At 68.5% G+C, this 54372-nt stretch carries 61 protein-coding genes (2 of these 61 running past the window's edge); 35 read left to right on the top strand and 26 right to left on the bottom strand.

The genetic code is table 11. From position 1 onward, the window contains the following. On the bottom strand, positions 1-1060 hold the 5' portion of the coding sequence (locus BM175_RS07720; RefSeq protein WP_090961601.1) for a M3 family metallopeptidase. 989 nt of this gene lie to the left of the window's left edge; only the first 1060 of its 2049 coding nucleotides appear in the window; the start codon lies at positions 1058-1060; its stop codon lies beyond the left edge, outside the window. Positions 1061-1209: 149 nt separating this feature from the next. Here BM175_RS07720 and BM175_RS07715 point away from each other — a divergent pair, with 149 nt between their 5' ends. Beyond that, the gene (locus tag BM175_RS07715) at positions 1210-1698 is read left to right on the top strand and encodes a MarR family winged helix-turn-helix transcriptional regulator (RefSeq protein ID WP_090961598.1); all 489 of its coding nucleotides are present in this window, start codon (positions 1210-1212) and stop codon (positions 1696-1698) included. 4 nt (positions 1699-1702) lie between these two features. On the opposite strand, the gene BM175_RS07710 is transcribed toward BM175_RS07715, so the two are convergent. Further along, positions 1703-2719 (bottom strand): LLM class flavin-dependent oxidoreductase, encoded by a 1017-nt coding sequence (locus tag BM175_RS07710; protein WP_090961596.1) that lies wholly within the window; start codon positions 2717-2719, stop codon positions 1703-1705. 136 nt (positions 2720-2855) lie between these two features. Continuing rightward, the gene (locus BM175_RS07705) at positions 2856-4076 is read right to left on the bottom strand and encodes an argininosuccinate synthase (protein WP_090961886.1); all 1221 of its coding nucleotides are present in this window, start codon (positions 4074-4076) and stop codon (positions 2856-2858) included. Between the two features lie 149 nt (positions 4077-4225). Here BM175_RS07705 and BM175_RS07700 point away from each other — a divergent pair, with 149 nt between their 5' ends. Further along, positions 4226-4864 carry a LysE family translocator gene (locus BM175_RS07700; RefSeq protein ID WP_090961593.1) on the top strand — a complete coding sequence of 213 codons (639 nt, stop codon included), beginning with the start codon at positions 4226-4228 and terminating at the stop codon, positions 4862-4864. Then, positions 4864-5283, top strand: a complete 420-nt coding sequence (locus BM175_RS07695; RefSeq protein ID WP_090961590.1) for an EamA family transporter — start codon at positions 4864-4866, stop codon at positions 5281-5283. The genes BM175_RS07700 and BM175_RS07695 overlap by 1 nt, the downstream gene beginning before the upstream one ends. 6 nt (positions 5284-5289) lie before the next feature. Here BM175_RS07695 and BM175_RS07690 read toward each other — a convergent pair whose 3' ends face one another. The 8 genes from BM175_RS07690 to BM175_RS07655 form a co-directional block, all read right to left on the bottom strand. Further along, a complete protein-coding gene (locus BM175_RS07690) occupies positions 5290-5949 on the bottom strand; it encodes a glutathione S-transferase family protein (RefSeq protein ID WP_090961587.1) in 660 nt (219 codons plus the stop codon). Positions 5950-5995: 46 nt separating this feature from the next. Next, complete coding sequence (locus BM175_RS07685; RefSeq protein ID WP_425285265.1) at positions 5996-6232, bottom strand: BrnA antitoxin family protein; 237 nt, start codon at positions 6230-6232, stop codon at positions 5996-5998. Continuing rightward, on the bottom strand, positions 6229-6666 hold the full coding sequence (locus tag BM175_RS07680; protein ID WP_090961582.1) for a hypothetical protein: 438 nt from the start codon (positions 6664-6666) through the stop codon (positions 6229-6231). The genes BM175_RS07685 and BM175_RS07680 overlap by 4 nt, the downstream gene beginning before the upstream one ends. Positions 6667-6697: 31 nt before the next feature. Beyond that, positions 6698-7918 (bottom strand): dual-specificity RNA methyltransferase RlmN, encoded by a 1221-nt coding sequence (rlmN, locus tag BM175_RS07675; protein ID WP_090961579.1) that lies wholly within the window; start codon positions 7916-7918, stop codon positions 6698-6700. Between the two features lie 201 nt (positions 7919-8119). Beyond that, positions 8120-8620 carry an invasion associated locus B family protein gene (locus BM175_RS07670; RefSeq protein ID WP_175526792.1) on the bottom strand — a complete coding sequence of 167 codons (501 nt, stop codon included), beginning with the start codon at positions 8618-8620 and terminating at the stop codon, positions 8120-8122. Between the two features lie 258 nt (positions 8621-8878). Further along, positions 8879-9340, bottom strand: a complete 462-nt coding sequence (locus tag BM175_RS07665; protein WP_090961881.1) for a YkvA family protein — start codon at positions 9338-9340, stop codon at positions 8879-8881. Between the two features lie 83 nt (positions 9341-9423). Continuing rightward, positions 9424-10005: an RNA 2',3'-cyclic phosphodiesterase gene (gene thpR, locus BM175_RS07660; RefSeq protein ID WP_090961576.1), complete on the bottom strand. Its 582-nt coding sequence runs from the start codon at positions 10003-10005 to the stop codon at positions 9424-9426. A gap of 187 nt (positions 10006-10192) precedes the next feature. Next, on the bottom strand, positions 10193-10846 hold the full coding sequence (locus tag BM175_RS07655; protein ID WP_090961573.1) for an arylesterase: 654 nt from the start codon (positions 10844-10846) through the stop codon (positions 10193-10195). Between the two features lie 95 nt (positions 10847-10941). Here BM175_RS07655 and BM175_RS07650 point away from each other — a divergent pair, with 95 nt between their 5' ends. The 5 genes from BM175_RS07650 (at position 10942) to BM175_RS07630 (ending at position 16476) form a co-directional block, all read left to right on the top strand. Beyond that, positions 10942-11655: an ABC transporter ATP-binding protein gene (locus BM175_RS07650; protein WP_090961571.1), complete on the top strand. Its 714-nt coding sequence runs from the start codon at positions 10942-10944 to the stop codon at positions 11653-11655. Continuing rightward, positions 11652-14216 carry an ABC transporter permease gene (locus BM175_RS07645; RefSeq protein WP_425285264.1) on the top strand — a complete coding sequence of 855 codons (2565 nt, stop codon included), beginning with the start codon at positions 11652-11654 and terminating at the stop codon, positions 14214-14216. Before BM175_RS07650 ends, BM175_RS07645 begins: the two co-directional genes overlap by 4 nt. A 213-nt stretch (positions 14217-14429) precedes the next feature. After that, a complete protein-coding gene (locus BM175_RS07640) occupies positions 14430-15209 on the top strand; it encodes a Bax inhibitor-1/YccA family protein (RefSeq protein ID WP_090961568.1) in 780 nt (259 codons plus the stop codon). A gap of 140 nt (positions 15210-15349) precedes the next feature. Next, complete coding sequence (locus BM175_RS07635; RefSeq protein ID WP_090961565.1) at positions 15350-15907, top strand: GNAT family N-acetyltransferase; 558 nt, start codon at positions 15350-15352, stop codon at positions 15905-15907. Further along, a complete protein-coding gene (locus BM175_RS07630) occupies positions 15904-16476 on the top strand; it encodes a cysteine hydrolase family protein (protein WP_090961562.1) in 573 nt (190 codons plus the stop codon). The genes BM175_RS07635 and BM175_RS07630 overlap by 4 nt, the downstream gene beginning before the upstream one ends. On the opposite strand, the gene BM175_RS07625 is transcribed toward BM175_RS07630, so the two are convergent. The 3 genes from BM175_RS07625 to acnA all read right to left on the bottom strand — a co-directional run bounded on the left by BM175_RS07625 (position 16457) and on the right by acnA (position 20679). After that, positions 16457-16837, bottom strand: a complete 381-nt coding sequence (locus BM175_RS07625; RefSeq protein ID WP_090961559.1) for a DUF2794 domain-containing protein — start codon at positions 16835-16837, stop codon at positions 16457-16459. The two genes, BM175_RS07630 and BM175_RS07625, sit on opposite strands and share 20 nt — an antisense overlap. Positions 16838-16967: 130 nt before the next feature. Beyond that, positions 16968-17750 carry a DUF1223 domain-containing protein gene (locus tag BM175_RS07620; RefSeq protein ID WP_090961557.1) on the bottom strand — a complete coding sequence of 261 codons (783 nt, stop codon included), beginning with the start codon at positions 17748-17750 and terminating at the stop codon, positions 16968-16970. 175 nt (positions 17751-17925) lie between these two features. Next, a complete protein-coding gene (gene acnA, locus BM175_RS07615) occupies positions 17926-20679 on the bottom strand; it encodes an aconitate hydratase AcnA (protein WP_090961554.1) in 2754 nt (917 codons plus the stop codon). A gap of 383 nt (positions 20680-21062) precedes the next feature. Between acnA and ccmA the strand changes: the two genes are divergently transcribed. Genes ccmA through BM175_RS07585 form a run of 6 tightly spaced genes read left to right on the top strand, consistent with a single transcriptional unit; the run spans position 21063 to position 24375 of the window. Continuing rightward, the gene (gene ccmA / locus BM175_RS07610) at positions 21063-21731 is read left to right on the top strand and encodes a heme ABC exporter ATP-binding protein CcmA (RefSeq protein ID WP_090961551.1); all 669 of its coding nucleotides are present in this window, start codon (positions 21063-21065) and stop codon (positions 21729-21731) included. Further along, a complete protein-coding gene (ccmB, locus tag BM175_RS07605; RefSeq protein WP_090961548.1) occupies positions 21731-22390 on the top strand; it encodes a heme exporter protein CcmB in 660 nt (219 codons plus the stop codon). The genes ccmA and ccmB overlap by 1 nt, the downstream gene beginning before the upstream one ends. An 11-nt stretch (positions 22391-22401) precedes the next feature. Beyond that, positions 22402-22830: a GNAT family N-acetyltransferase gene (locus BM175_RS07600; protein ID WP_090961545.1), complete on the top strand. Its 429-nt coding sequence runs from the start codon at positions 22402-22404 to the stop codon at positions 22828-22830. 41 nt (positions 22831-22871) lie between these two features. Next, positions 22872-23624 (top strand): heme ABC transporter permease, encoded by a 753-nt coding sequence (locus BM175_RS07595; RefSeq protein WP_090961542.1) that lies wholly within the window; start codon positions 22872-22874, stop codon positions 23622-23624. Between the two features lie 5 nt (positions 23625-23629). Then, on the top strand, positions 23630-23785 hold the full coding sequence (gene ccmD / locus BM175_RS07590) for a heme exporter protein CcmD (protein ID WP_090961539.1): 156 nt from the start codon (positions 23630-23632) through the stop codon (positions 23783-23785). Beyond that, complete coding sequence (locus tag BM175_RS07585) at positions 23782-24375, top strand: DsbE family thiol:disulfide interchange protein (RefSeq protein WP_090961537.1); 594 nt, start codon at positions 23782-23784, stop codon at positions 24373-24375. Before ccmD ends, BM175_RS07585 begins: the two co-directional genes overlap by 4 nt. Positions 24376-24491: 116 nt before the next feature. Here BM175_RS07585 and BM175_RS23220 read toward each other — a convergent pair whose 3' ends face one another. Together BM175_RS23220 and BM175_RS07580 are read right to left on the bottom strand one after the other, a co-directional pair. Then, on the bottom strand, positions 24492-24617 hold the full coding sequence (locus BM175_RS23220) for a hypothetical protein (protein ID WP_280141090.1): 126 nt from the start codon (positions 24615-24617) through the stop codon (positions 24492-24494). Further along, complete coding sequence (locus BM175_RS07580) at positions 24614-25828, bottom strand: MFS transporter (protein ID WP_090961535.1); 1215 nt, start codon at positions 25826-25828, stop codon at positions 24614-24616. The genes BM175_RS23220 and BM175_RS07580 overlap by 4 nt, the downstream gene beginning before the upstream one ends. Positions 25829-25940: 112 nt before the next feature. Here BM175_RS07580 and BM175_RS07575 point away from each other — a divergent pair, with 112 nt between their 5' ends. Then, positions 25941-26507 (top strand): NUDIX hydrolase, encoded by a 567-nt coding sequence (locus tag BM175_RS07575; protein ID WP_090961533.1) that lies wholly within the window; start codon positions 25941-25943, stop codon positions 26505-26507. On the opposite strand, the gene BM175_RS07570 is transcribed toward BM175_RS07575, so the two are convergent. From BM175_RS07570 to BM175_RS07535, 8 genes are all read right to left on the bottom strand, one after another. Further along, on the bottom strand, positions 26504-27097 hold the full coding sequence (locus tag BM175_RS07570) for an IMPACT family protein (RefSeq protein ID WP_090961530.1): 594 nt from the start codon (positions 27095-27097) through the stop codon (positions 26504-26506). The genes BM175_RS07575 and BM175_RS07570 overlap by 4 nt on opposite strands. 34 nt (positions 27098-27131) lie before the next feature. Continuing rightward, positions 27132-27995: a tellurite resistance TerB family protein gene (locus BM175_RS07565; protein ID WP_090961528.1), complete on the bottom strand. Its 864-nt coding sequence runs from the start codon at positions 27993-27995 to the stop codon at positions 27132-27134. 95 nt (positions 27996-28090) lie between these two features. Beyond that, on the bottom strand, positions 28091-28744 hold the full coding sequence (locus BM175_RS07560; protein WP_090961526.1) for a septation protein A: 654 nt from the start codon (positions 28742-28744) through the stop codon (positions 28091-28093). Between the two features lie 52 nt (positions 28745-28796). Continuing rightward, entirely contained in the window at positions 28797-30074 is a 1278-nt protein-coding gene (gene ftsY / locus BM175_RS07555; protein ID WP_246718437.1) for a signal recognition particle-docking protein FtsY, read from the bottom strand. Between the two features lie 104 nt (positions 30075-30178). Then, entirely contained in the window at positions 30179-30460 is a 282-nt protein-coding gene (locus BM175_RS07550) for a hypothetical protein (protein ID WP_090961525.1), read from the bottom strand. A gap of 23 nt (positions 30461-30483) precedes the next feature. Next, positions 30484-31845 (bottom strand): tRNA (N(6)-L-threonylcarbamoyladenosine(37)-C(2))-methylthiotransferase MtaB, encoded by a 1362-nt coding sequence (mtaB, locus tag BM175_RS07545; RefSeq protein ID WP_090961524.1) that lies wholly within the window; start codon positions 31843-31845, stop codon positions 30484-30486. After that, positions 31773-32666, bottom strand: coding sequence for a diaminopimelate epimerase (dapF, locus tag BM175_RS07540; RefSeq protein WP_090961521.1), 894 nt, complete (start codon positions 32664-32666; stop codon positions 31773-31775). The genes mtaB and dapF overlap by 73 nt, the downstream gene beginning before the upstream one ends. Positions 32667-32728: 62 nt before the next feature. Then, positions 32729-33493, bottom strand: a complete 765-nt coding sequence (locus BM175_RS07535; protein ID WP_090961518.1) for a sulfite exporter TauE/SafE family protein — start codon at positions 33491-33493, stop codon at positions 32729-32731. A gap of 199 nt (positions 33494-33692) precedes the next feature. On the opposite strand from BM175_RS07535, the gene rplS reads away from it, so the two are divergent. The 4 genes from rplS (at position 33693) to leuC (ending at position 37877) form a co-directional block, all read left to right on the top strand. After that, the gene (gene rplS / locus BM175_RS07530; RefSeq protein ID WP_090961515.1) at positions 33693-34151 is read left to right on the top strand and encodes a 50S ribosomal protein L19; all 459 of its coding nucleotides are present in this window, start codon (positions 33693-33695) and stop codon (positions 34149-34151) included. Between the two features lie 81 nt (positions 34152-34232). Further along, complete coding sequence (locus BM175_RS07525) at positions 34233-35051, top strand: class I SAM-dependent methyltransferase (protein WP_090961512.1); 819 nt, start codon at positions 34233-34235, stop codon at positions 35049-35051. 65 nt (positions 35052-35116) lie between these two features. Further along, positions 35117-36169 carry a bile acid:sodium symporter family protein gene (locus BM175_RS07520; protein ID WP_090961509.1) on the top strand — a complete coding sequence of 351 codons (1053 nt, stop codon included), beginning with the start codon at positions 35117-35119 and terminating at the stop codon, positions 36167-36169. 292 nt (positions 36170-36461) lie between these two features. Then, positions 36462-37877, top strand: coding sequence for a 3-isopropylmalate dehydratase large subunit (gene leuC / locus BM175_RS07515; RefSeq protein ID WP_090961506.1), 1416 nt, complete (start codon positions 36462-36464; stop codon positions 37875-37877). 46 nt (positions 37878-37923) lie between these two features. On the opposite strand, the gene BM175_RS07510 is transcribed toward leuC, so the two are convergent. Then, positions 37924-39120, bottom strand: a complete 1197-nt coding sequence (locus BM175_RS07510; protein WP_090961503.1) for a GGDEF domain-containing protein — start codon at positions 39118-39120, stop codon at positions 37924-37926. Positions 39121-39305: 185 nt separating this feature from the next. On the opposite strand from BM175_RS07510, the gene BM175_RS07505 reads away from it, so the two are divergent. From BM175_RS07505 to dps, 9 genes are all read left to right on the top strand, one after another. Continuing rightward, positions 39306-39776 carry a GNAT family N-acetyltransferase gene (locus BM175_RS07505; RefSeq protein ID WP_090961501.1) on the top strand — a complete coding sequence of 157 codons (471 nt, stop codon included), beginning with the start codon at positions 39306-39308 and terminating at the stop codon, positions 39774-39776. A 175-nt stretch (positions 39777-39951) separates the two neighbouring features. Next, positions 39952-40341 (top strand): succinate dehydrogenase, cytochrome b556 subunit, encoded by a 390-nt coding sequence (sdhC, locus tag BM175_RS07500; protein WP_090961498.1) that lies wholly within the window; start codon positions 39952-39954, stop codon positions 40339-40341. Positions 40342-40355: 14 nt separating this feature from the next. Beyond that, a complete protein-coding gene (gene sdhD, locus BM175_RS07495) occupies positions 40356-40733 on the top strand; it encodes a succinate dehydrogenase, hydrophobic membrane anchor protein (protein ID WP_090961495.1) in 378 nt (125 codons plus the stop codon). Between the two features lie 5 nt (positions 40734-40738). Beyond that, a complete protein-coding gene (sdhA, locus tag BM175_RS07490) occupies positions 40739-42574 on the top strand; it encodes a succinate dehydrogenase flavoprotein subunit (RefSeq protein ID WP_055892854.1) in 1836 nt (611 codons plus the stop codon). Between the two features lie 33 nt (positions 42575-42607). Beyond that, entirely contained in the window at positions 42608-43288 is a 681-nt protein-coding gene (locus BM175_RS22670; protein ID WP_175526791.1) for a hypothetical protein, read from the top strand. A gap of 169 nt (positions 43289-43457) precedes the next feature. Then, a complete protein-coding gene (locus tag BM175_RS07485) occupies positions 43458-44522 on the top strand; it encodes an App1 family protein phosphatidate phosphatase (RefSeq protein WP_175526790.1) in 1065 nt (354 codons plus the stop codon). Positions 44523-44667: 145 nt separating this feature from the next. Then, positions 44668-45447, top strand: a complete 780-nt coding sequence (locus tag BM175_RS07480) for a succinate dehydrogenase iron-sulfur subunit (RefSeq protein ID WP_090961489.1) — start codon at positions 44668-44670, stop codon at positions 45445-45447. Between the two features lie 72 nt (positions 45448-45519). Continuing rightward, positions 45520-46143, top strand: a complete 624-nt coding sequence (gene msrA, locus BM175_RS07475; RefSeq protein WP_090961486.1) for a peptide-methionine (S)-S-oxide reductase MsrA — start codon at positions 45520-45522, stop codon at positions 46141-46143. A gap of 108 nt (positions 46144-46251) precedes the next feature. Continuing rightward, on the top strand, positions 46252-46755 hold the full coding sequence (gene dps / locus BM175_RS07470) for a DNA starvation/stationary phase protection protein Dps (protein ID WP_090961483.1): 504 nt from the start codon (positions 46252-46254) through the stop codon (positions 46753-46755). A 102-nt stretch (positions 46756-46857) separates the two neighbouring features. Here dps and fsa read toward each other — a convergent pair whose 3' ends face one another. Continuing rightward, positions 46858-47511 (bottom strand): fructose-6-phosphate aldolase, encoded by a 654-nt coding sequence (fsa, locus tag BM175_RS07465; protein WP_090961481.1) that lies wholly within the window; start codon positions 47509-47511, stop codon positions 46858-46860. A gap of 266 nt (positions 47512-47777) precedes the next feature. On the opposite strand from fsa, the gene BM175_RS07460 reads away from it, so the two are divergent. The 7 genes from BM175_RS07460 to atpD form a co-directional block, all read left to right on the top strand. After that, positions 47778-49970 carry a primosomal protein N' gene (locus BM175_RS07460; protein WP_090961872.1) on the top strand — a complete coding sequence of 731 codons (2193 nt, stop codon included), beginning with the start codon at positions 47778-47780 and terminating at the stop codon, positions 49968-49970. Positions 49971-50048: 78 nt separating this feature from the next. Next, on the top strand, positions 50049-50546 hold the full coding sequence (locus BM175_RS07455) for a hypothetical protein (protein WP_090961478.1): 498 nt from the start codon (positions 50049-50051) through the stop codon (positions 50544-50546). A gap of 77 nt (positions 50547-50623) precedes the next feature. Then, positions 50624-51019 (top strand): AGROH133_08824 family phage infection protein, encoded by a 396-nt coding sequence (locus BM175_RS07450; protein ID WP_090961475.1) that lies wholly within the window; start codon positions 50624-50626, stop codon positions 51017-51019. Positions 51020-51231: 212 nt separating this feature from the next. After that, positions 51232-51792 carry a F0F1 ATP synthase subunit delta gene (locus tag BM175_RS07445; protein WP_090961472.1) on the top strand — a complete coding sequence of 187 codons (561 nt, stop codon included), beginning with the start codon at positions 51232-51234 and terminating at the stop codon, positions 51790-51792. Continuing rightward, positions 51792-53321, top strand: coding sequence for a F0F1 ATP synthase subunit alpha (atpA, locus tag BM175_RS07440; protein ID WP_055892880.1), 1530 nt, complete (start codon positions 51792-51794; stop codon positions 53319-53321). The genes BM175_RS07445 and atpA overlap by 1 nt, the downstream gene beginning before the upstream one ends. Positions 53322-53376: 55 nt before the next feature. Beyond that, positions 53377-54264, top strand: coding sequence for a F0F1 ATP synthase subunit gamma (locus tag BM175_RS07435; protein ID WP_090961469.1), 888 nt, complete (start codon positions 53377-53379; stop codon positions 54262-54264). Between the two features lie 106 nt (positions 54265-54370). Next, on the top strand, positions 54371-54372 hold a 2-nt sliver of the coding sequence (gene atpD, locus BM175_RS07430) for a F0F1 ATP synthase subunit beta (protein ID WP_090961466.1). The gene runs 1450 nt beyond the window's last position; only 2 of the gene's 1452 nt are visible here; its start codon straddles the right edge of the window (only 2 of its three bases are visible, at positions 54371-54372); its stop codon lies beyond the right edge, outside the window.

Below are 54372 nucleotides of genomic sequence, written 5' to 3'. Positions count from 1 at the left end.
CGATCGCGAACTCGGCCTGCCGCCGCTTCTCGGCATAGTAGCGCCAGTCGGAGGCGGCGAGCGGCGCGTTGTCGCTCTCGCCGGCAGCAAGCGCCGCCAGCGTCTCGGCATCGCCCGTCGCGCGCTCGCGCGCCTTGTCCCAGACCCGGCGCAGCAGCGCTTCCACGGCGTCGGGGGTCTTGGCCATCGTGTCGTCGAGCTTGTAGTCCGCAAACGACGCGAACCCTAGGAGCTTCGCCTTCTCGGCCCGCAGCGCGAGGATCTCGGCAAGCACCGGCCGGTTGTCGGTCGCCCCCTCGCGCTCGCCCCGCCGCGTCCAGGCCGAGAACACCTCCTCGCGCAGCGCGCGGTCCGGGCAGTAGGTGAGGAACGGCACGACGATCGAGCGCGACAGCGTGACGACGTGACCCTCCACCCCGCGTTCCTCGGCCGCGTCCGCCATCGCCGAGACGAGGAACGGCGGCAGGCCGGCGAGGTCGCTTTCCGCGACGGGCCGGGCATAGGCGCTCTCGTCGGCCAGCACGTTCTGCGAGAAGCGCGTGCCGAGTTCGGCGAGCCGGGCGTTGATGTCGGCGAACCGCTGGCGATCCTCGCCTTCGAGCCTCGCGCCCGATCGCACGAAGCCGGCATGGATGCGCTCCAAAAGGCGCAGGGCCTCCGCTTCGAGACCGGCCTCATGGCGGCGTGCGAAGAGGGCGTCGATGCGCGCGAAGAGCTTGGCGTTCAGGGAAATGCGCGAGCCGTGGCGGGAGAGCTTCGGCGAGACCTCGCGCTCGACGCGCTGGATGCCCTCGTTGGTGTTGGCGCCGGCCAGCGCGAAGAACAGTGCCGCCACGCGCGACAGCGGGCGTCCCGCGCGCTCGAGGGCGAGGATCGTGTTCTCGAAATCGGGGGCCGCCGGGGTCTCGGCGATTGCATCGATTTCCCTCGCATGCGATTCCATCGCGCGATCGAAGGATGTGGAGAAATCGTCGGGGGACAGGGCGGCGAAGTCCGGGAGTTTGTGCTCGCCCGGGAACGCAAAGCGGGAATCGAACGCTTCGATCTGTGATTCTGTCATTCTTGGAACCATTTTAGAAGAATCGTCCCTTGCCCGTAGCCATCGAATGAAGGACACGGTCTCAAGAGATACAAGGACTTCCCATCCCGTCGAGAGCAGGATCGGACGTTGGGTTAAGAAGAAGGCGGCGGTCAGTGCCAGACTTGACGATGGGAAATGCGTTCGGGTTTCTTCTGGGCGACACGTCGCGGCTCTTTCGACAGTATTTCGAAAAGATGATTGCGGAGAACGGTCTCGGCCTCACCCCCGGTGAAGTTCGTGCCCTCGGCTTTGTGATCCGTTTTCGCGGCTCGCGCCAGGCGATCCTCGCCGAGCGCATGGGCGTCGAGCCGATGACGCTCTCGGCCTATCTCGATCGCCTCGAGGCACGCCAGTTGATCCGCCGTGCCATGGACCCGAACGACCGCCGGGCCAAGCTGATCGAGCCGACCGACGAGGCGTTCCGCATCATGCGCGAACTCGACCCGTTGTTCGATCGAATCTATGCTTTCGCAACGCAGGGGCTGTCGGCGGACCAGATCCAGGTGGCCGGCGAGGTGCTGCGGGCGATCCGCGCCAACCTCAGCAACGACCCCCAGTTGGAAGAGCCGATCAACCTCCTGTGCACGACGGCGCCGAAGCCCGACGCCGCCGCCTGATCGCCTATTCGGCGGCCGCAGCCAGCGGCCGGCTGCCGATCGCCTGCATCGCCTCGGCGGCCAGTGCGAAGGAGCGCACCCGCGACGTGTGATCGTGGATCTGGCCGGTCAGGATCACCTCGTCCGGCCGATAGCGGTCGACCAGCTGCTCCAGTCCGTCGCGTACGCGATCCGGCCCGCCGACGACCGACACCCGCAGAGCCTCGTCGACCATCGCCCGCGCACCGGGCTCCAGCACCGCATCGATATCGTCCACCGGCCGCGGCAGCGGCCCCGGCTGGCCCGAGCGCAGCCGCGCGAAGGCCTGCTGCATCGAGGACTGGAGACGTCGCCCTTCGGCGTCCGTGTCGGCCGCGAACACGTTGATCGCCAGCATGAAGTGCGGCTTGTCGAGTTCCTCCGACGGGCGGAACGTCTGGCGATAGACCTCCGCCGCATCGTCCAGCGCCTGCGGGGCGAAATGCGAGGCGAAGGCATAGGGCAGGCCGAGATGGGCAGCGAGCTGCGCGCCGTAGAGGCTGGAGCCGAGGATCCAGACCGGCACATGGGTCCCCGCGCCCGGCACCGCGCGCAGCCGCTGGTTCGGCTCGGCATCGGCGAAATAGGCCATCAGCTCCAGGACGTCCTGCGGGAAGTTGTCGGCGCTCTCGAGATTCCGGCGCAGGGCGCGCGCCGTCATCATGTCGGTGCCGGGCGCGCGGCCGAGACCAAGGTCGATCCGGCCGGGATAGAGCGTCGCCAGCGTACCGAACTGCTCGGCGATCACCAGCGGTGCGTGGTTCGGCAGCATGATGCCGCCCGACCCGACACGGATGGTCTTCGTGCCGGCCGCGACATGGCCGATCACCACCGCCGTCGCGGCGCTCGCGATGCCCGTCATGTTGTGATGCTCGGCCAGCCAGTAGCGGTTGTACCCGAGCCGTTCGGCGTGGCGCGCGAGATCGAGCGAGTTCGCCAGCGCATCGGCCGCCGTGCCGCCTTCGGGAATGGGCGACAGGTCGAGAACGGAATAGGGGATCATCGTTCGCCTTCCATATGATTTTCCCCAAGGTGGGGGTGCGCCGGGCCGATGGAAAGGGGCGGCGGCCGGAACGGGCCGCAACGAAAAAGGCCGGCGGATCGCTCCGCCGGCCCTCCTCATGTCTGTCCGGCGCGGCTCAGAGGCCGTTGCGCTTGGCGAGCGTGCGCAGCCGCAGCGCGTTCAGCTTGATGAAGCCGGCAGCGTCCTTCTGGTCGTAGGCGCCCTGGTCGTCCTCGAAGGTGACGAGCTTGTCGGAATAGAGCGACTTCGGGCTGGTGCGGCCGGTGACCATGACGTTGCCCTTGTAGAGCTTCAGCGTCACCTCGCCCTCGACGTGCTCCTGGCTCCGGTCGATGAGGGCCTGCAGCATCTCGCGCTCCGGCGAGAACCAGAAGCCGTAGTAGATGAGTTCGGCGTAGCGCGGCATCAGCTCGTCCTTCAGGTGCGCCGCACCCCGGTCGAGCGTGATGCTCTCGATCGCGCGGTGCGCGGCAAGCAGGATCGTGCCACCCGGCGTCTCGTAGACCCCGCGCGACTTCATGCCGACGAAGCGGTTCTCGACGAGGTCGAGGCGGCCGATGCCGTTGTCGCGGCCCAAATCGTTGAGCTTGGCGAGCAGCGAGGCCGGCGACAGCCGTTCGCCGTTGATCGACACCGCGTCGCCGCGCTCGAAGCCGACGGTGATCACGGTCGCCTTGTCCGGCGCGGCCTCGGGCGAGATCGTGCGCATATGCACGTATTCCGGCGCCTCGACGCTCGGGTCCTCCAGCACCTTGCCCTCGGAGGAGGAGTGCAGGAGGTTGGCGTCGACGGAGAAGGGCGCCTCGCCCTTCTTGTCCTTGGCGACGGGGATCTGGTTCTTCTCGGCGAAGTCGAGAAGATCGGTGCGGCTCTTGAACGCCCAGTCGCGCCAGGGGGCGATGATCTTGATGTCCGGATTGAGCGCATAGGCCGACAGCTCGAAGCGGACCTGATCGTTGCCCTTGCCGGTCGCGCCGTGCGCGATGGCATCGGCGCCGGTCTTCCGGGCGATGTCGATCAGGTGCTTGGAGATCAGCGGGCGGGCGATCGAGGTGCCCAGCAGATAGACGCCCTCGTAGACCGCGTTGGCCCGGAACATCGGGAACACGAAGTCGCGCACGAACTCCTCGCGCACGTCCTCGATGAAGATCTCCTTGATGCCAAGCATCTCGGCCTTGCGACGTGCCGGCTCCAGTTCCTCGCCCTGGCCGAGGTCGGCCGTGAAGGTCACGACCTCCGCGCCGAGCTCCGTCTGGAGCCACTTCAGGATGATCGAGGTGTCGAGACCGCCGGAATAGGCGAGAACCACCTTCTTGACGTCGCGCGGAAGAGCCATGCTGATCGTGATCCCAGTTCGGATGCCGTTGCGGCCGATCTGACGGAACTTGGCCGCAGGCGCAAGCGCGGATTGCGCGCCGGCCGTCTGGCCGTTCCTCCCGTTCGGCGGTATGGAGAAGCATCCGCCGCTCACGGGTTCGAGAGCCAATGACGTTCCTACCGGACTTGTCCGCCCTTCTCGCCTTCACGGTGGCCGCCGTCGTGCTGACGATCACGCCCGGCCCCGACATGACGCTGTTTCTCGGGCGAACGCTGGCGCAAGGGCGCACCGCCGGTTTTGCGGCCTATTGCGGCGCCTGCACCGGCTCGCTCATCCACACGACGCTTGCCGCGGTCGGCCTGTCGGCGCTCATCGCCGCATCGCCGGAGGCGTTCCTGGCGCTGAAGGTCGTCGGCGCGGCCTATCTCGTCTGGCTCGCGGTGCAGGCGATCCGCCACGGGTCGTCGCTCTCCGTCGAGCGCGCCAAGGCGCCGCCGCAGTCCTTTGCGGCCAACTGGGCGACGGGGATCGGGATCAATCTCCTGAACCCCAAGATCATCCTGTTCTTCGTGACGTTCCTGCCGCAGTTCGTCGCCGTCGGCGACCCGCATGCGGGCTCGAAGCTCTTCTTCCTCGGCGTCTACTTCATCCTCGTCGCGACGCCGATCACGGTTGCGATGATCTTCGCGGCCGACCGGATCGCGGCGACCCTGAAGGGCAAGCCCGCGGTGATGCGCTTCATCGACTGGCTGTTCGCCTCGGTCTTCTCCGCCTTCGCGATCCACATCCTCCTTGCCCGCGCCTGATGGGCTGGCTCGGCTGGGCGCTGGCCTCGGCGGCCTTCGCGGCCCTCACGGCGGTGTTCGGCAAGGTCGGCGTCGCCGGCGTCCAGTCGGACTACGCGACCTTCCTTCGAACGCTCGTCATCGTCGCGCTGATCGCGGCGATGGTGACGGCAGGCGGCCATTGGCGCTCGCCCGCTGATCTTCCCGGCCGCTCGCTCGTGTTCCTCGGGCTGTCGGGGCTGGCGACCGGCGCGTCGTGGCTCTGCTACTACCGCGCGCTGCAACTCGGACAGGCGGCGCAGGTCGCGCCGATCGACAAGCTGTCGGTCGTGCTGGTCGCCGTCTTCGGCGTCGCCTTCCTTCAGGAGCGGCTGAGCGCCGCCAATTGGGCCGGCATCGCCCTGATCGCGGGCGGGACGATCCTCGTCGCCTGGCGCTGATGCGCCTCACGCATAGGCGTAGGGGCCGCCGCGCTCCAGCGCAGCCCGGAAGGCCGGTCGCGCGTGGACCCGCTCCACGAAGGCGGCCAGATGCCGGCGATGTCCGAAACCGATGCGCGCGCCGGCCGCCTCGAGCGGAAAGCTCATCATGACGTCGGCGAGCGTCGGCTCCGGGCCGGCGAACCAGCCGGTCTGGGCGAGCGACGCGTCCCAGTAATCGAGGAGATCGGCGAGGCGTGGGGCGAGAAGGTGGGTGTCGACGCCCCTCATCAGCGCCTTGGCCACGGGCCGGACGATGAACGGCGCCTGGCCGGGAATGCGCGCGAAGACGAGTTTCATGAAGAGCGGCGGCATAGCCGAGCCCTCCGCGTGATGGAGGAAGTGCTGCATCCGCCACCAGTCGGCCGAGCCACGCTCGGGCTGGAACCGGCCGCCGCCATGGGTCTCGGCGACGTAGGTGACGATGGCGCCGGTCTCGGCCAGCGTCAGCTCGCCCTCGGTCAGGACGGGCGATTTGCCGAGCGGGTGGACCCGCTTCAGTTCGGGCGGCGCAAGAAGGCTCTTCAGCCGCTCGTAGCGCTTGACCTCGTAGGGTACGCCTAGCTCCTCGAGGAGCCACAGGACGCGCTGCGAGCGCGAGTTGTTCAGGTGATGGACGGTGATCATGCCCGGCGAACTGGCACGATCGCCCGCCTTGCCAAGGGCGGTGTTTCTATTTCCCGGCCACCTTGCGCAGGGCGTCGGCCATGCGGTCCTGCCAGCCGGGGCCCTCCTTCTGGAACCACTCCAGCACCTCGGAATCGATGCGCAGCGTCACCTGTTCGCGCCGCCCGGGAATGGCGACCGCCTCACGCACGCGCTCGGGCGCCTTGGTCGTCGCGGCCTTGAAGGCGGCCTCGGCGGCATCACGGGGATTGGTGGGGCGTCTGGCCATGGGGCGATCCTTCAGGCTTGCGGAGGGGGGAGGGCGGTCGGACGCCGGCGCCAGCTGCCCGCGCCGTGTCCGGCGACGATCCAATAGACGAGGCCGAAGGCAAGGCCTGCGACGATCATGGCGGTCTCCAGCGCCGCGCTTCCTGCGCCCGGCGGAATACGCGCAGCGGCAAAGCCGCCGGCCAGCCCCGCCGCCGCATGCAGGATCAGCGAGCGCTGCCCGAGCGCCTCGGTCAGTACCATGAAAAGGCCCCAGGGGATCAGCGCCAGCGTGCCCACCTGCGTGGCCTGCGCGAAGAAGCCGAAGACCAGTTCCGTCCAGACGAACGGATCGACGCTCGCGGACGCCGGCAGATCGATGAACGGCCACAGGAGCGCGAAGCTCGCAACAAAGCACGCCAGGACGAAGCCGGTCGGGATCAGGAACAGGAAGCGCAGGACCTGGATCACCGGAGACGCGCCGAGCCGGCCGAGCAGGACGTCACCCTGCGACCGCCGCCTCCAGCGCCAGCCTATCGCCGCGCTTCATCCGCTCCGACTCCGACTTCAGCTGGCCGCAGGCGGCGAAGATGTCGCGCCCGCGCGGCGTGCGGATCGGCGAGGCATAACCGGCCTGGTTCACGAGATCGGCGAAGCGCTCGATCTGGTCCCAGTCCGAGCACTCGTACGGGCTGCCCGGCCACGGATTGAAGGGAATGAGGTTGATCTTGGCCGGAATGCCCTTGAGGAGGCGTACCAGCTCGCGCGCGTCGTCGAGACTGTCGTTGACGCCCTTCAGCATCACGTACTCGAAGGTGATGCGGCGCGCGTTGGAGAGGCCGGGATAGGCGCGGCAGGCGTCCATCAAGGCCTTGATCGGGTACTTCTTGTTGATCGGCACGAGCACGTCGCGCAGTCCGTCCGTCACCGCATGGAGCGAGATGGCGAGCATGACGCCCATCTCCTCGCCCGTCTTCTCGATCATCGGCACGACGCCGGAGGTCGAGAGCGTGATCCGTCGCTTCGACAGCGCCAGCCCGTCGCCGTCGGAGACGACCGCGAGCGCCGACTTCACGTGGTCGTAGTTGTAGAGCGGCTCGCCCATGCCCATCATCACGACATTGGACACGAGACGCCCCTCGGAGGGGACGATCGCGCCCTGCGGCGTGTCGGCTTCGGGGAAGTCGCCGAGCCGCTCGCGCGCGGTCAGCACCTGGCCGACGATCTCGGACGGCTCGAGGTTGCGCACGAGGCGCTGCGTCCCGGTGTGGCAGAAGGTGCAGGTGAGGGTGCAGCCGACTTGGCTGGAGACGCAGAGCGTGCCGCGGCCTTCCTCGGGAATGTAGACGGTCTCGATCTCGACCGGGCGTCCGGCGCCGCGCGAGGGGAAACGGAACAACCACTTGCGCGTGCCGTCGACGGAAATTTGCTCCTCGACGATCTCCGGCCGCGCGATCTCGAAATGCTGGTCCAGCGTCGCACGCAGGTCCTTCGAGACGTTGCGCATCTCGTCGAAGTCCTTGACCCCGCGGACATAGAGCCAGTGCCAGAGCTGCTGGACGCGCATCCGGGCCTGCTTGGCGGGGATTCCGGCTTCGATCAGCGCCACGCCCATGTCCTCGCGCGACAGGCCGAGAAGGGAACGCTTGGCAGGGGCGGCGGCCGGCATCGCGCTCGGGCGGACGGCCTGCGCCGAGGTCGTGAGATCGATCGACACGCTCATGGATGCACCTTGCCCGCGCGAGGCTGCGATCGGCCCCGCTTTTCGTTCTGCGTTTCGTCTGGATCGGTTTCAAATGATCCGAAACGCGCGGTTTCGCAAGAGCTTGCGCGCGATTGCCTGCCATGCAGCGATGCGCGGACACGAAAAAGGCGCCGGTCAGCCCGGCGCCTCGGATCGTTTCGGGCCGTCGCGGCCGATGGCTTACTTGCAGTTCGCCAGCGAGTTGATCGCGGCCGTCACGCCAGAAAGCGAATAGGTGTAGTTGGTCTGCGTGCCGCGCTGCGACACCGCATCCACCTTCATCGCCTTGCCGGACTTCAGGGCGGCGACCAGCTGCGGCTCCTCGGCGGCGTTCTCGACCCAGGCGCTCTCGCCGCGCGTGAATAGCGTGAACTTCTTGCCGTCGATGTCGACCATGACCTTGGAGCCGTCCTTCATCGGATAGCCCATGACGACCTGCGGCTCGTAGGCCTTCTTGTTGCTCGGCTTCTGGGAGACGAGGAAGAAGATGTCGCCGTGATCGACGCTCGCCGGCTGCTTCGTCTTCGGCGTCGAGAGAATGTAGCAGACTTTGGAGCCGCTGGAGTCGTAGGAGTAGCTGCCCCAGTCGTTGAACTGGTTCACGCGGGTCGGGGTCTGGGCGGCAGACGCCACGCTGGAGAGCGCCACCATCGCCACCGCTGCCGTCAGAGCATGTTTCATGGAGTTCGTGTCCCCGCTTGGTCCGGAATGCCATTGGACGCACGACCTTCGAGAGGCCGAACGCGCTCGTGGCCGCAGGTTGGGCGATAAGCCTTTCCACAGGGTAAACGAACCGGAAAGTTCCGAACGGGCATTCGAAACTTCATCGCGTTCCGGCAAACGACCGTGCGTGGATGCGGCCCGCTCACGAGCGACCATCGCGACGTGGACGGAACGAATGGGGCGATAGTGGGACCGCCGGGCCGGCCGGCCGAAGGCTCAGGCCGAGCGCGCCGCCTCGTCGCCCTCGTCGCGCAACGTGTCGCGGGCGCGCTCGTAATGCTCGGGCCGGATGTTCTTCTGCACGGCCGTGAAGGCGGCGAGGAGAACCGCGGCATCGTCGGTGAAGCCGAGGCCGACGATGAAGTCCGGCACGACGTCGAACGGCAGGACGAAATAGGCGAGGGCCGCCAGAAGGATGCCGCGCGAGGCCGCCGGGGTCTGCGGGTCGAGGGCGCAGTGATACGAGGCGACGACGTCCTCCATGAAGGGAATGTGCCGGGCGGCGCGTTTCAGCGTCGAAAAGAAGCCCTTGCGCACGCGCCGCTCCTGCCGGGCCTGTTCGGCCTCGTCGCCGGGCAGGAGGATTTCGCCGACCAGCACCTTGTCCGGGGCTCCGAGGGTCGTTGTGCCGGTCTCGCTCGTCGTGTTGCCGGCGATCGGCCCGCCTTCGCTCGTCATGCCCGTCTCCTCGAAATCGATGGCCCCCGCGCCCGCCGATATGGCGCGGTCCCGGTCGGGTTTCAAACCGGCCGGGTCGGCCGTCAGCGGGCGGCCATCGCCAAGGTGCCCGTGTCGCGCTGGCTGGGCAGGGCGTCGAGCGGGAAGGCCTCTTCCATCACGTAAGGGCCGCCACCAACCGAGTCCTTCGACGAAAAGAGCACGAAGCGCGAGGTCTGGAAGGTCGGCGCGCGAAAGCCGCCGCGTAGCGCGAGATAGTGCGCGACCTCCTCGCTCTTGCCGTTTCGCAGGCGCGCCAGCGTGACGTGGGGCGTGAAGCGGCGGGGGTCGGCGGGAACGCCGAGGCGCTGCAGGATGCGGTCGATCTCGCCCTGCAGGAGGTCGAGCGGCCGGGACGGCTCGACATCAGCATAGACCGAATGGGGCTTCTTGCCGCCGAAGGCGCCGAGACCGCGCAGCGTCACCGGGAAGGGCGCGCGCGAGACGCGGTCGAGCGCGGCGACGATCTCGTCGGCGAGACGCGCCTCGATGTCGCCGATGAATCGCAGCGTCAGATGATAGTTCTCGGCATCGATCCAGCGGGCGGAAGGCAGGCCGCCGCGCAGGAAGGACAGGGACATCGCGGCGTCACGCGGGATTTCGAGGGCGGTGAACAGTCTCGGCATTGGACGATCCTTCCCGTTCGGGGCCACGCTCGAGACCAGGCGCCTGCCTGTCACGCAAACGCGACCAAGTGCCTTACCCCATCGAAACTTTCATCACGGATCGTGGACTTCAAGGCTTGGCCGAGGCTTCTGCACAGAAGCGGTTCCGGCGTTGCTGCGATGCACCGCGCCGTCGGTGACGGCGGCATCAGCCCTGCGCGCGGGCGCTCGCCTCCAGCGCCTTGATCACCTGCGGCAGAATGCCCTTGACGATCACGGCCACGCCCTGCGCGTTCGGGTGCATGTAGTCGGCCTGGTTCAGGCTGCCGTTGCCCGCGACACCCTCGAGAAAGAACGGATAGAGCGGCACGCCGTGCTTGGCGGCGAGCTCGCCATAGATCGGGTTGAACTTCGCGGCGTAGTCCGGACCCATGTTGGGCGGGCTGATCATGCCGGCGAGAAGCACCTGCGTGTTCGGCCGCGCCTTCAGCTTGGTCAGGATGGCGTCGAGATTGTTGCGGGTGACGTCCGGGCTGACGCCGCGCAGGGCGTCGTTCGCCCCGAGCTCCACGATCACGACTTGAGCGTCCGCCGGCACCGACCAGTCGAGCCGGGCAAGGCCCCCGGTCGTGGTGTCGCCCGACACACCCGCGTTGACGACGCGGGCGGGATGCCCGGCAGCGTTCAGCGCTGCCTGGAGCTGGTCGGGAAAGGATTCGCCGGGCCCGACGCCGTAGCCGGCCGACAGGCTGTCGCCGAAGGCCACCACCTGCGGTGCGGTCTCCTGCGCCCGCGCCGGCGCGCCGAGCGCCAAGCCGAGACCGATCGTCACGAAGGCGAGAAGCGATTGGAAGCGCTGCATGGGCCACCCATATTCCGCGTTGCGGCACAACGCCCCGCTCGCCCGAATGAGGGCCCGAGACGCGTGTCCGAGCACGATATAGGAAGGACGTCGCCTTGGCTGAAGCAGCGGTCCGGTTACGAAATGTTCAACTGACGCTGGGAACGGGCCGCAGCGCGGTGCATGTCCTGAAAGGCATCGACCTCGACGTCGCGCGGGGCGAGTCCGTCGGCATCGTCGGCCCCTCGGGCTCCGGCAAGTCGACGCTCCTGATGGTTCTGGCGGGCCTCGAGCGCGCGGACGACGGCCTCGTCGAGATCGCGGGCCAGGCGCTCGGGCCGATGAGCGAGGACCAGCTCGCCGCCTTCCGCGGGCGCCATGTCGGCATCGTCTTTCAGTCGTTCCACCTCATCCCCAACATGACGGCGCTCGAGAACGTCGCCGTGCCGCTCGAGCTTGCCGGTGTTCCCGACGCCTTCGCGCGGGCCGAGCGGGAGCTCGCCGCCGTCGGTCTCGGCCAGCGCGTCACCCACTATCCCGGCGAACTCTCGGGCGGCGAGCAGCAGCGCGTGGCGCTCGCCCGGGCCCTCGCGCCCGAGCCCGACATCCTGATCGCCGACGAGCCGACCGGAAATCTCGACGGCGAGACGGGCGGTCAGGTCGCCGATCTCCTGTTCTCCGAGCAGGCCCGGCGCGGCATGACGTTGATCCTCGTCACCCACGACAAGACGCTCGCCGCGCGCTGCGGACGCGAGGTCGCCGTGCGGTCCGGCGTGATCGAGCGCGGGTCGGCCCCCGCCGCCGCAGCCTTCGCGGAAGCCGCGCAGTGAGTGCAGCCGCGCCCTCCGCGCGCTCACGGGCCGGTTTCGCGCTCGCGCTCCGCTTCGCCTTGCGCGAGATGCGCGGCGGCCTGCGCGGCTTCGTCATCTTCCTCGCCTGCCTGACGCTCGGCGTCGCCTCGATCGCCGCGGTGAACTCCGTGTCCGAGATGATGACGACCGGCATCCAGCGCGAAGGCCGGACGATCCTGGGCGGCGACATGCGCTTCGGCCTGAACCAGCGCCAGGCGAGCCCGGAGGAGCGGGCCTGGATCGCCGGCTACGGCACCGTCACCGAGATCGGTTCGCTGCGCTCCATGGTGCGCCTGCCCGACGGCTCCAACCAGACGCTGAGCGAGGTCAAGGCGGTGGACGGGCTCTACCCGCTCTACGGCGCGATCGGCTCCGAGCCCGCCATCCCGCTGCCGGACCTCCTGGCCGGGCGGAACGGCCGCTTTGGCGCGCTTGCCGCGCCCGAGTTCTTCGATCGTCTCGGCATCGCGCCTGGCGCGACGATCCGTCTTGGCAACATCGAAATCGAGCTGAGCGGCGTCCTGACGCGCGAGCCGGACGTCTTGTCCGACGGCTTCAACTTCGCCCCGCGCCTTCTGGTCTCTCTGGATGCGCTGGCCGCGTCCGGCCTCGTCCAGCCGGGTTCGCTGGTCGAATACGACTACAAGCTCCGCTTCGCCGACCCGGCGACCGATCCGGAAGCCGTGAAGGCGCAAGCCAACCAGCGCTTCCCGCAGGCCGGCTGGAGCATTCGCGACGCCAGCGAGGCCGCGCCCTCGCTTCAGCGCAACATCGAGCGCTTCTCGCAGTTCCTGACGCTTGTCGGCCTCACCGCGCTGGTGGTCGGCGGCGTCGGCATCGCCAACGCGGTCGCCGCCTATCTTGATTCCAAGCGCACCGTGATCGCGACCTTCAAGAGTCTCGGCGCGAGCGGCCGCTTCGTGGTCACGATCTACCTCGTCCAGATCCTGATCCTCTCGACGGTCGGCATCGTGCTCGGGATGCTCCTCGGGGCGACGGCGCCGTTCTTCGCCGCGCGATTCCTCGAAGCCCATATCCCGGTCGCCGCCGAGGCCTCGGTCTATCCCGGCGCGCTGCTGCTCGGGGCGCTGTTCGGCTATCTCACCGCGCTCGCCTTCGCGATCCTGCCGCTTGGGCGTACGCGCGACATCGCGGCGACGGCGCTTTTCCGCGCCAATGACGGGCCGGGAAGCCTTCGCATGCGCTGGGCCTATGCCGGTGCGGCGCTCAGCCTTGCCGCCGCGATCGCCGCGCTGGCGCTCGTCATGTCTAGCGACAAGCGGGTGGCCGGCGTGTTCCTCGTGGCGACGGGCGTCGCCTTCGTGATCCTGCGCCTCGTCGCCATCGTGATCCGCTGGGGCGCGGCGCGTCTGCCGCGCGTGCGCTCGACCCCTCTGCGGCTGGCGATCGGCAACATCCATCGCCCCGGCGCGCTGACGGCCTCGGTCGTCCTGTCGCTCGGTCTCGGGCTGACGCTCCTCGTCACGCTTGCCTCGATCGACCGGAACCTTCGAGCCGAGATCGGCGGCACCCTGGCGGCGCGCGCGCCGAACTTCTTCTTCGTCGACATCCAGTCCGCCGAGGTCGAGCCATTCCGCGCCAAGATCGCCGAACTCGCGCCGGGCTCGACCCTGACCGACGTGCCGATGCTGCGCGGGCGCATCACGCAGCTGCGAGGCGAGGACGTGTCGAAGATCGAGGTGCCGCCGGAAGGCGCCTGGGTGCTGCGCGGCGACCGCGGCATCACCTACGACGTGACACTGCCCGACGGCGCACGGCTGACGGCGGGAGAGTGGTGGCCGGCCGACTATGCCGGCGAGCCGCTCGTGTCGTTCGCCGCCGAGGAAGCGGGCGAACTCGGATTGAAGCTCGGCGACACGATCACCGTCAACGTTCTCGGCCGCGACATCACGGCCCGCATCGCGAACCTGCGCGAGGTGCAGTGGGAATCGCTCGCGATCAACTTCGTGATGGTCTTCTCGCCCAACACCTTCGCAGGCGCCCCCCATGCCTGGCTCGCGACGCTCGACATGGCGAACGACACGCCGGACGCCGAGCGCGCCGTCCTGTCGGGCATCTCCAACACCTTCCGGGCCGTGACGACGGTGCGCGTCAAGGATGCGCTGGACGCCGTGAACGCGCTCGTCGCGCAGCTGGCGCTCGCGATCCGCGCGGCGGCGGCCGTGGCGCTCGTCGCCTCGGTGCTGGTCCTCTCGGGCGCGCTTGCGGCCGGCAACCGGGCGCGCGTCCACGACGCGGTGGTTCTGAAGACGCTCGGCGCGACGCGTGCGACGCTGATCCGCGCCTATGTGACGGAGTACATGTCGCTGGGCGCGGCGACGGCGCTGTTTGCCGTCGGAGCCGGGGCGCTCGCCGCCTGGTATGTCGTCGCGCGCATCATGCGCCTGCCCTTCGCCTTCGACGGCGGGCTCGCCGTGATGACGCTGGTGGCCGCGCTGGTCCTCACCGTCGGCTTCGGGCTGGCGGGCACCTGGCGCATCCTCGGCCAGAAGGCCGCGCCGGTTCTCAGGGAGCTGTGATCCGCTAAACGCGGTTAACGCCCGCCAAATAACGGAAATTTAATCGCCAAAGCCGCGTTACGGCGGTCGTCGGGCTTATCGACGGCCTTGTGAACGGGGGGGCACCTTCGCATATTTCACGGCAAAGGCAGCTGCGAGTCCCGCCAGCGGCGCCTCGGCCCGGTCGCGGGCCGAACGACACCCGACGGGACACTACGCGAAAGGACGACGTTGATGGCTGAAAAATGGAACCAGGGCGTGAGGAGCGTTCCGGCTGCTGGCAGCCGGGTCGACGCCTCGATCGACCAGGGCCTGCGGGCCTACATGCTCAAGGTCTACAACCTGATGGCGATCGGTCTCGTCATCACCGGCGCGGCGGCCTATGGCCTGTTCTCGCTGGCGACCACGACCGACCCCTCCTTGGCTGCCGCCCAGATCAACGGCACCATGCTGACGCAGCTCGGCGTGACGGTGTTCGTCTCGCCGCTGAAGTGGGTGCTGATGCTGGCGCCGCTGGCGATGGTGTTCTTCCTGTCGTTCCGCGTCCACAAGATGAGCGTATCGGCCGCGCAGACGACCTTCTGGGCCTATGCCGCGATGGTCGGCCTGTCGCTGTCGACGATCTTCCTCGTCTACACGCAGGAATCGATCGTCCAGGTGTTCTTCATTACCGCCGCCTCGTTCGGCGCGCTCTCGCTCTTCGGCTACACGACGAAGCGTGACATGTCGGCGATGGGCTCGTTCCTGATCATGGGCGTTTTCGGCATCCTCATCGCGATGCTCGTCAACATCTTCCTGCAGTCCTCGGCGCTGGGCTTTGCGATCTCGGTGATCGGCGTCCTCGTGTTCGCCGGCCTCACGGCCTACGACACGCAGCGCATCAAGGAGATGTACTGGGAGGGTGACGACACGCTGGTGGCAGGCCGCAAGGCGATCATGGGCGCGCTGTCGCTGTACCTGAACTTCATCAACATGTTCATGTTCATGCTGCAGCTCTTCGGCAATCGCGACTGAGCGATCCCGGTCACGGTAGGACAGATGGAAGGGCGGCCTGCCGGGGCCGCCCTTTTTCGTGGGCCCTTTCCGGCTTTGCGTTGAGGGGTGGGGGCGGCCCCTCTAGAGTGATGGTTGCCGATTCCTCGAATGCAGACCCGATGAGCGCCTTTACGATCCGCAACGCCACCCCGGCCGATATTCCGGCGATCACCCGTATCTACGAGGAAGCCGTGCTCTACGGCACCGCGACCTACGAACTGACGCCGCCGGACGAGACCGAGATGGCCGCGCGGATGGCCAACACGCTGCGCCAGGACTATCCGTATTTCGTCGCTTGCGACCGGGACGGCGCGGTGATCGGCTATGCCTATGCCGGCCCGTTCCGCGCCCGGCCCGCCTATCGCTGGACAGTCGAGGACTCGATCTACCTCGCGCCGGAGGCCAAGGGGCAGGGTGTCGGCACGGCGCTGCTGCGTCGCCTTCTCGACGCCTGCCAGGACAAGGGCTTTCGCCAGATGATCGCGGTGATCGGCGGAGCCGACAACCAGCCCTCGATCAAGGTGCACGCCAAGCTCGGCTTCACCCATATCGGCATCTTCGAAGGGTCGGGTTTTAAGTTCGGCCGCTGGATCGACACGGTCTTCATGCAGTTCGCGCTAAACGGCGGCAAGGAGACGCTACCGGACGAGACCGTCTATCCCGGCACGCTGACGTGACGGAGGCCCTCGTCGTGATCGACGTGCAGCGCGCCTTTGCCGAGTGGGAGGCCGCCGGCCGCCGCCGCAACAACCCGGACGCGCTCGCCCGCATCGCCGAACTCCTGGCCGCATTCCGCGAGGCGGGCCTGCCGATCATCCACATCCGGCACGAAAACCGCATGCCCGGCTCGTCCTTCCACAACCGAGCCAGCGGCTATGCGGTGGAGGCGGACGCGCGCGAACGGGCGGGCGAGCCGGTGATCGTGAAGAGCGTCAACAGCGCCTTCATCGGCACCGACCTCGAGGCGCGACTGCGGGCGGCGGACGCCCGGATGGTTGTGATCTGCGGCGCGACGACGAACCACTGCGTCGAGACGACGACCCGCATGGCCGGCAATCTCGGCTTCGACGCGGTGCTCTGCGAAGACGCGTGCTGGACCTTCGACCTCCGGGGGCCGGACGGCCGCGTCCACCCTGCCGAGGAGGTCCACGCCATGACGCTCGCCAATCTCTCCGGCGAGTTCGCGCGCATCGCCACTGTGGACGCCCTGATACGGGAACTCGGCCTCACTCCTCGATCAGCTTGAGGCTCTTGTCGAAGACGCGCAGGACCAGATCCAGTTCGTGGCCGCGCTTCATCACGAGACCGCTGGCGGCGGTGACGCTGAAGGCGCCTTGGCGGCGTGCGAGCTTCGGGTTCTTTTCGATCCGGAACAGGGGCATCTCGGACGCGCGGCGGAAGATCGAGAACACGGCGCGGTCCTTCAGGGTGTCGATCGCGTAGTCCCGCCACTCGCCCGCCGCCACCATGCGCCCGTAGACCCGGAGGATCTGGCCGAGTTCGTGTCGGTCGAAGGACACGATCTCCGGCGCGGGCGAGGACCGGACCGTCGCGAGATCGATCAGGGTGGCGGAAGGCTGCGGCTGCGAATCGGTCAAATCGTCCATTCCCCATGTCCGGGCCGCCGAAACGGGCCGGCGGTGTCGGTCAGGCCCCTCGAGACTGCACGAGCCTGCGATATCATCCTGTCATGGAAATGGAGTCCGGCCCAGCCGGTTGCAACGACAGCGGCGCCTGTCAGAACTCGAGCGCGGCCGCGGCGATGATCGGACCCGGCTTGTTGTCGGCGCCGACGGCCTGGAGGAGGGCGGCCAGCCCCGTCCGCTCGCCGTCGTTTTCGGTCAGGAGGCCGAGCGGCATCTCGACCTCGATCGCGTCGCGATCCACCGAGCCGAGCACGCGCCAGTCGCGCACCGGATGGTGGTCGACACGCCGTGTGCCGCCGTTGCCCTCGTCCGGCATCGTCGTCTCGACGCGCTCGGCATAGGTAACGAGAACGAGGATCGGCGCGGGCCGCGCCGGATCGGCCCCGGGCGCGCGCGCCTCGATGCGCAAGGTGTCGCCCTGCGTGCGCATCACGACCTCGCCGCCGAGCTTGGCGCAGCCGAAGGGCGCGTCCTTCAGCGCCTTGGCGAGTGCCGCCTCGTCGCCGCCGTCGACCGCCTTCTGACCGTTGACGACGACCTGGGGCGTCACGAGCGCGCCGAGCTTCAGGCGCTTGGCGTAGGACTTCTGGCGATCGGTGTTGCGCCGGTCGGCCAGTTGGTCCTTCGGTCCGGCATAGTCCCAGTAGTCGACATGGTAGGCGAGGACGACGAGGTCGGGCGCGGCTCCGAGGCGCGCGGCAGCGGCGCCGACGGGCGGGCAATCGCCGCAGTTCTGGCTGGTGAAGAGTTCGAGGACGCCACGGACATCGCGGCTGGACGCGCTGCGCTCCTGCGCCGATGCCGGGCCGACAGCCGACACGCCGAGTGCTGCGAGACAGGCTACCCCGAGGGCGGGCGATCGGCGGAATGCCATGGTCCGAGCTCCGTCACGCTTCCATCGCACCTAGATGGACCGGACCGGGGCCGGACAGAAGCGCCGATCGATCGCGGCGCGTTCAATTGGGGGTGAACCTCTGGTTGATGCGAAGACGCCGCCGCCCTTTCGGGCAGCGGCGTCGAAGATCGCTAGGGCCGGAAGGCCGTTCGGATCAGGCGGCGAGCTGGCGCAGCACGTAGTGCAGGATGCCGCCGTTCTTGAAGTACTCGAGCTCGTCCAGCGTATCGATGCGGCAGAGCAGCGGAACGGTCAGCACCTCGCCGTTGGCGCGGGTGATGGTGGCGTTCATGGTCTGGCGCGGGCGAACCTCGGTCAGGCCCTCGATCGTCACCGTCTCGTCGCCGGTGAGGCCGAGCGACTGCCAGCTCGTGCCCTCCTGGAAGACGAAGGGCACGACGCCCATGCCGACGAGGTTCGAGCGGTGGATGCGCTCGAAGCTCTGCGCGATCACGGCGCGCACGCCCAGAAGCACGGTGCCCTTGGCCGCCCAGTCGCGCGAGGAGCCGGTGCCGTATTCCTTACCGGCGAAGATCACCAGCGGAACCTCGTCCTCTTGATACTTCATCGCCGCGTCGTAGATCGGCAGCTGCTCGCCGGAGGGGAAGTGCTTGGTGATGCCGCCCTCGATGCCCGGCACCATCTGGTTCTTGATGCGGATGTTGGCGAAGGTGCCGCGCATCATGACTTCGTGGTTGCCGCGACGTGCGCCGTAGGAGTTGAAGTCCACGGGGCGCACCTGGTGCGAGACGAGGTACTCGCCCGCCGGGCCGTTCTTCTTGATCGAGCCGGCCGGCGAGATGTGGTCGGTCGTGATCGAATCGAGGAAGAGGGCGAGGACGCGGGCGTTCTTGATGTCGGTGACGGCTTCCGGCGTCATCGACATGCCCTCGAAGTAGGGCGGGTTCTGGACGTAGGTCGAGCGGTCGTCCCAGTCGTAGGTGAGACCGCCCGAGACCGCGATCTTCTGCCAGTTCGGGTCGCCTTTGAAGACGTCCGAGTAGCGGCTCTCGAAGAGGTCGCGCGTGACCGTCTTGCGGACGATCTCGGAGACCTCCTGCGTGGTCGGCCAGATGTCCTTGAGGAAGACGTCGTTGCCGTTCTGATCCTGCCCTAGCGGATCCTTGGTGATGTCGACGAACATCGAGCCGGCGATCGCGTAGGCGACGACGAGCGGCGGCGAGGCGAGGTAGTTCGCCCGCACGTCCGGGTTCACGCGGCCTTCGAAGTTGCGGTTGCCCGAGAGCACCGACACGGCCACGAGGTCGTTCTTGTTGATCGCCTCGGAGATCGGCTCGGCGAGCGGGCCGGAATTGCCGATGCAGGTCGTGCAGCCGTAGCCGACGAGGTTGAAGCCGAGCGCGTCGAGGTCCTTCTGGAGATCGGCCTTCTCGAGATACTCGGTGACAACCTGGGATCCCGGCGCGAGCGAGGTCTTGACCCAGGGCTTGGGCTTCAGCCCGAGGGCGGCCGCCTTGCGGGCGACGAGGCCGGCGGCCACCAGCACGTTCGGGTTCGAGGTGTTGGTGCACGACGTGATCGCGGCGATCACGACGTCGCCGTCGGAGATGCCATGGGTCGCGCCCTCCACCGGATGACGGACCGTGTCAGGCGTCTGGGCCGGTGGCACCGCACCCTCGTCCATGAAGCGCGAGTCACCGACCGAGGACGGCAGTTCGCTCTTCTTGCGGCCGCCCTGGAGCTCGGTGAGAGCCGTGCGGAACTTCGACGAGGCCTCGGTCAGCGCGACGCGGTCCTGCGGACGCTTCGGGCCGGCGAGCGAGGGGACGACGGAGCCGAGGTCGAGCGACAGGGTGTCGGTGAAGACGGGCTCTTCGGCCGAAGCGTCGAACCACATGCCTTGCGCCTTGGCATAGGCTTCGACGAGGGCGATGCGCTGCTTGTCGCGGCCCGTCGCCTCGAGATAGGCGACCGTGTCCTTGTCGATCGGGAAGAAGCCGCAGGTCGCGCCGTATTCCGGCGCCATGTTGGCGATGGTCGCCTGGTCTTCCAGCGTGAGGTTGGCAAGGCCCGGGCCGAAGAACTCGACGAACTTGCCCACCACGCCCTTCTTGCGCAGCATCTCGGTGACGGTCAGCACGAGGTCGGTCGCCGTGGTGCCCTCGGGCAGCTTGCCGTCGAGGCGGAAGCCGATGACCTCCGGGATCAGCATCGAGATCGGCTGGCCGAGCATGGCGGCCTCGGCCTCGATGCCGCCGACTCCCCAGCCGAGAACGGCCAGACCGTTGACCATCGTCGTGTGCGAATCGGTGCCGACCAGCGTGTCGGGATAGGCGATCGTCTCGCCGTTCTCGTCCTTGGTCCAGACGGTCTGGGCGAGGTACTCGAGATTGACCTGGTGGCAGATGCCGGTGCCAGGAGGCACGACGCGGAAGTTCTGGAAGGCGCCCGAGCCCCAGCGCAGGAACGTGTAGCGCTCGCCGTTGCGGTCGTACTCGACGTCGACGTTCTTGGCGAACGAGTCGGGCTGGCCGAAGTAGTCGACCATCACCGAGTGGTCGATCACAAGGTCGACCGGCACCAGCGGGTTGATCTTGTTGGGGTCGGCGCCGAGCGTCTCGGTGGCGTCGCGCATGGCCGCGAGGTCGACCACGGCGGGAACGCCGGTGAAGTCCTGCATCAGGACGCGCGCCGGGCGGTAGGCGATCTCGTGGCCGGCCGAGCCCTTGTCGTCGAGCCACTTGACCATGGCGCGGATGTCGTCGGCCTTGACCGTGCGATCGTCCTCGTTGCGCAGGAGGTTCTCGAGGATGACCTTCAGCGAGTAGGGCAGGCGCGAGGCGCCGGTCAGACCGTTCCGCTCCGCCTCCTTGAGGTCGAAGTAGACATAGGTCTTGCCGCCGACGTCGAGCGTCTTGCGGCTTTTGAAGCTATCGGGATGGGACATAGAACTCTCGTTCCTTCTCGAACCAAAGAATGTCCGAAAGGCGAACGACCGCCGCACCCCGGGCCGGGCACGATGGAGAATGCGGGTACGACCATTTCCGCCCGTCCGCCTCAGTACCCGCCTGGAGAAGCGGGGCACGGAGATCGGCGCTGATGACTCCACGCCGGTCGCTGGAGTGGTTGGCCGCCCTTATAGGGAAGATTGTAATGGCTATAAAGGGGGCAAATCGCGCGGGCTTCGGCTTTGGGTTAGCGAATTCCATCCTCGCGCCATCCCCGGCCGATCCGGCTTGCCTTCGCGGGCGCGCACCGTCAGAACGAATCCTTGGAATCGCCCGCGCCGCGAGCGCGTGGGCCCTTGCGGAAAAGGCCGTCCCGCCCGTGATGCAACTGACCCTTTCCGGCCTCGTCGTCGGGCGCGGGCGGCGTGCCCTGACGCCGCCGCTCGACCTGCGTCTGAGCGCGGGCGAGGCGCTGGTCGTGACGGGGCCGAACGGGGCGGGCAAGTCGACGCTCCTGCGCACCCTCGCCGGGCTCCTCGCGCCGCTTGCCGGCGCGATCGCGATCGAGGGCGCTACCGCCGGCGACGGGGAGGCGGCGCGCCGGCCGATCGAGGCGAGCCACTATCTCGGCCACCGCAACGCCATGAAGCCCGGCCGTACCGCCGGGGCGGAGCTGGCGTTCTGGCGCGCGTTCCTCGGCCGGCCGGCGTTCAGTCCGGACGAGGCTCTTGCCGCCGTCGGGCTGGAAGGGGCCGGCGCGCTCGCCGTCGGTGCGCTGTCGGCCGGCCAGCAGCGGCGTGCGGCCCTCGCCCGGCTCCTCGTCAGCGACCGGCCGCTCTGGCTCCTCGACGAGCCGACCACCGCGCTCGACAGCGCCTCGCAGGCCCGCATCGCGACGCTGTGCCGGGAACGGCTGGCGAGCGGGGGCATCGTTATCGCGGCGACGCACCAGCCGCTTGATCTCGGGCCCGCGCGCACGCTGGCGCTCGAGCCGCCGTTGCCGGTCGAGGCGCTCGTCGCCGACGCCGGCGGCTGGGACGAGATCGGCTGATGCGCGCGCTGTTCCTTCGCGATCTCGCGCTGCAACTGTCCGGCTCGGGCGGGGGCCTCGTCGGCGTCATGTTCTTCCTCGCGGTGGTCGCGACCATTCCCTTCGGCGTCGGGCCGGACCTGGCGCTCCTGTCGCGGATCGGGCCGGCGATCCTGTGGATCGGCGCGCTCCTGTCGACGCTTCTCACCCTCGACCGGCTTTTCCAGGCCGACCGCGACGATGGCGGGCTCGACCTGATCCTCACCGGACCCGTCGCGCCGCCGCTCGCCGTCCTGTCGAAATGCGCTGCGCTTTGGGTCGCCGCCTGCCTTCCGCTGGTGCTGGCGAGCCCGCTGCTCGGCCTGTTCCTGGCGCTGGAGCCGCGCGCGCTCCTCGCCACTGCCGCGACGCTGCTCGCCGGCACGCCCGCGCTCGTCCTGATCGGCGCGGTCGGAGCCGGGGTCGCGGCCTCCCTGCCGCGCGGCGGTGTCCTCGTTTCGGTGCTGGTGCTGCCGCTCGCCGTGCCCGTCCTGATCTTCGGGGTGGCCGCGACCTACGGTGCGGTCAACGACCCCGCGCCCTTCCGCTCGCCCTTCCTGATCCTCTGCGCGCTGACGCTGCTCTACGGGGTCCTCGGGCCGCTGGCGGCGGCTGCGGCGCTGAAGCTGTCCTCCGACTGAGCCGCCATCCGATGACCTACGAACTCCAAGCGCAAACCCCGTCCGTCGCCGACTTCCGGCGCCTTCGCGAGGTGGCGGGACTGAGCACCAAGACGCAAGAAGCCGCCGAACGGGGGCTCAAGGGAACGCTGTTCGCCGCCGTCATCCTCTGCGAGGGGCGCACGGTCGCCATGGGCCGCGTGATCGGCGACGGCGGTTGCCATTACCAGATCGTCGACATGGCGGTGGAGCCCGAACATCAGGGGCGCGGCCTCGGCAAGCGCATCTTCGCCGCACTGATGGACTGGCTCCACGAAAACGCCCCGAAAAGCGCCTATGTCAGCCTGATCGCCGACGGCGACGCCCGCCACCTCTATGCGAAATACGGCTTCGAGCCGGTGATGCCGGCCTCGATCGGTATGGCCCAGTGGATCGGGGGCCGTCCGGCGAAGGGAACCTGACGTTTGCGGACGCGCCGGACACGCACTAAAGCTTGGAACCCATGAGCGACCTCGCCGCCCGTCCTTCCCGCTTCGCTATCCTGGCGAACCCGACCCGGTTCCTGGAATTGTCCGGGCGCCTGCAGCCGTGGCTCTACGCGGTCGCGCTGGCATGCCTCGCGGTTGGCCTCGGCTTGGGCCTGACCGCTCCGGAGGACTACCAGCAGGGGACCACGGTGCGGATCCTCTTCGTCCACGTGCCCTTCGCCTGGCTGTCGATGATGGTGTGGACGGTGATGAGCGTCTCGGCGCTCGGGCTCCTCGTGTGGCGCCATCCGATCGCGGAGGTCTCGATCCGCGCAGCCGCCCCGATCGGCGCCGTGTTCACGTTCCTCTGCCTCTTCACCGGCTCGGTCTGGGGCCGCCCGATGTGGGGGACGTGGTGGGTGTGGGATGCCCGCCTGACCTCGGTCTTCGTCCTGTTCCTGATGTATCTCGGCCTGATCGCGCTGACGCGGGCCTTCGAGGAGCCGCAGCGCGCGGGACGCATGGCCTCGGTCTTCGTGCTGGTCGGCTTCGTGATCATCCCCATCATCAAGTTCTCGGTGGACTGGTGGAACACGCTGCACCAGCCCGCCAGCGTCTTGCGCATGGATGGGCCGACGATGGACACCGCCTATCTCTGGCCGCTGTTTCTCTCGGCGATCGGCTTCTCGTTCCTGTTCTTCGCCCTTCACCTCACCGCCATGCGCACCGAGATCCGCCGTCGCCGCCTGCTTAGCCTCCAGCGCCGCCGGGCGCTCGGAAGCGCGTGACCGCCATGGCCGGCAGCTACGTCGCCTTCGTCGCGGCCGCCTACGGCATGGCCGCCGTCGCGCTCGGGGGGCTCGGGCTCTGGGTCTATCTCGACGCGCGCTCCGTGCGCCGGCGGCTCGCCGAGCTCGAAACGGTATCCGGCCGGGGGCGGGCACGATGAGCGAGGCCGCCAAGCGTCCACGCCGGCGCCCCGTCCTCGTGATGCTGCCGGTCGTCCTCTTCGCGGGGCTCGCGGGCGTCTTCCTTTACCAGCTCCTGTCGGGGCACGACCCGCAGGTGCTGCCCTCGGCCCTGATCGGCAAGCCGGCGCCCGAAACCCGCCTTCCGCCACTGGCGGGACTCACCACCGCCTCCGGCGCCCCGGTACCGGGGCTCGATCTCGTACCGGGCGACGGCCGCGTTCGGCTGGTCAACGTCTTTGCGTCGTGGTGCGTGCCTTGCCGGCAGGAGCATCCGGCGCTGATGGCGCTGTCGCAGGACCCGCGCTTCGAGGTCGTCGCCATCAACTACAAGGACAAGCCGGAAAACGCGCTCGCTTTCTTGCGCGATCTCGGCAACCCGTTCGACGCGCTCGGCACCGACGAGGCCGGTCGCTCGACGATCGACTGGGGCGTCTATGGCGTGCCGGAGACGTTCCTGGTCGGACCGGACGGCACGATCCTCTGGAAGCAGACGGGACCGCTGACGCCGCAAAGCGTCGAGGGTGGGCTCCTGCCGGCCCTGGCGAAGATCGCACCGGCCAAAGGTTAGGAGCGCTGTCCGACCGGCTCGAACGGTCGCGATCGTCCGACGGACGCCTGCCGCGGGGCGGGGCGGCTTCGCTTTGATTCCCCCCGGGCCGACCATCCGACCCCGGCGGAAACGGTTCAAAGACAGAAGCCGAAGGCCATCCCGGTCCAGAGGCCGAGCCCTTCGGCCTGCCACAGCGCATAGCCGATCGCCGACAGGCCCGCGAGGAGGGCGAAGGCCATCCATTCCACGATGCGGCTCATGCGGCGACCACGGCTTTCGAGCGGACCGGCGCGTCGCGGATCGGCAGGTTCGCCAGTCCGGCGATCACGGCCAGCGCGATCGAGACCGTCCAGGCGAGATCGTAGCTGCCCGTGCGCTCGAACAGCAGGCCCGCCGCCCACGCTCCGAAGAACGCGCCGATCTGGTGGCTCATGAAGACGATGCCGAACAGCGTCGACAGGTAGCGGACGCCGAAAATCTGGCCGACGAGCCCGCTCGTCAGCGGCACCGTGCCGAGCCACAGGAAGCCCATGGCGCAGGCGAAGACCGTGGCCGAGAGCGGCGTGAAGGGAACGGCGAGGAAGCCGATGATGACCACCGCCCGCCCGAAGTAGATCGCGGCGAGAACGTTCTTCTTGCGCAAGCGGTCGGCCGAGAGGCCGAAGACGTAGGAGCCGAAGATGTTGAACAGGCCGACCAGCGCCAGCGCCCGTGCGCCGACGCTCGGATCGAGGCCCTGATCGACGAGAAAGGCCGGCAGGTGCGTCGCGATGAAGGCGACATGGAAGCCACAGACGAAGAAGCCGACGTTAAGGAGCCAGTAGCCGCCGTGGCCGCCGGCCTGCCGCAGGGCTTCGCCGAGCCGCTGCGGCGGCAGCGAGGCGGCGGAAGGCGCCGTTGCGGGCCGGCCGGCGATCCCCGCCGCCAGCACCACCATCAGAGCCGCCAGCGCCGCGCCGGCCAGAAGCGCGCCGCGCCAGCCGAGCCCGGCGATCGCCATCTGCATGGCGGGCACGAGCAGGAACTGGCCGACGGAGCCGCCGGCGGTCACGATGCCGAAGGCGAGCCCGCGCTTTTCGGCCGGCACGAAGCGCCCGACGGCGCCGAGCACTACGACGAAGGTGACGCCGGTCATCGCAAGGCCGAGGAGGGTGCCGAGCGTCATCTGCAGGCCGAAGGCGCCCGAGACCTGCGAGGCGAGGACGAGGCTCACTGCGTAGAGGAGGCCGCCCGCGGCCGCGACGCGGCCCGCGCCGTGCCGATCGGCGATCGCGCCGACGAAGGGCTGGGCGAGGCCGAGAAGGAGGTTCTGCAGCGCGATGGCCAGACCGAACGCCTCGCGTCCGACGCCGATCTCGAGCTCCACGGGCCGCAGGAGCAGGCCGTAGCTCTGGCGCAGGCCCATGGCGATGGTGACGATCACCGCTCCGCAGAGGAGGGCGATCCAGGGGGAGCGGGCGACGGTCGTCATGGCACCTGTCCTCGAAGCGGTAAGGCCGGCTTCGGATCGGGTCTAGCGCAAAGCGACCGTCGCTGCCAGCGGACCCGTCGCCGATGCCGGCGCGCGCCATATCTCAGCGCACATGACGCTCGATCGCGCCTTTTCCGTTCGCGTGCCCGAAGGGGACGCCATGCCGCGCAAGGTCTGCGACCATTGCGGCTTCGTCGCCTACGAGAACCCCAAGATCGTGGTGGGGTCGGTGGTGCGCTCCGAGGGGCGCATCCTCCTCTGCCGGCGCGCGATCGAGCCGCGGCGCGGCTACTGGACGATTCCCGCCGGCTACATGGAGCTGAACGAGACGCCGGAGGAGGGCGCGATGCGCGAGGCGCGCGAGGAGGCGGGCGCGAGCATCGCCATCGAGCGGCTGCTCGCGATTTATTCGGTGCCGCGGATCAGCCAGGTGCAACTGATCTTTCGCGCCGAGCTCTCCGACCCGGCGGTGGAGGCCGGTGTCGAGACGCTGGAACTGCGGTTCTTCGCCTGGGACGAGATCCCCTGGGACGACCTCGCATTTCCCTCGGTGCACTGGGCGTTGAACCACGAGCGCGCGGCGGAAGGCGGCGCGCCGCCCGTTCCCTTCGGCAATCCGGAAGGCGCGGCCGGCGACCGCATGCCGGACGGTCGTCCGCTTCCGGTCGGCGACTTCTAGGCCGGCTCTTCCCGGCGCACGACCAGCCGGCCGCTCGTCAGGTCGCTCAGCGTTCGCAGGAGCGTATCCGCGCCATCCGCGGGAAGGCGGACCCGCAACCGTGCGCCGGTGTCGGTGAACGTCTGGTCCTCGACCGCCGCGCCTTCGCGCGCAGCGATGCGCGACTGGACGAGGGCGAGATCGGAGAACTGGCACTCGATCTCGAGCGCGACGGTGGGAACCAACGGCACGATCTCGGCCGCGCGCAGACAGGCGGCGGCGGTGCCACCATAGGCGCGGATCAGCCCGCCGGCTCCGAGCAGCACGCCGCCGAACCAGCGCGTGACGACGACCAGCACCCGATCGAGCTCGCGCCCGTCGATCGCTTGGAGGATCGGCTTGCCGGCAGTGCCGCCAGGCTCCCCGTCGTCGCTGAAACGATAGACCGCACCGATGCGCCAGGCCCAGCAATTGTGGTTGGCCTGCGGATCGCTCCATTCGGCAAGGAGACGCCGGGCGTCCGCTTCCGTCTCGATCGGCGCGGCGCGCGCCCGAAAGCGGCTCTTGCGGATCTCCTGCGAGACCTCTTCGGATCGATGGAGGGCGAACATGGGCGGCAGGCTTGGCGCCCGCCGCCCCGTTTCGTCAAGCCTGCACTTCGTCGGCCGCCCGGCGGATCTCGGCGACGAGATCGGGCGCGAGGTCGAGGCGGGCGGCGAGATAGTCGAGATAGGCGCGCTCGGCCGGATGGTCGGCGTCGATCGCCAGCACCGAGGCGGTATAGACCTCGATCGCGGTCTCGCGGTCGCGTACCTCGGCGGCGATCTGGTCGATCGACATCGGCCGGCGCATCTCGTCCATCAGGAGACCCTTCTCCTCGGGGTCGAGATCGAGATCGTCGATCCGGCCGAAGATCGCCTCCTCCTCGGCGCGGTCGATGTAGCCGTCGGCCTTGGCGGCCGCGATCATCGCCGAAAGAAGCAGGCGTGCGCGGCGCTCGGCCTCCGTGTCTTCTGACGGATGGAAGCGCGTGCCGGCGGCGTGCGGGATTTCGCCATGGGGCAGGCGCGCCGCGCCGGCATGGGCGGCGGCGCCGCTGCCGGCCGCCTGCTGCTGCGCCTGATAGTTCTGCCACGCCTTGTAGCCGAGGCCCGCGACGAGTGCGAGGCCGCCGAGCTTGAGCGCCGAGCCGCCGACGCCCCGGCCGTGCTTGCCGCCGAGGATCTTCGAGGCGAGGCCGCCCGCGAGCGCGCCGCCGATCGCCTTGCCCGCGAGGCCGCCGCCCATGCCGCCGGACCCGCCGCGCGAGCCGGACAGGACGCCGCCAATCAGGTCGCCGATGCCGCCGCCTGAGCGCGCGCCGGTGCCACCAAGCGCGCCGCCGAGCGTCCTGACCAGCGTGTCCTGAAGCGAGCCGCCGCCCTGGCCCGGTTGGCGATAGCGGGGATCTGCATTGTAGGCGCGGCCCGTTCCGAGAAACTGATCCAGAAGCTTCTGCGCGTCGACCATTCGTCCACTCCTCGGGTTTCCTTGTCTCTGGAACCGATGTGGGATGGCCATTGGCCGCTGCAAGCGCGGGCCGGTCGCGATGCCGGCCCTGGCGGTCACGCTTTCTTGTCGAAGAGCGGCTCCAGCGAATGGCGCTTCAGGAGCGGGAACTGGAGCAGCATGAAGGCGACCGTGATCGGCATCGTGCCCCAGACCTTGAAGGCCACCCAGAAGTCGGTCGAGAACATGCGCCAGACCACCTCGTTGAGGATGGCGAGGAACACGAAGAACAGGCCCCAGCGCAGCGTCAGCTTGCGCCAGCCCTCGTCGTCGAGCTTGAAGGCCTGGTCGAAGACGTAGCCCAGCAGCGGCTTGCCGAATGCGAGACCGCCGAGAAGAACGGCCGCGAACAAGCCGTTCACGATCGTCGGCTTCATCTTGATGAAGACCTCGTCCTGCAACCAGAGCGTCAGCGTGCCGAAGACGACGACCACGAGCCCGGAGACGATCGGCATGATCGGTAGCGAGCGGGTCAGCGCGTAGGAGACGGCGAGCGCCACCACGGTCGCCATCATGAAGAGCGCGGTCGCGACAAAGAGCGGGCCGCCGAGGTTTCCGAGCGCCGGCACTGCCCGGGCGATCGCTTCGCCGCGCGAATTGGCGAAGAAGAAGACGACCAGCGGCCCGAGCTCCAGCGCGAACTTCAGGAGCGGGTTGACCTCCTTGCGGCCCGGCGCGTTGGGCGGCTTCTCGATGATCTCGTCGGACATGGGATCGTTCCTTTCCCGGATGGAGCGGTGTCCCGCGCCATCGCGGCTGATTTCAGGCGGTGCCGGCGCGGCCCGCGATGGCTTCGGCGAAGTCGCGTGCCTTGAAGGGCTCGAGGTCGTCGATGCCCTCGCCGACGCCGACGAAGAACACCGGCAGCTTGTGCTTGGCGGCAATCGCCACGAGGATGCCGCCGCGCGCCGTGCCGTCGAGCTTGGTCATCACGAGGCCGTTGACGCCCGCCACATTGCGGAAGATCTCGACCTGATTGAGCGCGTTCTGGCCAGTGGTCGCGTCCAGCGTCTGCAGCACGGTGTGCGGCGCGTCCGGCTCGCGCTTCTGGAGGACGCGCACGATCTTGGCGAGTTCGTCCATCAGCTCCGCCTTGTTCTGAAGGCGGCCGGCCGTGTCGATGATCAGGACGTCGGAATCGTTGCGCACGGCCTCGTCGTAGGCCTCGAAGGCGAGGCCCGCCGCATCCGCGCCGATCGCCTTGGCGACCACGGTGGAATTGGTGCGCTCGCCCCAGATCTTCAGCTGCTCGACGGCGGCGGCACGGAACGTGTCGCCCGCGGCGAGCGTCACCTTCAGGCCGCCGCGCACCAGCTTGGCCGTCAGCTTGCCGATGGTCGTGGTCTTGCCGGTGCCGTTGACGCCGACGACGAGGATTACGTGCGGCTTGACCGAGAGGTCGAGTTCAAGGGGCCTTGCTACCGGATCCAGCGCCTTCTCCACCTCGTCGGCGAGGATGGCGCGCACGGCGTCGCCCGAGATTTCCTTGCCGAAGCGCCCGTCCGACAGGCGGTCGGTGATGCGCATCGCGGTCTCGACGCCGAGATCGGCCTGGATCAGGACGTCCTCGAACTCCTGCAGCGTCTCCTCGTCGAGGCGCCGCTTGGTGAAGAGCGCCGTGATCTGGCCGGACAGCTGGTTGGAGGAGCGCGCGAGACCCTCGCGCAGTCGCTGGAAGAAGGGCTTTCTCGGCTCGGCCGCGAGAACCGCGTCGGCGCGCGCCTCGCGAAGGCTCCAGCCTTCCCCCTCGGTGCCGACGCGGCCGGGGATCGGCGCACGGGCACTCTCCGGCTCCGGCGGGAGCGGGGCGTCGAGCCAGGCGAACTCGTCATGGTCGGGCTCACGCTCGCCATCGACCAGCGCCGCGTCGACCGGCGCGTCGTGGACGGCGGCCGCGTCGATGCCGCCGTCACCCGCGACCAGCGCGGCTTCCGCGGGCGGCAGCGCGCTGTCGGGCTCGACCCCGCGCTCGTCGGCCGGCTCGTCCACTGGCGCGTCGAGCCAGGAGAAGTCGCCCTCGGCCTCCTTCTCCGGCGTCAGCGGTTCGTCGAGGAAGGCCGTGTCGTCGCTCGGCGAGTCTTGTGCCGGGGCGGCCTCGACCGGCGCGAGCGCGACGGGAGCCGGCGTCGGTGCCGGCTCGGCCTCTAGTTCAGAGTTTTTTTTTCAGCCGGGACGGCCGAGCCGTCGGGGTCCTTCGGTTGGAGCGGGGTGATGCCGCCGCCGGCCGGCTCGTCGGCCGCCGCGCCCGCTTCCGAATCGACGTCCGCCGAGGCCATCGCCGGCTGGTGGATTTCCGGCACGGTGGAATCGGGACGGGCGGCCGTCGTGTCCTGCGCGCGCGGCAAGCCGCCCGATTCCGGGATGCGCTCCTCCTCCTTCGCCCCGAAGGAGAAGATGCGGCGGAAGAAGCCTCGTTGCTCGGCCATGCGATGCGATCCGATCGGTCTGGTCAGGCTGCGGCGCGCGCGGCCGGGAGTGAGGTGGCGAGTAGGCGTTCGCCCGTTTCGCCATGAATGATAGCGTCGACGATCTCGCCGGGGAGGCCGGTGTCGATCTCGGCCAGCGTGAAGTCCTCGGTTCGGCCGAGACCTTCGCGCTCCACCAGGACGGCGCGACGCTGCCCGACGGCGCGCCCGAGGTGGGCGCGGTAGGCCGCATCGCCGAGCGCTCGCAGGCGGGCGGCGCGCTCCTTGACCACGGGTTTTGGCAGCTGCGGCATGCGCGCGGCCGGCGTTCCCTCGCGCGGGCTGAAGGGAAAGACGTGGAGATGCGTCAGCCCGCAATCGGCAACGAGCCCAAGCGAGTTCTCGAACATCGCCTCGGTCTCGGTCGGGAAGCCGGCGATGATGTCGGCGCCGAAGACGATGTCGGGGCGCTTTTGCCGCAGCTCGGCGCAGAAGCGGATGGAGTCGTCCCGCAGGTGGCGGCGCTTCATCCGCTTCAGGATCATGTCGTCGCCGGCCTGCAGCGACAGGTGGAGATGCGGCATGACGCGGCGGTCGCCGCCGATCGCCTCGACCAGAGCCTCGTCGGCCTCGACGCTGTCGATCGACGAGAGGCGCAGGCGCTGGAGGTCCGGCACGTGGCGCAGGATGGACTGGACGAGGGTCCCGAGGCGCGGGGCGCCCGGCAGGTCGGCGCCCCAGCTCGTCATGTCGACGCCCGACAGGACGACCTCCGCGTAGCCGTTGTCGACCAGCCGCTTCACCTGCGTCACCGCCGCGCCCATCGGCACGGAGCGCGAATTGCCCCGGCCGTAAGGGATGATGCAGAAGGTGCAGCGATGGTCGCAGCCGTTCTGCACCTGCACGATCGCGCGGGCCCGGCCCTCGATCGCATCCACCATGTGCCCAGCGGTCTCCCGCACGCTCATGATGTCGTTGACGCGGATCTTCTCGGCCGCCGCCACGCCGAAGTCGGGGAGGGCTCGGTAGCTGGCCGCCGACAGCTTCTCCTCGTTGCCGATCACGGCATCGACTTCCGTCATGTCGGCGAAGCGGGCGCTTTCGGTCTGCGCGGCGCAGCCGGTGACAACGATGCGCGCGTCCGGATTGTCGCGGCGCGCGCGGCGCACGGCCTGACGCGCCTGGCGCACAGCCTCGGCCGTGACCGCGCAGGTGTTGACGAGGATCGCCTTGCGCCCGTCGGACCCGAGCCCGGCCTCGCCGGCCTCGCGCTTCATCACCTCCGCCTCGTAGGTGTTGAGGCGGCAGCCGAAGGAGATGACTTCGACGCCGCTCACGCGCGGGCCTCCGCGGGGGCTTCGTCGCGGGCAAAGGCGCCGGTCGCGGGGTCGAGCGTGCCCGACCATTCCCACTCGGCGGGGCCGGTCATCAGGACATGGTCGTCGCCGCGCCACTCGATCAGGAGCTCGCCGCCGGCCGGCACCGTGACGGCAACGGTCCGCCCGGTCCGCCCGGTGCGCGCGGCCGACACCGCCGCCGCGCAGGCGGCCGACCCGCAGGCCTTGGTCAACCCCGCGCCGCGCTCCCAGGTGCGGATCTCCAACGCTTGGCGCGAGGTGACGCGGGCAATCGAGATATTGGCGCGGTCGGGGAAGAGGGGGTGGTTCTCGAGGATCGGGCCGAAGCGGTCGAGCGCATAGGACCAGACGTCGTCCGCCACCCAGAAGATCGCGTGCGGATTGCCCATCGAGGCGACGGAGGGCGAATGGAGGATCGGCGCGTCGATCGGGCCGATCTGAAGCTCGATCGCGCGGGTGTCGGCGAACTCATCCGCGAGCGGGATGTCGCGCCAGCCGAAGCGGGGGAGGCCCATGTCGACGGTCAGAAGGCCGTCCTCGCGCTCGAAGGCTTCGAGAAGCCCGGCCCGCGTCTCGAACACGAAGTCGCGCACGCCCGTCTCGGCGGCGAGGGCCTGCACCACGCAGCGCGTGCCGTTGCCGCAGGCGCCCGCTTCCGTGCCGTCGGCATTGATGATCCGCACGAAGGCGAAGGTTCCGGACGTCGCCGGGTCGTGGATCGCCATGATCTGGTCGAAATGCGTCTCGTCCCGTCCGGCAAGCGCTCGCGCGGCCTCCGGCTCGATGCGCATCGCGGTGCCGCGCAGGTCCGCGACGAGAATCTCGTTGCCGAGCCCGTTCATGCGGGCAAAGGGGATCGGATGCGTCATGGTCGCGGGTCGGGCCGAGGGCTAGGGTTCGCGGCCTATATGGCAAGAACCGTGCGGCATTGCTACCCGGCCGCGTTGCGCCAGAAGTAGTAGACGGCAAGCCCGAGGCCGACGGCGATGACGACCGCGCGCACGTAGGGCTGGGGCACGCGCTTGGCGGTCCAGACCCCGGCATATCCGCCGAGCGCGACGCCCGGGATCATCACTATGGCCTCTGGCCAGGCGACGACGCCGCCCGACACGAAGACCACGATGGCGACCACCGCGATCACGGTGGCGAGCATGTTCTTCAGGGCGTTGAGCTTGTGGTAGTCGCCGCCCTGCGTGAGCCCGAGCGTCGCCAGCATCATGATGCCCATGCCGGCGCCGAAGAAGCCGCCGTAGATCGCGGTCAGGAACTGAACCACCGGCCCGGCGAGCCCCTTGCCGCGTCCGGCCTCCTCCGCGTGGCGGGCCTTCGGTTTCAGCCAGGGGCCGGCGGCGAAGAGGGCGGTCGCGGCGAGCAGGAGCCAGGGCACCATCGACTGGAACTGCGGATTGTCGAGCGACAGGAGGATCAGCGCGCCGACGCCGGACCCGAGCACCGAGGCGAGCGCCAGCATCAGCGCGCCGCGCCACATCCGCCGGATGTCGCTCCAGTAGGCGAGCGTCGAGGTGACGTAGCCCGGGAACTGCACGATCGACGAGGTGGCGTTCGCCGAGATCGGCGAGATGCCGCCGAGCGTCATCGCGCCAAAGGTCAGGAACGTGCCGCCGCCGGCGACCGCATTGATCGCGCCGGCCAGAAAGCCCGAAAGAAAAAGCGACAGGGCGTAGAGAAGCGTCATGAGGGGCCTTGCGCGGCGTGCAGACCCGTTCCCTTAGGCGAACCGCGCCCGCGCGCAAGGGCTGCGACGTACGAAAGCTGCCGCCCCTCGACAAGGGGCGCCCACGCGTGTAAGAGCGCCACGCTTTCCTCAGAATAACTTGACCGTGTTTCACGGCCATGACCGGCTCGATCCGGCATGAAACGAACCGAGGCAGACCATGAACATCATCGCCGAACTGGAGGCCCAAGAGGCCGCCCGCATCGCCGCCATCCGCACGCTTCCGACCTTCTCGCCGGGCGACACGCTGCGCGTCAACGTCCGCGTGACGGAGGGCACCCGTACCCGCGTGCAGGCTTACGAGGGCGTCTGCATCGCTCGCTCGGGCGCCGGCATCCAGGAGAACTTCACGGTTCGCAAGATCTCCTACGGCGAAGGCGTCGAGCGCGTGTTCCCGATGTACTCGCCGGCTCTCGAGTCGGTCGAGGTGGTCCGCCGCGGTCGCGTCCGTCGCGCCAAGCTCTACTACCTGCGCGATCGTCGCGGTAAGTCGGCCCGTATCGTCGAGGCGACCAACGTGCGCGCTCGCAAGCTCAACGACGACGCCCGTTCGGTGGCTGCCAACGAGCGCGCCGCCAAGGAAGCCGCCAAGACGGCTGCCAAGGAAGCCGCGGAGTAAGCTCCGGCGCTTCGTCGCTTTCGAGACTGGCAAAGGGCGGCCTCGTGCCGCCCTTTCGCGTTTCTGGTGGAGACTGGACCCATGGACGAGCACGCGGCCGCCAACCTCGCCAACTGGAACGAGCGGGCGCGGCTCCACGCGACCGACACGACGGGATCCTACAGGATCGCCAAGGTGCTAGCGGGCGGCTCGTCCCTTCACGACATCGAGGCGGAAGAGATCGGCGACGTCGCCGGGCTCGACGTCGTCCATCTCCAGTGCCACATCGGCCTCGACACGCTGTCGCTGAAGCACCTCGGCGCGCGGTCGGTGACCGGCCTCGACTTCTCGCCCGATGCCGTGGCGGCCGCCCGTGCCTTCGCGCTGGAAGCGGGGACGGACGCCCGTTTCGTGGAAGCCTCGCTCTACGACGCCCCGCAGGGGCTCGGCGCGCGCTACGACCTCGTCTTCGTCACCTGGGGCGCCATCAACTGGCTGCCGGACATCGCGGGCTGGGCAAGGGTCGTGGCCGAGGTGCTGCGCCCGGGCGGGCGTCTCTACCTTCTCGAGGGGCACCCGTTGCTCAACCAGTGCGAATGGCCGGGTGGGCGAGCCGAACTGACCTACGACTTCCGCACGCCGCGAGAGCGTCCGCTGGCCTTCGACACCGCCCAGACCTACACCGGCGACGAACGGCCGCTCCGCCATACGCGCAACTACGAATGGCTCCATCCGATCGGCGACATCGTGAACGCGTTGATCGCGGCCGGGATGCGGGTCGACTTCCTGCGCGAGCACGAGCGGATCGCCTGGCGCGCCTTTCCCGAGATGGTGGAGGTCGGCGAGGATCTCTACGCCCTGCCGCCGGGTCTGCCGCGCATGCCGATCAGCTTCTCGATCGGAGCCACCCGCTCCGCCTGAACGTCTCCCATGGGGCGCGGCGCTCGGCCGATTGCCCTGCCACACAAGCTTGAAGGAGGCCGGACATGAGCCTTCGCTCCCGTCTTCGCGCCATTCCGATTGATCGTTTCCTGCTTCTTCTGATCGCGACCGTCGCGCTTGCCGCCGTCCTGCCGGCACGCGGCCAGGTGGCCGAGGCCTTCGACTGGATCACCTACGGGGCGATCGCGCTCCTGTTCTTCCTCTACGGCGCGCGCCTGTCGCCGCAGGCCGTTTGGGCGGGGCTCCTGCACTGGCGCTTGCAGGGCCTCGTGTTCCTGTCGACCTTCGCGCTCTTTCCGCTGGTCGGGCTCCTCGTCTACCCGATGGCCGGCCAGATCCTGCCGGCAGAACTCGCGCTCGGCCTCCTCTACCTGACGCTCCTGCCGTCCACCGTGCAGTCCTCGATCGCCTTCACCTCGATCGCGGGCGGCAACGTGCCGGCGGCGCTGACGAGCGCGTCGGTGTCCAACATGCTCGGCGTCGTCGTGACGCCGCTCCTCGTCTTGCTTCTGGCGAGCGGTTCGGGCGGGGCGATCTCGTTCGATGCGATCGAGAAGATCGCGCTCCAGATCCTCGCGCCCTTCGTCGCGGGGCAGGTCGTGCGGCCGCTGATCGGCGCCTGGCTCGCCCGCCACAAGCCGGTGACGACCGTCGTCGACCGTGGCTCGATCCTCCTCGTCGTCTACGCCGCCTTCTCGGAAGGCGTCGTCGCGGGCGTCTGGACAAGTCTCGACTGGCGGGACCTCGTGATCGTTGTCCTCCTCGACATCGCGATCCTCGCCTTCGTCCTGTCGGTGACGACGCTTCTTGCCCGCAAGCTGCGCTTCTCGCGCGAGGACGAGATCGCGATCGTCTTCTGCGGATCGAAGAAGAGCATGGCGACCGGCATCCCGATGGCGGGCATCCTCTTCGCGGGCCATGCGATGGCGCTGGTCGTCCTGCCGCTCATGCTGTTCCACCAGATCCAGCTCTTCGCCTGCGCCGCGCTCGCCCAACGCTATGCCCGCCGCACGCCCGGCCCGGTGCCAAGCGTCACCGAGGCGGCCGCCGCCGAGCGCCGGAGCGTCGAGGATGCGGTCGCCACGACCAACCCCTGAGACGATGAGCGGCGATGCACGGCGGGCCATTGCGCGGCCGCGCGCGCGGGCGTATTTTGGAACGATGCGAAGAAGCGTGAGACACAACGGCCGCCTGCCGACCACGCTGGGGTTCTCCCCGGTGGAGGATCGCGCACGCATGCCCGGCCGCTTCTTCTATCGGCAGATCTCGGCCGTCCACCTAGCGGCCTGAGCCGCCGCGACAGCGCGGCCCCAATGCACCCAGACGTTCCGTGATGTCCGGCACGGCGGCCCGATGGCCGTCCGGCCCTATCGAAAACGTGAAAAGCCGATGAGCGACCAACAGAAGCCCCGCACCCTCTACGACAAGATCTGGGACGACCACGTCGTCTCGACCGGCGAGGGGGGCGAAAGCCTCCTCTACATCGACCGTCACCTCGTCCACGAGGTGACGAGCCCGCAGGCCTTCGAGGGCCTGCGCGCGGCCGGACGCCGGGTCCGCCATCCCGCGCGCACGCTCGCCGTCGTCGACCACAACGTGCCGACCTACGATCGGCGCGGCGGCATCCACAACGAAGAAAGCCGCATCCAGGTCGAGACGCTGGCGAAGAACGCGGCCGAGTTCGGCGTCGAGTATTTCAACGAGGTCGATGAACGCCAAGGCATCGTCCACATCATCGGGCCGGAGCAGGGCTTCACCCTGCCGGGCATGACGATCGTCTGCGGCGACAGCCACACCTCGACCCACGGCGCCTTCGGCGCGCTCGCCCACGGCATCGGCACCTCGGAGGTCGAGCACGTGCTGGCCACCCAGACGCTGATCCAGCAGAAGGCGAAGAACATGCTCGTCCAGGTGGACGGGCAGCTGCCGCCGGGCGTCACCGCCAAGGACATCATTCTCGCCATCATCGGCGAGATCGGCACGGCGGGCGGCACCGGCTACGTCATCGAGTTCGCCGGCGAGGCGATCCGCGCCCTGTCGATGGAAGGGCGCATGACGATCTGCAACATGACGATCGAGGGCGGCGCGCGCGCCGGCCTGATCGCGCCGGACGAGACGACCTTCGCCTATATCAAGGACAAGCCGCGAGCGCCGAAGGGCGCGGCCTTCGAGCAGGCCGTCGCCTACTGGCGCACGCTGCACACGGACGAGGGCGCCCATTTCGACAAGGTCGTGCGTCTCGACGCCGCCAACCTGCCGCCGATCGTCTCCTGGGGCTCCTCGCCGGAGGACGTCGTCTCGGTCACGGGCACGGTGCCGGACCCGGAGGCGATCGCCGACGAGAACAAGCGCGAGACCAAGAAACGCGCGCTCGACTACATGGGCCTGACGCCGGGCACGCCGATGACGGATCTCACCGTCGATCGCGTCTTCATCGGATCGTGCACCAACGGGCGCATCGAGGACCTGCGCGCCGTCGCCAAGGTCGTGGAGGGCCGCAAGGTGGCCGAGACCGTCTCGGCGATGATCGTGCCGGGCTCGGGACTGGTGAAGCTGCAGGCCGAGGCCGAGGGTCTCGACGCCATCTTCAAGGCGGCGGGCTTTGACTGGCGCGAGCCGGGCTGCTCGATGTGCCTCGGGATGAACGAGGACCGCCTCAAGCCTTACGAGCGCTGCGCCTCGACCTCGAACCGCAACTTCGAGGGTCGGCAGGGCTTCAAGGGCCGCACGCACCTCGTCTCGCCGGCGATGGCGGCCGCCGCCGCGATCGCGGGACGGTTCGTCGACATTCGCGAGTGGCGGTAGACCTCTCCAAGCGCCCGGACGGCCTAGGCTGGACTGGGCGGAGGTTCTAGCCCGCGAGGGCAGGGCCGGCCGGTCGCCGACGCTTCAGCGCCGGCTCCGGCACCGCCTCGCGGATGTCGATCACCACCTTGTCGCGCCCGTCCGCCTTCGCGCTGTAGAGAAGGCGGTCGGCCCGGTTGATCGCGTCGAACAGCGTTTCCTGCGGGTTGATCGCCACCACGCCGGAGCTCGCCGTCACCGTCAGGTCGGTGAGCGGCGCCGGCCAGCGGATCTGCCGCGCCGAGGTGCGCACAGTCTCGGCAAGTTCCAGCGCCGACGCGCGGTCGCCGCCGGCGACCACGATCGCGAACTCCTCGCCGCCGATGCGCGCCACCAGCCCGTCCGCGCCGGCAAGACCGCTGCAGAGCGCCGCATAGCCGCACAGGACGGCGTCGCCCGCTTCGTGGCCGTAGCGGTCGTTGATCTGCTTGAAATGGTCGAGATCGCTGAGGACGAGGGTGAGGCGCCTATCGGGCAGCATGCGTCGGCGCATCGCCTCGACGCCCTGTTCGAGGCCGCGCCGGTTCAGCGCTCCGGTCAGCGCGTCGGCGGTCGATTCCTCGCGCAGGCGTGCGATCACATCGAACGCCGTTGTCAGGATCACGCTCAGCGCCAAGAGGATGCCGGTCGCCGCGCCATTCAGCTGGAACACGAAGCCCCAGGGCGACTCGCGCCAGTTCGACACGCCGAGATCCTCGGGCGAAGCATAGAGAAGAAGGACGTTCTGCAGGCCGAGGCTCACCGTGATCGTGCCACACAGGCCGACGAGGAGCGGCCGCAGCGTGCCCGGATCGTGCCGCATCTCGACTGCGGACAGGAGCATCAGGGCAGCGCAGGCCGTCTGCACCGAGAACACCTCGTGCAGCACCGAGCCCCCCAGAAAGGCGAGACTCACCGCCGCACCGGCGCTTCCGGCTCCGACGACGAGGGCGAGCCATGCCCAGCGCGGGCGGCGCCCGGCGCGTGCGGCGAAGGCGGCGTTGGCGACCGCGAGCGCGATCAGGAACAGCGTGTCCTCGAGCGTCGGCTTGGCGACGCTGCCCGGCGCCGTCGGCAGGACGGTGAGGGCGAAGCCGAGCGAGGCGACGAAGAAGCCTGCGCTCCACCATCGAAGGCTGGCATGGAGGCGCGACAGCAAGAGGAAGCAGAGCGCGAAGGCGCAGAAGAGGACCGGCACGGACCAGGCGAGGATGTCGGCCCGCATCTGTTGTCCTCCCACCCCCCATGACGCAACGTCGCCGACGCCATGACTTGACGCCGTAATGTTGCACCCCAATGCAAAACCACTAGCCGCAGCGGCAGCCCGGCGCAATCCGAGCGTCGTGGATCCGGCCAACGATCCGTCCGCCGCGACTTGACGCTCGCGCGCTTCCGCCGCACACCAGCGGCATGAGCCAGAGCGAAAGCGTTCCCGATATCGAGATCGGCCTCCTGCGTCTGAAGGATGCGCGCGAGCTCGCGCCGCTTCTGGCCGCCTACAACCAGGCCATGTTCCGGGGCGCGCCGGGCGCGCCCGACACGTTCTACGCCGAGCAGCTCCTGCAGGATCGCACGGGCGAGATGCTGGGCGCCCGGCTCGACGGCGAACTCGTCGGTTTTCTCCAGTTCTACGACCTGCCGGATCTCTGGACGGGCATGCGCTCGGGGCTCGCCGACCACGTGTTCGTCGACCAGCGTCACCGCCGCAAGGGCATCGCCAAGGCGATGGTCGATCTCCTCGCGGAAGAGGCCGATTCGCGCGGCTGGTCGCGCCTCGTGCTCCACGCGCCGCGCCACGGCGGATCGGGTCGCCATCTCTACGAGAAGGTAGCCGAGCCCGCCGACTGGTCGAGCTACGTCCTGCGCTTCCTCGATCGCTGACGGCCGGCCGACACCGTTCGCCTGCGACGCAAGCGACATTCAATCGGTTTGGGCGCGAATGCGACCGATCGCGGCTTGATTTCGCAGCCGCACAGGTTCTTTAGAAGCAATCCAGCCGCGTTTGGGCGCCACGCCCGGCGTCCCATGCCAGCCGCGATCGCCCACGGAGTGATCCTTGTCCGACATCAAATCCGCCCGGCCGCTGTCGCCGCATCTCACGGTCTATCGGTTCCGTCCGACCATGGCCATGTCGATCCTGCACCGCATCACCGGCGGCGCGCTTTATGTCGGCACGGCGCTCGTCGTCTGGTGGCTGATCGCCGCCGCCAGCGGGCCGGACGCCTTCTCCTATGCGTCCGCCTTCTTCGGCTCGATCATCGGCCGGCTGATCCTCTTCGGCTACAGCTGGGCGCTGCTCCACCACATGGCCGGCGGGATCCGCCACCTGATCTGGGATACGGGCGCCGGCCTCGGCCGCGAAGAATCCACCAAGCTCGCCATCGCCACGCTGGTCGCCTCGCTCGTCGGGACCGTCCTCCTGGGGCTGGTCGTCGTCATCCTCTGAAGGAAGGTTCCGTCATGGACATGAGAACTCCCCTGAAGCGGGTCCGGGGTTACGGCGCCGCCGGCGAGGGCACCGGGCACTTCTGGACGCAGCGGCTCACCGCCGTCGCCAACCTCTTCCTGATCTCGTTCTTCGTCGTGCTCCTGATCGCGCTGCACGACGAACCCTATGAAGGCGTGCGCGCGGCCTTCGCCAACCCGCTGGTCGGGCTGGTGATGGGTCTTGTCGTGATCTCCGTGTGTGTCCACATGCGTCTCGGCATGCAGACCATCATCGAGGACTACGTCCACGGCGGCACGAAGGTGGCCCTCGTCATCCTGAACACCTTCTTCGCCGTCCTCGTCGCCTCGGCGAGCCTTTTCGCGATCGTCAAGATGAGCTTCGGAGCCTGAACACCATGGCGACTGCCCAGCCCCATCGCAGCGCGCCGGCCCAGAACGGCAAGGCCTACACTTTCATCGACCACACGTTCGACGTCGTGGTCGTCGGCGCCGGCGGCGCGGGCCTCCGCGCCACGCTCGGCGCGGCCCAGGCCGGCCTGAAGACCGCCTGCATCACCAAGGTCTTCCCGACCCGCTCGCACACCGTGGCGGCGCAAGGCGGCGTCGCCGCCTCGCTCGGCAACATGGGCGAGGACAACTGGCGCTGGCACATGTACGACACCGTGAAGGGGTCGGACTGGCTGGGCGACCAGGACGCCATCGAGTATCTGGTACGCGAGGCCCCCAAGGCCGTGTACGAGCTCGAGCACTTCGGCGTGCCCTTCTCGCGCACCACGGACGGCAAGATCTACCAGCGCCCCTTCGGCGGCATGACCACCGACTTCGGCAACGGCCCGCCGGCACAGCGCACCTGCGCCGCCGCCGACCGCACCGGCCACGCGATCCTGCACACGCTCTACGGCCAGAGCCTGCGCTACTCGTCCGAGTTCTTCATCGAGTACTTCGCGATCGACCTCATCATGGACGAGGAGGGCGCCTGCCGCGGCGTCGTCGCCATCAACATGGACGACGGTTCGATCCACCGCTTCCGTTCGAAGAAGGTGATCCTCGCGACCGGCGGCTATGGCCGCGCCTACTTCTCGGCGACCTCCGCCCACACCTGCACCGGCGACGGCAACGCCATGGTGCTGCGCGCCGGCCTGCCGCTGCAGGACATGGAGTTCGTGCAGTTCCACCCGACCGGCATCTACGGCGCGGGCTGCCTGATCACGGAAGGGGCGCGCGGCGAGGGCGGCTACCTCACCAACTCGGAAGGCGAGCGCTTCATGGAGCGTTACGCGCCGTCCGCCAAGGATCTCGCCTCCCGCGACGTCGTCTCGCGCTCCATGACCATGGAGATCCGCGACGGCCGGGGCGTCGGCAAGAACAAGGACCACATCTTCCTGCACCTCGACCATCTCGACCCGAAGATTCTGCACGAGCGCCTGCCGGGTATCTCGGAATCGGCCCGCATCTTCGCGGGCGTCGACGTGACCAAGGAGCCGATCCCGGTCCTGCCGACGGTGCACTACAACATGGGCGGCATCCCGACGAATTATCACGGCGAGGTGCTGACCAAGCGCGACGGCAACCCGGACTCGGTGGTGCCCGGCCTGATGGCTGTCGGCGAGGCGGCCTGCGTGTCGGTGCACGGGGCCAACCGTCTCGGCTCGAACTCGCTGATCGACCTCGTGGTGTTCGGCCGCGCGGCCGGCCTGCGCTGCGCCGAGACCGTCTCGGCCGGCGAGGGCCACGCCCCGCTGCCCGCGAACGCCGGCGACAACTCGCTCGCCCGCCTCGATCGCTTCCGCTACGCCAAGGGCTCGACGTCCACCGCCGAGCTTCGCGACAACATGCAGCGCACGATGCAGTCGAACTGCGCCGTGTTCCGCACGGGCGAGATTCTCGAGGAAGGCCACGAGAAGATCCACCAGGTCTGGAAGGCGTCCGATGACGTTCGCGTCACCGACCGCTCGCTGATCTGGAACACGGACCTGATCGAGACGCTGGAATACGACAACCTGATCGCCCAGGCCGTCGTGACCATGGACTCGGCCCGCGCCCGCCAGGAGTCGCGCGGCGCCCACGCCCGCGAGGATTTCCCCGACCGCGACGACGTCAACTGGATGAAGCACACGCTGAGCTTCTGCGACACGGTCGCCAAGACCGTGACGCTGGAGGACCGGCCGGTGCACACCTACACGATGTCAAACGAGATCGAGTACATCCAGCCGAAGAAGCGCGTGTACTAAAGGTACGTGAGGGATCGAGTTTCCGGCTACGGCATGTGGCTGAACGATCGATTGGGCGCCGCTACCAAGTGGCGCCCAATTCTGTATCTGGTCGGTTGGGCGCTGATCGGTGCGGCGCTCGTGGCGGCGTTCAATAGTTTTACGGCCCACCCTCCGCCGAGTTGGAAGGGGCGCATTTCGACCGAGTTCCTGCTCTTCCATGCGGGATTCATAACGATCGCGGTCGCGATGGGCCTCTCGCTGGTGATGACGCTCGAACATCGGCGCTGGCGGTTTTTGCTCGGGCCTGCGTTGAACGCCCCGCTTGTCATCCTGACCCTCCAGTCCGGACAATTGTTCGCAGCGAATTTTCCCGACCCCGTCTGCGGTCGAGAAGCTGGATGCTTCGTTTTGGGCGTAAGTCCTGCAAGCATCGATATCGTCTTCGAAATTTGGCGGGCGCCGTGCGCCTATTCCCTATTCTTGACCCGGTTCGGGACAGGGATCGAGATGAACTATTCCGAAGACGGGTCTTATCTCTCCAACCCGCATCTGCTTCTCAGCGGCAATGAACGCATTCTGGTTCTCGCGAGAGGTGGGTACCTCGTCGACGCGTTCGAGATATCGACCGGTCGGATCATGTCCGATTTCGTCAGTTGGGCTCAGCCCGACCGGGATGCCGCGATGCTCGGAAACTCGGAAGCGATCAGAAGACTGCTCGACGAAAACAAATAGCTGCCCAAATCATCCGCCGACGCGCCGCCGCTTCCCGCCGCCAGCGCGCTTTGCTATCGCGGGTGGTATGAAATCGGACATGTTGCGCGGGCTGGGCCGGCACATTCTTCGCCGCAGCCGGGTCCTGCGCTTCAGGGTCAAGCGTGCAGTCGGACTGACGGATCGGCCGATGCTGGTCGTCTACCCCGGACGCGTCGCACGCGGGCGGCTGCAGATCCTCGGGCGCGTCCTGGAGGACGAAGGCGTCTTCGACGCCCCCCATTCCAATTCCACGCTGCGCAATCTCTGGCTGACCTTCAAGCGCTACGAGACCGACGAGATCGGGACGGCTCGGGTGCGATACGAGGGGCCGGCGGGCTCCGGCGTCCTCCTCAGCGACCGGGAGGGCTATGTCCGGCTCGATATCGAGACCGCTCATCTCGGCGAGGATGCCGCGCCCTGGACGCCGGTCCGCTTCCATCTCGAAACGGCGAAGGGCTACGATTTTGCGCCGGTGGATGCCGAGGGCAGGGCGCGCGTCGTCTCGCCCGCCGCGCGCTTCGGCGTCATTTCGGACATCGACGATACGATCATTCACACCGGCGCCTTCAAGATGCTGCGCCACTGGCGGATCGTCACGGCCAATTCGCCCGAAGCCCGCGCGGCCTTCCCCGGTGTCTCGGAGTTCTACCGCGCCCTTTGCGACGGCGCGGCGGGACCCGAGACCAACCCGGTCTTCTACGTCTCGTCCAGTCCCTGGAACCTGTCGGATATCTTCGAGCGCTTCATGGCGCAGAAGAACATCCCGGCTGGTCCGATGCTCCTGCGCTCCCTGTCCGACGACGCGCTCGGCTGGCTGCTGCGGCGCCACCGCAGCCACAAGGACGGCGCGATCGACGAACTGATGGCCGATTATCCCGACCTCAAGTTTGTACTGATCGGCGACAGCGGCCAGAAGGACGCGACGGTCTATGCGTCCGCCGTGGAGCGCCATCCCGGACGCGTCCTCGCCGTGCACATCCATGACGTGCGACCCGAGGGAGACGTGTCGACCGAGGTGGAGCGCGAGCTGAAGCGCATCGAGGCGGCCGGCGTTCCGACGACCCTTGGCCGGACGCTGGAGGCGGCCAGCGCCCATGCGGAGGCTGCAGGCCTCGTCGCGGCGGGGACGCATGCGGCGGTGCTGGCCGAAGTCGCCGAGGAGGTCGGCAAGCCGACGCGCTTCGGCCCGTTCCCGGTGATCGTCCAGCCGTGAACGGGAATGCCGTGGGGCCGGTGCAGACCGGCGCCGACATACAAACGGTTTAACCGCGGGGGCGACACCGTGGTGTGTTGCGCTGCCCGCGCATTCGTGTTTAGCCCCATTCTAAAGACGCGCATCCCCTGTCCAGGACCCGGCCATGGTCGAACTCACGCTCCCCAAGAACTCCACCGTCCAGAAGGGCAAGGTCTGGCCGAAGCCCGCCGGCGCCAAGAACGTGCGCGAGTTCGGCGTCTATCGCTGGTCGCCGGACGACGGCCAGAACCCGCGCGTCGACACGTTCTACGTCAACACCGACGACTGCGGCCCGATGGTGCTCGACGCGCTCCTCTGGATCAAGAACAAGGTCGATTCGACCCTCACGCTGCGCCGCTCCTGTCGCGAAGGTATCTGCGGCTCCTGCGCGATGAACATCGACGGCTCCAACACGCTCGCCTGTACCAAGGGCATGGACGAGGTGAAGGGCGCGGTGAAGGTCTATCCGCTGCCGCACATGCCGGTGGTCAAGGACCTCGTGCCCGACCTCACCGTGCCTTACGCGCAGCTGCGCTCGATCGAGCCCTGGCTGAAGACCGAAACGCCGGAGCCCGAGAAGGAGTGGCGCCAGAGCCACGAGGACCGTGAGAAGCTTGACGGGCTCTACGAGTGCATCCTGTGCTTCTGCTGCCAGACCTCGTGCCCGAGCTACTGGTGGAACGGCGACCGCTATCTCGGCCCAGCGGTTCTGCTCCAGGCCTATCGCTGGCTGATCGACTCGCGCGACGAGGCGACCGGCGAGCGCCTCGACAACCTTGAGGATCCGTTCCGCCTCTACCGCTGCCACACGATCATGAACTGCACGCAGGCCTGCCCGAAGGGCCTGAACCCCGCCAAGGCGATTGCCGAGATCAAGAAGATGATGGTCGAGCGCCGGGTTTAATCGGCACGCCTTGCATCCGCCGGGTTCGGCGCGCCGTAGTTGAAGGTGCCGAACCCCCGCGGAGACCCATCGATGACGCGTTCATCCTTCCTGCGGCCGGGCGTTCTCGCGCTCGGCCTTTTTGCTGTCCTCACCCCGATCGCCGCGCAGGCCGACGAGGCGATCCTTGCCGGCGGTTGCTTCTGGTCGATGGAAACCGATCTCGACCGGGTTCCCGGCGTGACGAAGACCGTGTCGGGCTACACCGGCGGCCATCTGAAGAACCCGACCTATCAGGACGTCGTCACCGAGACGACCGGGCACTACGAGGCGGTGAAGGTCACCTACGACCCGGCGAAGATCACCTACGACCAGCTGCTCCAAGCCTACTGGCATTCGATCGATCCGACCGACGCAGGCGGCCAGTTCTGCGACCGCGGCGACTCCTACCGCACCGCCGTCTTCGCGATCGGCGACGGGCAGATGAAGACGGCCGAGGCCAGCAAGGCGGCGGTCCAGAAGGAGCTGGGAAAGAAGGTCGCGACGGCGGTGCTGCCGGCGGCCGAGTTCTACCCCGCCGAGGACTACCATCAGGACTACGCCCGAAAGAATCCCGGCCATTACAAGCGTTACCGGATCGGCTGCGGACGCGATGCCGCGGTGAAGGCCGTCTGGGGCGCCAAGGCGCAGGCCGAGCTGACGGCCAAGCTCGACTGAGGCGGTGTGCCGCGTGAGGGAACCGAATCCGACCCCCGCGCGTAACTGCCCCGACGCGACCGGCGTGCGTTTGCGCGCCGGCTTTGTATGCGGGCTCAGGAGACTTCGATGGCCAAGCAGGGCAAGACCCCGATCCATCCGACCAAGAACACCTTGAACGAGAATCTGCGCCGCTCGATGATCGAGCTTCTGCAGGTGCACCTGGCCTCGGCCATCGACCTCAGCTACCAGGCCAAGCAGGCCCACTGGAACGTCAAGGGTCACAACTTCTACGGAACCCACCTCCTGTTCGACAAGCTCCACGAGGAAGCCGAGGAGTATGTCGACACGATCGCCGAGCGTCTGACGGCCCTCGGCGGCCAGGCCCGCGGCACGGTGCAGGCCTCGGCCGAGGCGACCGTTCTCGACCCCTATCCGCTCGATCTCGTCGACCTGATGGGCCACATCAAGCGCCTGGCCGATAGCTACGCCAAGTGGGGCGGCGCCCTGAAGGACGCCGTGAAGGAGTCGGACGAGGCGGGCGACGACCTGACCGCCGATCTCTTCACCGAAGTTGGTCGCGGCATCGACAAGTCGCTCTACTTCCTGGAAAGCCACTTCCAGCACGCCTGATCGATCCCCCGCGCGCCGGACGTCCTCCTCCCCGGACGGCGCGCACGAAAAAGGGCGGCTCTCGCGAGCCGCCCTTTTTTGTTGGTCCGCGTTGGGCGGAGCTTACTCGATCGTCTGGCCGGTCTTCGCCCAGTCGGCGATGAAGGCCTTGAGGCCGTTGTCGGTGAGCGGGTGCTTGACTAGCGCCTTGAGGGTCGCCGGCGGCACGGTCGCGACGTCGGCGCCGATCAGGGCGGCCTCGCGCACGTGGTTCGGCGTGCGGATCGAGGCGGCGAGGATCTCGGTCTCGATGCTGTAGTTGTCGTAGATGCGGCGGATGTCGGAGATCAGCTCCATGCCGTCGATGTTCATGTCGTCGAGGCGGCCGACGAAGGGCGAGATGTAGGTCGCGCCGGCCTTCGCCGCGAGCAGCGCCTGGTTGGCCGAGAAGCAGAGCGTCACGTTGGTCTTGATGCCGTCCTCGGTGAAGCGCTTGCAGGCCTTCAGGCCGTCCAGCGTCAGCGGCAGCTTGACGACGATGTTGGGCGCGATCGCGGCGATGATCTTGCCCTCGCGCATCATGCCGTCGAAATCGGTCGAGGCGACCTCGCCCGAGACCGGGCCGTCGGTGACTTCGCAGATCTCCTTGAGGAGTTCCTTCAGCGGCCGGTTGGCCTTCAGGACCAGCGACGGGTTGGTGGTCACGCCGTCGATCAGGCCGGCGTCCTGCAGTTCCCTGATCTCGGCAATATCGGCCGTATCGACGAAAAATTTCATGAAATTCGTCCTTCGTTCACCGGCGGACGGCCAGCCCCTCCCATGGGGCCGACGGCGCCGCCGTCGATCCTGATGTCTGGTGGTGTATAGGACCCGGTATCGGAAGCAAGCGGGAATCAGCCGCCCCCGGCCCCGCCCAAGACCCTTTCATCGCACCGCGTGAAGAACGATATGGGGGGCACGGCGCCCGATTGCGAGCGCCGATTTTTCCTGGTTTCCGCAACGGCACCCGCTTGGATCACTCCCCCGCCCCGTTCACCGACCTCCTGTTCGCGCCGGACGCGCTTCCCGGCGGACCGAAGGTCGTGCCGGTGCTGGTGCCCCTGCCGGCGGAGCGTCCCTATTCCTACCGTGTGCCGGAGGGGATGTCGGTCGAGCCCGGCTCGATCGTGCAGGTGCCGCTCGGGCCGCGGCAGGTGGCGGGCGTCGTCTGGGACCAGCCGACCGATCCGGTGGACGCCCGGAAGCTGCGGGCGATCACCCATGTCTTCGACTGCCCTCCGCTCGACGCCACGATGCGGCGCTTCATCGACTGGGTCGCCGACTACACGATTTCGCCGCCCGGCCTCGTGGCGCGCATGGTGCTGCGGGCGCCGGTCGCCTTCGATCCGGAGCCGCACGTGGACGGCTTGCGCGCGACCGGTGTCCTGCCGCCGCGCATGACGCCGACGCGCCAGCGCGTCCTCGATACGCTGGCGCAATCGCCCGAATGGACGCGTTCGGGCTTGGCGAACGCCTCCGGCGTCGCCGTTTCCGTCGTCGACGGCCTCGTCAAGGTCGGCGCGCTCGAGCCTGTGTCCCTGCCGCCGCATCCGGCCGTCCCCGCGCCCGACACCGCGCACGGCCGCGCCGAACTGACGCCCGATCAGCGCGAGGCCTCCGACCGACTGATCGCGCCCGTGGAGGCGGGCGGCTTCTCGGTCTCGCTGCTCGAAGGCGTCACCGGATCGGGCAAGACCGAGGTCTATTTCGAGGCGGTGGCGCGCGCCCTCGACAAAGGGCGTCAGGTGCTGATCCTCCTGCCCGAGATCGCGCTGACCCAGAGCTTCATCGACCGCTTTCATCAGCGCTTCGGCGCCGAGCCGGCGCAGTGGCATTCCGATGTGCCGCCGCGCATGCGCGAGAAGGTGTGGCGGCAGGTGGCCGAGGGCCGCGTCAGGGTCGTCGCCGGGGCGCGGTCCGCGCTCTTCCTGCCCTTTCCCGACCTCGGCCTCGTCATCGTCGACGAGGAGCATGACCCCGCCTACAAGCAGGAGGACCGGACCTTCTACCACGCCCGCGACATGGCCGTGGTGCGGGGACGGGAGGGGGGCTGCCCGGTGATCCTCGCCTCCGCCACGCCTTCGCTCGAAAGCCGCGTCAACGCGCGCACCGGTCGCTACGCCCACGTGCCGCTCGGCCGCCGCTTCGCCGACGCCGCGCTGCCGGATCTCTCGCTGGTCGACCTGCGACGCCACCCGCCGGCGCGCGGCCGCTTCCTGTCGCCGGTGCTCCTGACCGCGATCGAAGAAACGGTGAAGCGCGGCGAGCAGGCGCTCCTCTTCCTCAACCGCCGCGGCTACGCGCCGCTGACGCTCTGCCGTGCCTGCGGCCATCGCTTCCAGTGCTCGCAGTGTTCGGCCTGGCTGGTCGACCATCGCCTGCGCGGCACCCTGCAATGCCACCACTGCGGCCACGCGCAGCACCGCCCGGAAAGCTGCCCGTCCTGCGGCACGCTCGACCATCTCGTGGCCTGCGGGCCGGGGGTCGAGCGCATCGCCGAGGAGATGCTGGAGACGTTTCCGGACGCACGCACGATTCTCCTGTCGTCCGACCTTCCGGGCGGCGCGCGGCGGCTGCGACGCGAACTCGACGCGGTGGCCGACGGCGAGGCCGACATCGTGATCGGCACGCAACTCGTCGCCAAGGGCCATCACTTTCCGCTGATGACGCTGGTCGGCGCGGTGGACGCCGACCTCGGCCTTGCCAACGGCGACCCGCGCGCGGCCGAGCGCACCTTTCAGCTCCTCCACCAGGTGACGGGCCGGGCGGGGCGCTCGGGGCTTCCGAGCCGCGGCATGATCCAGACTTGGAGTCCGGAGCATCCGGTGATGCAGGCGCTGGTCGCGGCCGATCCCGACCGCTTCTACGACCGCGAGGCCCATGAGCGCCAGCGCGCGGGGCTGCCGCCCTTCGGCCGGCTCGCCGCGCTGATCGTCTCGGCCGACACGCGCCGCGAAGCGGAGGAGCACGGGCGCGAACTCGCCCGCGCCGCACCGCAGGATATGGGGCTCGAGGTGCTCGGCCCGGCCGAGGCGCCGCTCGGGCTGGTGCGCGGGCGCCACCGCTTCCGGCTCCTGGCACAGGGCGGCCGGCGCGCGCCGCTCCAGGCGTTCCTGCGCGCGATGATCGCGGCCGCGCCGAAACCGCGCGGCTCGGTCCACGTCCAGATCGACATCGATCCGCAAAGCTTCCTCTGAGGCCCCGCAGCCCTTGCTGTCGGCGGCGCGATCCTGTCATGGCAGGGGCGAATGCGGGCGGCAGGGAAGAGGGACGGCATGAGGTTTAAGCGGCTGGTGTCGACGGCTCTTCTCGGTCTCGCCTGCGCGCCCGCCATCGCGCAGGATATGAGTTCCGGCCCCGCACACACCGCCGGGCCGCCGGCCGCGCAGGACACGATCTTCTGGTATCCCGCGCCGTCGCGCTGCACCTACTTCACGCCTGAGGGTCGCGCGGCCTTCCGCTTCGACGACCCTCAGACCTGGCGCTTTGCCTTCCTCGTGATGCGAGAGACAAAGGCGGAGACCCCCGTCGAGCGCGGCTACGTCATGGTCGACGGCGTCCTGCGCGAACTGGAGAAGGTGCGCTCGGGCGCCGACGCCGCGCAGGCCAACGTCACCGTCTGGCGCTCGGCCGGCGAGCCGCGCGTCAACGTCAACATGACGGTGCGCGAAACGGGCCGCTCGGCGGAGACCGTGGACCTCGCCGGCACGAGGACGCTGATTCGCGGCGACGGGCGGCGGGAGATCGCGGTGGAAGGGAACTGCACCGGCTGAGGTCCGTCCGGCTTTGCCGCTCGGCCCGATTTCCGCTAAGCCCTCGCGCCAACCGAACTCTTCCGCCGCGAGCTACGATGCCGATCACGCTTCCCACCACCACGGTCGACGCGCTGCCGTTTGCGGCTGCCTGCTTCAGCATCCTCTACGGCCTCTATGCGCTGTTCGCGCCGGGCACGTTCCTGCGCATGGCCAAGCTCCAGCCGATCGGCGAGCGGCGTGTCGGCCTGTCCGAGATACGTGGCTCGCTCGCCGGGCTTCCGCTCGGCGTTGGGCTGGCGACGCTGTTCTTCTACGACCAGCCCTTCACGCAGATGGCGCTCGGGGCAGGGTGGCTGTTCGTGGCCTTCGGCCGTCTCGTCTCGATCCTCTCCGACGATGCCTCGACCTTCGGCAACTGGCTCTGGCTCCTCGTCAACCTGATCGTCGCAGGCGCGTGTCTCGCCCCGGTTTTCGGGTTGGTGCCGGCCTGAGGCCGCGCCTCGTAAACCATGCTGTGAAGCCGCGTTTTCGGCCCCTTCGCTCTGTTGTGGAGCGGGAAACCCTGTGCTAGACGACCCCTCATCGCGGTCAGCCCGGGGGCAGGTTCCCGGCACTCGCGACCTTTTTTTGAACAGTTCCCACGAGCCTTCGCGACGCGACCGGGCGGACGCGGGAACCCAGATAAGAAGAGAAGCGATCGTCCGTGGCACAATCCTCCTCTCCGGTTTCCGGGGTCGCCGAACGCTACGCCCAGTCCCTTTTCGAGCTTGCTCGCGACGAAGGTTCGATCGACGCGACGGAGTCCGAGCTTCTGCAGTATCAGCAGCTGGTGGATGAGAACGCCGACTTCCGGCGTCTCGTCGAGAGCCCGGCGTTTACGTCGGACAATCAGCTGCGCGCGATCTCCGCTGTGGTCGCCGAGACGCGTCCGAGCGGGCTCGTCGGCAACTTTCTGAAGGTCGTGGCAGCCAACCGCCGTCTGTTCGCCTTCCCGTCGATCGTGCGCGGCTTCCGCGCCATGGCGGCCGAGCACCGTGGCGAGGTCGACGCGGAAGTCGTCAGCGCCCATCCCTTGAGCGACGATCAGCGGCGCGAACTGCGCGACGCGCTCGGCCGCTACACGTCGAAGACGGTCACCATGCGCGAGAGCGTCGACCCTGCGATCCTGGGCGGCCTCGTGGTCCGCATCGGTTCGCGCCAGATCGACACCTCGCTTCGCACAAAACTCTCATCCCTTAAGCTTGCGCTGAAAGAGGTCGGCTGATGGACATCCGGGCCGCGGAAATTTCCGCAATCCTGAAGAACCAGATCAAGAACTTCGGCAACGAGGCGGAAGTCTCCGAGGTCGGTACGGTTCTTTCCGTCGGTGACGGCATCGCCCGCGTCTACGGCCTCGACCAGTGCCAGGCCGGCGAAATGGTCGAGTTCCCCGGCGGCGTGCGCGGCATGGCGCTGAACCTCGAGTCCGACAATGTCGGTATCGTGATCTTCGGCTCCGACCGCGACATCAAGGAAGGCGACACCGTCCGCCGCACCGGCGCGATCGTGGACGTCCCGGTCGGCAAGGGTCTTCTCGGCCGCGTGGTCGACGGCCTCGGCAACCCGATCGACGGCAAGGGCCCGATCGAGTCCACCGAGCGTCGCCGCGTCGACGTCAAGGCGCCCGGCATCATTCCGCGCAAGTCGGTGCACGAGCCGATGTCGACCGGCCTCAAGGCCATCGACGCGCTGATCCCGGTCGGCCGCGGCCAGCGCGAGCTGGTCATCGGCGATCGCCAGACCGGCAAGACCGCCATCCTGCTTGACACCTTCCTCAACCAGAAGCCGGCGCACGACGCGGGCAACGAGAAGGACAAGCTCTACTGCATCTACGTTGCGATCGGCCAGAAGCGCTCGACCGTCGCCCAGTTCGTCCGCACGCTCGAAGAGCGCGGCGCGATGGCCTACTCGATCGTCGTCGCGGCGACTGCCTCCGATCCGGCTCCGCTCCAGTACATCGCGCCGTTCGCCGGCTGCGCCATGGGCGAGTACTTCCGCGACAACGGCATGCACGCCGTGATCGCCTATGACGACCTGTCCAAGCAGGCCGTGTCCTACCGCCAGATGTCGCTGCTGCTGCGCCGTCCGCCGGGCCGCGAGGCCTATCCGGGCGACGTGTTCTACCTGCACTCGCGTCTTCTGGAGCGCGCCGCCAAGCTCAACGACGAGATGGGCTCGGGCTCGCTGACCGCGCTCCCCGTCATCGAGACGCAGGCCAACGACGTGTCGGCCTACATCCCGACCAACGTGATCTCGATCACCGACGGCCAGATCTTCCTCGAGACCAACCTGTTCTACCAGGGCATCCGCCCGGCCGTGAACGTCGGTCTGTCGGTGTCGCGCGTCGGCTCGGCCGCCCAGGTCAAGGCGATGAAGCAGGTCGCCGGCTCGATCAAGGGCGAGCTCGCGCAGTACCGCGAGATGGCGGCCTTCGCTCAGTTCGGCTCGGACCTCGACGCCTCGACGCAGCGCCTCCTCAACCGCGGCGCCCGCCTGACCGAGCTCCTGAAGCAGCCGCAGTTCTCGCCGCTGAAGACGGAAGAGCAGGTCGCGGTAATCTTCGCGGGAACGCAGGGCTACCTCGACAAGCTCAAGGTCTCCGACGTCGGTCGCTTCGAGGAGGGTCTCCTCACCTCGCTGCGCACCGAGCACAAGTCGGTGCTCGACACGATCGCGACCGAGAAGGCGCTGTCGGACGATACGCGCGCCAAGCTCAAGTCGGTCCTCGAGCACTACTCGAAGTCCTTCGCCTGAGCCGCAACGCCGCTCGCACTAACGGCTCCGGCCGCCCAGGAGACTGACCCGACAGATGGCTTCGCTCAAGGATCTGCGAAACCGCATCGCCTCGGTCAAGGCGACGCAGAAGATCACCAAGGCCATGCAGATGGTCGCGGCGGCCAAGCTCCGCCGCGCCCAGGATGCGGCCGAGGCGGCTCGCCCCTATTCCGAGCGCATGGCATCGGTCCTGGCCAACATCGCGGGCGCCATGGAGGACGGCGAGGGCCTGCCTCTGATGGTCGGTACCGGCAAGGACGACGTACATCTGCTCGTCGTCTTCACCTCCGACCGCGGCCTGTGCGGCGGTTTCAACTCGCAGATCGTGCGTCTCGTGCGTGAGCACATCCGTCGGCTCGAGGCCGCCGGCAAGACGGTCAAGATCATCTCGGTCGGCAAGAAGGGCACCGACCTGATGCGCCGCGACTTCGGCGATCGGATCGTTGCCCGCCTAGACCACGGCGGTGCCCGAACCATCGGCTTCTCGGCTGCGGAAACCGTCGCCGACAAGGTGATGGAACTCTTCGAGGCCGGCGAGTTCGACGTCGCGACAATCTTCTACTCCGCCTTCGTCAACGTCATCACCCAGGTTCCGACAGCCCAGCGGATCATCCCCGCCGAGGTGCCGAAGGCCGAAGAGGCGACGACGCAGGCCGGCGGCGCCACCGCGCTCTACGAGTACGAGCCGGGACCGGAGGAGATCCTCGCCGATCTCATCCCGCGCAACATCAAGGTCCAGCTCTTCCGCGCGCTGCTCGAGAACGGCGCTTCGGAGCAGGGTGCCCGGATGAGCGCGATGGACAACGCCACCCGCAACGCCGGCGACATGATCAACAAGCTCTCGATCTCCTACAACCGTCAGCGCCAGGCGCAGATCACGACGGAACTGATCGAGATCATCGCGGGCGCCGAAGCGCTCTAAGGACTTGCCGGCAGCGCCGCGACGGGCGGCGCGCCAGGAAACGACATGATGGGCGCGGAGGGGCGGGGCCGCCGGACGCGCCGGACACTTTCGAGAGGACACTCGCAT

The sequence above is a fragment of the Aureimonas phyllosphaerae genome, assembly GCF_900113065.1.
Classification (GTDB): Bacteria; Pseudomonadota; Alphaproteobacteria; order Rhizobiales; family Rhizobiaceae; genus Aureimonas; species Aureimonas phyllosphaerae.
Note: the sequence above shows the minus strand (reverse complement) of the source record. Positions and strands in the feature narration are given on the sequence as shown.

Coding starts and splice junctions, on each gene's coding strand:
- BM175_RS07715 (WP_090961598.1), top strand. CDS start 1,210: ATGGGAAATGCGTTCGGGTTTCTTCTGGGCGACACGTCGCGGCTCTTT.
- BM175_RS07710 (WP_090961596.1), bottom strand. CDS start 2,719: ATGATCCCCTATTCCGTTCTCGACCTGTCGCCCATTCCCGAAGGCGGC.
- BM175_RS07705 (WP_090961886.1), bottom strand. CDS start 4,076: ATGGCTCTTCCGCGCGACGTCAAGAAGGTGGTTCTCGCCTATTCCGGC.
- BM175_RS07700 (WP_090961593.1), top strand. CDS start 4,226: ATGACGTTCCTACCGGACTTGTCCGCCCTTCTCGCCTTCACGGTGGCC.
- BM175_RS07695 (WP_090961590.1), top strand. CDS start 4,864: ATGGGCTGGCTCGGCTGGGCGCTGGCCTCGGCGGCCTTCGCGGCCCTC.
- BM175_RS07690 (WP_090961587.1), bottom strand. CDS start 5,949: ATGATCACCGTCCATCACCTGAACAACTCGCGCTCGCAGCGCGTCCTG.
- rlmN (WP_090961579.1), bottom strand. CDS start 7,918: ATGAGCGTGTCGATCGATCTCACGACCTCGGCGCAGGCCGTCCGCCCG.
- BM175_RS07670 (WP_175526792.1), bottom strand. CDS start 8,620: ATGAAACATGCTCTGACGGCAGCGGTGGCGATGGTGGCGCTCTCCAGC.
- BM175_RS07665 (WP_090961881.1), bottom strand. CDS start 9,340: ATGACGAGCGAAGGCGGGCCGATCGCCGGCAACACGACGAGCGAGACC.
- thpR (WP_090961576.1), bottom strand. CDS start 10,005: ATGCCGAGACTGTTCACCGCCCTCGAAATCCCGCGTGACGCCGCGATG.
- BM175_RS07655 (WP_090961573.1), bottom strand. CDS start 10,846: ATGCAGCGCTTCCAATCGCTTCTCGCCTTCGTGACGATCGGTCTCGGC.
- BM175_RS07640 (WP_090961568.1), top strand. CDS start 14,430: ATGGCTGAAAAATGGAACCAGGGCGTGAGGAGCGTTCCGGCTGCTGGC.
- BM175_RS07635 (WP_090961565.1), top strand. CDS start 15,350: ATGAGCGCCTTTACGATCCGCAACGCCACCCCGGCCGATATTCCGGCG.
- BM175_RS07625 (WP_090961559.1), bottom strand. CDS start 16,837: ATGGACGATTTGACCGATTCGCAGCCGCAGCCTTCCGCCACCCTGATC.
- BM175_RS07620 (WP_090961557.1), bottom strand. CDS start 17,750: ATGGCATTCCGCCGATCGCCCGCCCTCGGGGTAGCCTGTCTCGCAGCA.
- acnA (WP_090961554.1), bottom strand. CDS start 20,679: ATGTCCCATCCCGATAGCTTCAAAAGCCGCAAGACGCTCGACGTCGGC.
- ccmA (WP_090961551.1), top strand. CDS start 21,063: ATGCAACTGACCCTTTCCGGCCTCGTCGTCGGGCGCGGGCGGCGTGCC.
- ccmB (WP_090961548.1), top strand. CDS start 21,731: ATGCGCGCGCTGTTCCTTCGCGATCTCGCGCTGCAACTGTCCGGCTCG.
- BM175_RS07600 (WP_090961545.1), top strand. CDS start 22,402: ATGACCTACGAACTCCAAGCGCAAACCCCGTCCGTCGCCGACTTCCGG.
- BM175_RS07595 (WP_090961542.1), top strand. CDS start 22,872: ATGAGCGACCTCGCCGCCCGTCCTTCCCGCTTCGCTATCCTGGCGAAC.
- ccmD (WP_090961539.1), top strand. CDS start 23,630: ATGGCCGGCAGCTACGTCGCCTTCGTCGCGGCCGCCTACGGCATGGCC.
- BM175_RS07585 (WP_090961537.1), top strand. CDS start 23,782: ATGAGCGAGGCCGCCAAGCGTCCACGCCGGCGCCCCGTCCTCGTGATG.
- BM175_RS23220 (WP_280141090.1), bottom strand. CDS start 24,617: ATGAGCCGCATCGTGGAATGGATGGCCTTCGCCCTCCTCGCGGGCCTG.
- BM175_RS07580 (WP_090961535.1), bottom strand. CDS start 25,828: ATGACGACCGTCGCCCGCTCCCCCTGGATCGCCCTCCTCTGCGGAGCG.
- BM175_RS07575 (WP_090961533.1), top strand. CDS start 25,941: ATGACGCTCGATCGCGCCTTTTCCGTTCGCGTGCCCGAAGGGGACGCC.
- BM175_RS07570 (WP_090961530.1), bottom strand. CDS start 27,097: ATGTTCGCCCTCCATCGATCCGAAGAGGTCTCGCAGGAGATCCGCAAG.
- BM175_RS07565 (WP_090961528.1), bottom strand. CDS start 27,995: ATGGTCGACGCGCAGAAGCTTCTGGATCAGTTTCTCGGAACGGGCCGC.
- BM175_RS07560 (WP_090961526.1), bottom strand. CDS start 28,744: ATGTCCGACGAGATCATCGAGAAGCCGCCCAACGCGCCGGGCCGCAAG.
- BM175_RS07550 (WP_090961525.1), bottom strand. CDS start 30,460: ATGGCCGAGCAACGAGGCTTCTTCCGCCGCATCTTCTCCTTCGGGGCG.
- mtaB (WP_090961524.1), bottom strand. CDS start 31,845: ATGGTCGGGCACGCTCGACCCCGCGACCGGCGCCTTTGCCCGCGACGA.
- dapF (WP_090961521.1), bottom strand. CDS start 32,666: ATGACGCATCCGATCCCCTTTGCCCGCATGAACGGGCTCGGCAACGAG.
- BM175_RS07535 (WP_090961518.1), bottom strand. CDS start 33,493: ATGACGCTTCTCTACGCCCTGTCGCTTTTTCTTTCGGGCTTTCTGGCC.
- rplS (WP_090961515.1), top strand. CDS start 33,693: ATGAACATCATCGCCGAACTGGAGGCCCAAGAGGCCGCCCGCATCGCC.
- BM175_RS07525 (WP_090961512.1), top strand. CDS start 34,233: ATGGACGAGCACGCGGCCGCCAACCTCGCCAACTGGAACGAGCGGGCG.
- BM175_RS07520 (WP_090961509.1), top strand. CDS start 35,117: ATGAGCCTTCGCTCCCGTCTTCGCGCCATTCCGATTGATCGTTTCCTG.
- leuC (WP_090961506.1), top strand. CDS start 36,462: ATGAGCGACCAACAGAAGCCCCGCACCCTCTACGACAAGATCTGGGAC.
- BM175_RS07510 (WP_090961503.1), bottom strand. CDS start 39,120: ATGCGGGCCGACATCCTCGCCTGGTCCGTGCCGGTCCTCTTCTGCGCC.
- BM175_RS07505 (WP_090961501.1), top strand. CDS start 39,306: ATGAGCCAGAGCGAAAGCGTTCCCGATATCGAGATCGGCCTCCTGCGT.
- sdhD (WP_090961495.1), top strand. CDS start 40,356: ATGGACATGAGAACTCCCCTGAAGCGGGTCCGGGGTTACGGCGCCGCC.
- sdhA (WP_055892854.1), top strand. CDS start 40,739: ATGGCGACTGCCCAGCCCCATCGCAGCGCGCCGGCCCAGAACGGCAAG.
- BM175_RS22670 (WP_175526791.1), top strand. CDS start 42,608: ATGTGGCTGAACGATCGATTGGGCGCCGCTACCAAGTGGCGCCCAATT.
- BM175_RS07485 (WP_175526790.1), top strand. CDS start 43,458: ATGCTGGTCGTCTACCCCGGACGCGTCGCACGCGGGCGGCTGCAGATC.
- BM175_RS07480 (WP_090961489.1), top strand. CDS start 44,668: ATGGTCGAACTCACGCTCCCCAAGAACTCCACCGTCCAGAAGGGCAAG.
- msrA (WP_090961486.1), top strand. CDS start 45,520: ATGACGCGTTCATCCTTCCTGCGGCCGGGCGTTCTCGCGCTCGGCCTT.
- dps (WP_090961483.1), top strand. CDS start 46,252: ATGGCCAAGCAGGGCAAGACCCCGATCCATCCGACCAAGAACACCTTG.
- fsa (WP_090961481.1), bottom strand. CDS start 47,511: ATGAAATTTTTCGTCGATACGGCCGATATTGCCGAGATCAGGGAACTG.
- BM175_RS07455 (WP_090961478.1), top strand. CDS start 50,049: ATGAGGTTTAAGCGGCTGGTGTCGACGGCTCTTCTCGGTCTCGCCTGC.
- BM175_RS07450 (WP_090961475.1), top strand. CDS start 50,624: ATGCCGATCACGCTTCCCACCACCACGGTCGACGCGCTGCCGTTTGCG.
- atpA (WP_055892880.1), top strand. CDS start 51,792: ATGGACATCCGGGCCGCGGAAATTTCCGCAATCCTGAAGAACCAGATC.
- BM175_RS07435 (WP_090961469.1), top strand. CDS start 53,377: ATGGCTTCGCTCAAGGATCTGCGAAACCGCATCGCCTCGGTCAAGGCG.